General features: G+C 61.4%; 52 protein-coding genes (2 of these 52 cut by a window edge). 16 read left to right on the top strand and 36 right to left on the bottom strand.

Annotation, left to right across the window (positions count from 1 at the left end):
- The 7 genes from BS629_RS15555 to BS629_RS15525 all read right to left on the bottom strand — a co-directional run.
- On the bottom strand, window positions 1-84 hold the 5' end (the start) of the coding sequence (locus BS629_RS15555; RefSeq protein ID WP_018517017.1) for an urease accessory protein UreD. It extends 738 nt beyond the left edge of the window; the window shows 84 of its 822 coding nt (coding positions 1-84); its start codon is at window positions 82-84; the stop codon falls past the left edge of the window.
- 150 nt (window positions 85-234) lie between these two features.
- A complete protein-coding gene (gene urtE / locus BS629_RS15550; protein WP_018243293.1) occupies window positions 235-930 on the bottom strand; it encodes an urea ABC transporter ATP-binding subunit UrtE in 696 nt (231 codons plus the stop codon).
- Window positions 931-1,000: 70 nt separating this feature from the next.
- On the bottom strand, window positions 1,001-1,756 hold the full coding sequence (urtD, locus tag BS629_RS15545; protein WP_018446880.1) for an urea ABC transporter ATP-binding protein UrtD: 756 nt from the start codon (window positions 1,754-1,756) through the stop codon (window positions 1,001-1,003).
- Window positions 1,757-1,761: 5 nt separating this feature from the next.
- Window positions 1,762-2,925, bottom strand: coding sequence for an urea ABC transporter permease subunit UrtC (gene urtC, locus BS629_RS15540; protein WP_018243295.1), 1,164 nt, complete (start codon window positions 2,923-2,925; stop codon window positions 1,762-1,764).
- A complete protein-coding gene (urtB, locus tag BS629_RS15535; RefSeq protein ID WP_018243296.1) occupies window positions 2,922-4,559 on the bottom strand; it encodes an urea ABC transporter permease subunit UrtB in 1,638 nt (545 codons plus the stop codon). The genes urtC and urtB overlap by 4 nt, the downstream gene beginning before the upstream one ends.
- 115 nt (window positions 4,560-4,674) lie before the next feature.
- Window positions 4,675-5,967, bottom strand: a complete 1,293-nt coding sequence (gene urtA, locus BS629_RS15530) for an urea ABC transporter substrate-binding protein (protein ID WP_018243297.1) — start codon at window positions 5,965-5,967, stop codon at window positions 4,675-4,677.
- Between the two features lie 187 nt (window positions 5,968-6,154).
- The gene (locus tag BS629_RS15525) at window positions 6,155-8,059 is read right to left on the bottom strand and encodes an acid phosphatase (protein WP_026188503.1); all 1,905 of its coding nucleotides are present in this window, start codon (window positions 8,057-8,059) and stop codon (window positions 6,155-6,157) included.
- Window positions 8,060-8,238: 179 nt separating this feature from the next.
- On the opposite strand from BS629_RS15525, the gene BS629_RS15520 reads away from it, so the two are divergent.
- Together BS629_RS15520 and BS629_RS15515 are read left to right on the top strand one after the other, a co-directional pair.
- Window positions 8,239-11,625 carry a hybrid sensor histidine kinase/response regulator gene (locus BS629_RS15520; protein WP_018243299.1) on the top strand — a complete coding sequence of 1,129 codons (3,387 nt, stop codon included), beginning with the start codon at window positions 8,239-8,241 and terminating at the stop codon, window positions 11,623-11,625.
- Window positions 11,618-12,535 (top strand): response regulator transcription factor, encoded by a 918-nt coding sequence (locus BS629_RS15515; RefSeq protein WP_018243300.1) that lies wholly within the window; start codon window positions 11,618-11,620, stop codon window positions 12,533-12,535. The genes BS629_RS15520 and BS629_RS15515 overlap by 8 nt, the downstream gene beginning before the upstream one ends.
- Window positions 12,536-12,556: 21 nt before the next feature.
- On the opposite strand, the gene BS629_RS15510 is transcribed toward BS629_RS15515, so the two are convergent.
- The 7 genes from BS629_RS15510 to BS629_RS15480 form a co-directional block, all read right to left on the bottom strand.
- Window positions 12,557-13,528, bottom strand: a complete 972-nt coding sequence (locus BS629_RS15510) for a 2-hydroxyacid dehydrogenase (protein WP_018243301.1) — start codon at window positions 13,526-13,528, stop codon at window positions 12,557-12,559.
- Window positions 13,529-13,662: 134 nt separating this feature from the next.
- Entirely contained in the window at window positions 13,663-14,784 is a 1,122-nt protein-coding gene (locus BS629_RS15505; protein WP_018243302.1) for a branched-chain amino acid ABC transporter substrate-binding protein, read from the bottom strand.
- A gap of 120 nt (window positions 14,785-14,904) precedes the next feature.
- Entirely contained in the window at window positions 14,905-15,258 is a 354-nt protein-coding gene (locus BS629_RS15500; protein WP_018243303.1) for a DUF6867 family protein, read from the bottom strand.
- 19 nt (window positions 15,259-15,277) lie between these two features.
- Window positions 15,278-16,021 carry an ABC transporter ATP-binding protein gene (locus BS629_RS15495; RefSeq protein ID WP_018243304.1) on the bottom strand — a complete coding sequence of 248 codons (744 nt, stop codon included), beginning with the start codon at window positions 16,019-16,021 and terminating at the stop codon, window positions 15,278-15,280.
- Complete coding sequence (locus BS629_RS15490; protein ID WP_018446887.1) at window positions 16,021-16,896, bottom strand: ABC transporter ATP-binding protein; 876 nt, start codon at window positions 16,894-16,896, stop codon at window positions 16,021-16,023. Before BS629_RS15490 ends, BS629_RS15495 begins: the two co-directional genes overlap by 1 nt.
- Entirely contained in the window at window positions 16,896-18,287 is a 1,392-nt protein-coding gene (livM, locus tag BS629_RS15485) for a high-affinity branched-chain amino acid ABC transporter permease LivM (protein ID WP_018243306.1), read from the bottom strand. The genes BS629_RS15490 and livM overlap by 1 nt, the downstream gene beginning before the upstream one ends.
- Before the next feature lie 4 nt (window positions 18,288-18,291).
- A complete protein-coding gene (locus BS629_RS15480; protein ID WP_017965841.1) occupies window positions 18,292-19,194 on the bottom strand; it encodes a branched-chain amino acid ABC transporter permease in 903 nt (300 codons plus the stop codon).
- A gap of 542 nt (window positions 19,195-19,736) precedes the next feature.
- On the opposite strand from BS629_RS15480, the gene cysQ reads away from it, so the two are divergent.
- Together cysQ and BS629_RS15465 are read left to right on the top strand one after the other, a co-directional pair.
- Window positions 19,737-20,534: a 3'(2'),5'-bisphosphate nucleotidase CysQ gene (gene cysQ / locus BS629_RS15470; RefSeq protein WP_018243307.1), complete on the top strand. Its 798-nt coding sequence runs from the start codon at window positions 19,737-19,739 to the stop codon at window positions 20,532-20,534.
- A gap of 645 nt (window positions 20,535-21,179) precedes the next feature.
- The gene (locus tag BS629_RS15465; RefSeq protein WP_018243308.1) at window positions 21,180-21,905 is read left to right on the top strand and encodes a sugar transferase; all 726 of its coding nucleotides are present in this window, start codon (window positions 21,180-21,182) and stop codon (window positions 21,903-21,905) included.
- A gap of 116 nt (window positions 21,906-22,021) precedes the next feature.
- Here BS629_RS15465 and BS629_RS40515 read toward each other — a convergent pair whose 3' ends face one another.
- The 3 genes from BS629_RS40515 to BS629_RS39750 all read right to left on the bottom strand — a co-directional run bounded on the left by BS629_RS40515 (window position 22,022) and on the right by BS629_RS39750 (window position 22,752).
- The gene (locus tag BS629_RS40515; RefSeq protein WP_370090421.1) at window positions 22,022-22,114 is read right to left on the bottom strand and encodes a hypothetical protein; all 93 of its coding nucleotides are present in this window, start codon (window positions 22,112-22,114) and stop codon (window positions 22,022-22,024) included.
- 151 nt (window positions 22,115-22,265) lie between these two features.
- Window positions 22,266-22,406, bottom strand: coding sequence for a hypothetical protein (locus tag BS629_RS39755; protein WP_245268239.1), 141 nt, complete (start codon window positions 22,404-22,406; stop codon window positions 22,266-22,268).
- A 46-nt stretch (window positions 22,407-22,452) separates the two neighbouring features.
- Entirely contained in the window at window positions 22,453-22,752 is a 300-nt protein-coding gene (locus tag BS629_RS39750; protein ID WP_245268240.1) for a hypothetical protein, read from the bottom strand.
- Between the two features lie 512 nt (window positions 22,753-23,264).
- On the opposite strand from BS629_RS39750, the gene sciP reads away from it, so the two are divergent.
- On the top strand, window positions 23,265-23,540 hold the full coding sequence (sciP, locus tag BS629_RS15455) for a CtrA inhibitor SciP (protein WP_007533628.1): 276 nt from the start codon (window positions 23,265-23,267) through the stop codon (window positions 23,538-23,540).
- Between the two features lie 23 nt (window positions 23,541-23,563).
- Here the strand turns inward: sciP and BS629_RS15450 are convergent, their stop codons facing one another.
- On the bottom strand, window positions 23,564-24,109 hold the full coding sequence (locus BS629_RS15450) for a paraquat-inducible protein A (RefSeq protein WP_026188504.1): 546 nt from the start codon (window positions 24,107-24,109) through the stop codon (window positions 23,564-23,566).
- Window positions 24,110-24,164: 55 nt separating this feature from the next.
- Between BS629_RS15450 and BS629_RS15445 the strand changes: the two genes are divergently transcribed.
- Window positions 24,165-24,443, top strand: a complete 279-nt coding sequence (locus tag BS629_RS15445; protein WP_018243310.1) for a GNAT family N-acetyltransferase — start codon at window positions 24,165-24,167, stop codon at window positions 24,441-24,443.
- 374 nt (window positions 24,444-24,817) lie between these two features.
- Here the strand turns inward: BS629_RS15445 and BS629_RS15440 are convergent, their stop codons facing one another.
- Window positions 24,818-25,168 (bottom strand): hypothetical protein, encoded by a 351-nt coding sequence (locus BS629_RS15440; RefSeq protein ID WP_026188505.1) that lies wholly within the window; start codon window positions 25,166-25,168, stop codon window positions 24,818-24,820.
- Between the two features lie 436 nt (window positions 25,169-25,604).
- On the opposite strand from BS629_RS15440, the gene ctrA reads away from it, so the two are divergent.
- Window positions 25,605-26,306, top strand: coding sequence for a response regulator transcription factor CtrA (gene ctrA, locus BS629_RS15435; RefSeq protein WP_003542362.1), 702 nt, complete (start codon window positions 25,605-25,607; stop codon window positions 26,304-26,306).
- Window positions 26,307-26,533: 227 nt separating this feature from the next.
- Here the strand turns inward: ctrA and BS629_RS15430 are convergent, their stop codons facing one another.
- Together BS629_RS15430 and chpT are read right to left on the bottom strand one after the other, a co-directional pair.
- Window positions 26,534-26,896 (bottom strand): response regulator, encoded by a 363-nt coding sequence (locus tag BS629_RS15430; protein WP_010069020.1) that lies wholly within the window; start codon window positions 26,894-26,896, stop codon window positions 26,534-26,536.
- Between the two features lie 120 nt (window positions 26,897-27,016).
- Complete coding sequence (chpT, locus tag BS629_RS15425) at window positions 27,017-27,664, bottom strand: histidine phosphotransferase ChpT (protein WP_018446891.1); 648 nt, start codon at window positions 27,662-27,664, stop codon at window positions 27,017-27,019.
- 194 nt (window positions 27,665-27,858) lie between these two features.
- On the opposite strand from chpT, the gene BS629_RS15420 reads away from it, so the two are divergent.
- Both BS629_RS15420 and BS629_RS15415 read left to right on the top strand, forming a co-directional pair.
- A complete protein-coding gene (locus BS629_RS15420; RefSeq protein WP_018243313.1) occupies window positions 27,859-28,446 on the top strand; it encodes a DUF1134 domain-containing protein in 588 nt (195 codons plus the stop codon).
- A gap of 115 nt (window positions 28,447-28,561) precedes the next feature.
- Window positions 28,562-29,722, top strand: a complete 1,161-nt coding sequence (locus BS629_RS15415; protein ID WP_018243314.1) for a coiled-coil domain-containing protein — start codon at window positions 28,562-28,564, stop codon at window positions 29,720-29,722.
- Window positions 29,723-29,799: 77 nt separating this feature from the next.
- On the opposite strand, the gene BS629_RS15410 is transcribed toward BS629_RS15415, so the two are convergent.
- Together BS629_RS15410 and BS629_RS15405 are read right to left on the bottom strand one after the other, a co-directional pair.
- A complete protein-coding gene (locus tag BS629_RS15410) occupies window positions 29,800-30,624 on the bottom strand; it encodes a TrmH family RNA methyltransferase (protein ID WP_018243315.1) in 825 nt (274 codons plus the stop codon).
- Between the two features lie 7 nt (window positions 30,625-30,631).
- Entirely contained in the window at window positions 30,632-31,018 is a 387-nt protein-coding gene (locus BS629_RS15405) for a hypothetical protein (protein ID WP_018243316.1), read from the bottom strand.
- Window positions 31,019-31,060: 42 nt separating this feature from the next.
- Between BS629_RS15405 and BS629_RS15400 the strand changes: the two genes are divergently transcribed.
- Window positions 31,061-32,086, top strand: a complete 1,026-nt coding sequence (locus BS629_RS15400) for an RluA family pseudouridine synthase (RefSeq protein ID WP_018243317.1) — start codon at window positions 31,061-31,063, stop codon at window positions 32,084-32,086.
- A gap of 187 nt (window positions 32,087-32,273) precedes the next feature.
- On the top strand, window positions 32,274-33,182 hold the full coding sequence (rpoH, locus tag BS629_RS15395) for an RNA polymerase sigma factor RpoH (protein ID WP_018243318.1): 909 nt from the start codon (window positions 32,274-32,276) through the stop codon (window positions 33,180-33,182).
- Window positions 33,183-33,310: 128 nt separating this feature from the next.
- Here rpoH and BS629_RS15390 read toward each other — a convergent pair whose 3' ends face one another.
- Together BS629_RS15390 and BS629_RS15385 are read right to left on the bottom strand one after the other, a co-directional pair.
- Window positions 33,311-35,818 carry a hypothetical protein gene (locus BS629_RS15390; RefSeq protein WP_018243319.1) on the bottom strand — a complete coding sequence of 836 codons (2,508 nt, stop codon included), beginning with the start codon at window positions 35,816-35,818 and terminating at the stop codon, window positions 33,311-33,313.
- Window positions 35,819-35,878: 60 nt separating this feature from the next.
- Entirely contained in the window at window positions 35,879-37,177 is a 1,299-nt protein-coding gene (locus tag BS629_RS15385; protein WP_018243320.1) for an adenylosuccinate synthase, read from the bottom strand.
- 191 nt (window positions 37,178-37,368) lie between these two features.
- Between BS629_RS15385 and BS629_RS15380 the strand changes: the two genes are divergently transcribed.
- The gene (locus tag BS629_RS15380; RefSeq protein WP_018243321.1) at window positions 37,369-38,286 is read left to right on the top strand and encodes a DMT family transporter; all 918 of its coding nucleotides are present in this window, start codon (window positions 37,369-37,371) and stop codon (window positions 38,284-38,286) included.
- Between the two features lie 3 nt (window positions 38,287-38,289).
- On the opposite strand, the gene BS629_RS15375 is transcribed toward BS629_RS15380, so the two are convergent.
- From BS629_RS15375 to BS629_RS15345, 7 genes are all read right to left on the bottom strand, one after another.
- On the bottom strand, window positions 38,290-39,138 hold the full coding sequence (locus BS629_RS15375; RefSeq protein ID WP_018517019.1) for a GNAT family N-acetyltransferase: 849 nt from the start codon (window positions 39,136-39,138) through the stop codon (window positions 38,290-38,292).
- Window positions 39,139-39,519: 381 nt separating this feature from the next.
- Window positions 39,520-41,337 (bottom strand): putative bifunctional diguanylate cyclase/phosphodiesterase, encoded by a 1,818-nt coding sequence (locus tag BS629_RS15370; RefSeq protein WP_026188506.1) that lies wholly within the window; start codon window positions 41,335-41,337, stop codon window positions 39,520-39,522.
- Window positions 41,338-41,466: 129 nt separating this feature from the next.
- A complete protein-coding gene (locus BS629_RS15365; RefSeq protein WP_018243325.1) occupies window positions 41,467-43,251 on the bottom strand; it encodes an IlvD/Edd family dehydratase in 1,785 nt (594 codons plus the stop codon).
- Entirely contained in the window at window positions 43,248-44,159 is a 912-nt protein-coding gene (locus BS629_RS15360; protein ID WP_018243326.1) for an NAD(P)-dependent oxidoreductase, read from the bottom strand. Before BS629_RS15360 ends, BS629_RS15365 begins: the two co-directional genes overlap by 4 nt.
- A 215-nt stretch (window positions 44,160-44,374) precedes the next feature.
- Entirely contained in the window at window positions 44,375-47,575 is a 3,201-nt protein-coding gene (locus tag BS629_RS15355) for an efflux RND transporter permease subunit (RefSeq protein WP_018243327.1), read from the bottom strand.
- Between the two features lie 118 nt (window positions 47,576-47,693).
- A complete protein-coding gene (locus BS629_RS15350) occupies window positions 47,694-48,884 on the bottom strand; it encodes an efflux RND transporter periplasmic adaptor subunit (RefSeq protein ID WP_018243328.1) in 1,191 nt (396 codons plus the stop codon).
- Between the two features lie 46 nt (window positions 48,885-48,930).
- The gene (locus tag BS629_RS15345) at window positions 48,931-49,743 is read right to left on the bottom strand and encodes an alpha/beta hydrolase fold domain-containing protein (protein ID WP_077988342.1); all 813 of its coding nucleotides are present in this window, start codon (window positions 49,741-49,743) and stop codon (window positions 48,931-48,933) included.
- Between the two features lie 164 nt (window positions 49,744-49,907).
- Between BS629_RS15345 and BS629_RS15340 the strand changes: the two genes are divergently transcribed.
- Window positions 49,908-50,819, top strand: coding sequence for a LysR family transcriptional regulator (locus BS629_RS15340; protein ID WP_018243330.1), 912 nt, complete (start codon window positions 49,908-49,910; stop codon window positions 50,817-50,819).
- Window positions 50,820-51,084: 265 nt separating this feature from the next.
- Here the strand turns inward: BS629_RS15340 and BS629_RS15335 are convergent, their stop codons facing one another.
- Together BS629_RS15335 and BS629_RS15330 are read right to left on the bottom strand one after the other, a co-directional pair.
- Entirely contained in the window at window positions 51,085-51,987 is a 903-nt protein-coding gene (locus tag BS629_RS15335; protein ID WP_018243331.1) for an SDR family oxidoreductase, read from the bottom strand.
- Between the two features lie 87 nt (window positions 51,988-52,074).
- Window positions 52,075-52,818 carry an SDR family oxidoreductase gene (locus tag BS629_RS15330; RefSeq protein WP_018243332.1) on the bottom strand — a complete coding sequence of 248 codons (744 nt, stop codon included), beginning with the start codon at window positions 52,816-52,818 and terminating at the stop codon, window positions 52,075-52,077.
- 119 nt (window positions 52,819-52,937) lie between these two features.
- Here BS629_RS15330 and BS629_RS15325 point away from each other — a divergent pair, with 119 nt between their 5' ends.
- From BS629_RS15325 to BS629_RS15315, 3 genes are read left to right on the top strand one after another with little or no spacing between them, the layout of a single operon-like run.
- Window positions 52,938-53,846: a LysR family transcriptional regulator gene (locus BS629_RS15325; protein ID WP_018243333.1), complete on the top strand. Its 909-nt coding sequence runs from the start codon at window positions 52,938-52,940 to the stop codon at window positions 53,844-53,846.
- A gap of 39 nt (window positions 53,847-53,885) precedes the next feature.
- Window positions 53,886-54,200 (top strand): hypothetical protein, encoded by a 315-nt coding sequence (locus BS629_RS15320; protein WP_018243334.1) that lies wholly within the window; start codon window positions 53,886-53,888, stop codon window positions 54,198-54,200.
- A 53-nt stretch (window positions 54,201-54,253) separates the two neighbouring features.
- Window positions 54,254-54,871, top strand: a complete 618-nt coding sequence (locus tag BS629_RS15315) for a DNA-3-methyladenine glycosylase (protein ID WP_032980549.1) — start codon at window positions 54,254-54,256, stop codon at window positions 54,869-54,871.
- A gap of 60 nt (window positions 54,872-54,931) precedes the next feature.
- Here BS629_RS15315 and BS629_RS15310 read toward each other — a convergent pair whose 3' ends face one another.
- Window positions 54,932-56,473 (bottom strand): DHA2 family efflux MFS transporter permease subunit, encoded by a 1,542-nt coding sequence (locus BS629_RS15310; protein ID WP_018243336.1) that lies wholly within the window; start codon window positions 56,471-56,473, stop codon window positions 54,932-54,934.
- A protein-coding gene (locus tag BS629_RS15305) for an HlyD family secretion protein (RefSeq protein WP_018243337.1) crosses the window boundary here: on the bottom strand, window positions 56,466-57,671 show its 3' portion. It continues 18 nt past the right edge of the window; the window shows 1,206 of its 1,224 coding nt (coding positions 19-1,224); the start codon falls outside the window, past its right edge; the stop codon is at window positions 56,466-56,468. Before BS629_RS15305 ends, BS629_RS15310 begins: the two co-directional genes overlap by 8 nt.

The raw sequence follows: 57,671 nt of genomic DNA, 5'->3' as shown, positions 1-57,671 counted from the left end.
CGTGCGGCCATCGAACAGCTTCGCCGCCAGATGCCCGCGCCCTTCCGCTCTCTGCGGTCTCGTACTCGCCGCCACGGTCGTCATATCGTCCCTTTCGGTCGCGCCACCGTTTTCATTCAATCGCGCGGATGACGGAAAGCAAGCAATTCCTATGCCGTCTGGAGCAGACCAGCAGAGGCAGAGGAAGATTTTCCAGGCTCCGTGTCCCTTGCTGCAAAATGCGGCATTTGCCGGTCAGACAGTCAGATGGCGGCGGGCCTCCGGTGTATCCAGCGTTTCGGCAAGCCCTTCATGGACGATCTCGCCGCGATCCATGATGTAGACGTAGTCGGCGAGCTCTCGGCAGAAATCCAGATATTGTTCGACGAGAAGGATCGCCATGCCGGTGGAGTCACGCAAGTAGCGGATCGCCCGGCCGATGTCCTTGATAATCGAGGGCTGAATGCCCTCGGTCGGTTCGTCGAGCACGAGAATCCTAGGCCGCGTCACCATGGCGCGCCCAATCGCCAACTGCTGCTGCTGCCCACCGGAAAGATCGCCGCCGCGACGTGACAACATCGACTTCAGCACCGGGAAGAGGCTGAAGATATCATCGGGGATGTTGCGGTCGCGGCGGCCAAGCGGTGCAAAGCCGGTTTCGAGATTTTCCTTGACGGTGAGCAGCGGGAAGATTTCGCGCCCCTGCGGGACATAGCCGATACCCTGCTTGGCGCGGGCAAAGGGCGGCAGGCCGTTGAGCCTGGTGTCGTTGAAGGTGACCGCGCCCGCCGACAGCGGATGCTGGCCGGTAACGGCGCGCAGAAGAGAACTCTTCCCCACGCCGTTACGCCCCAGCACGCAGGTGATCTTGCCCATCTCGGCCTTGATCGAGATGCCGCGCAGCGCCTGAGCGGCGCCATAATGCAGGTTTGCGTTTTCAACTGTCAGCATGATGCCGTCTCCCGAATCTTTGTGGGACCGCAATAGACCCCTCCCCAACATTCAATGGACCCATCATCCCTCACCGCCCCAGATAGTTCTCGATCACCTTCGGATCGGAGCTGACGAAATCGATCGACCCTTCCGCCAGCACCGAGCCTTCCGCGAGGCAGGTCACCTTGACGCCGAGGTCGCGAATGAAGCCCATGTCGTGCTCGACGACGACGACCGACCGGGTCTTGGCGATATCCTTGAGCAGGATTGCGGTTTCTGCAGTCTCCGCATCGGTCATGCCGGCCACCGGTTCGTCGACGAGCAGAAGCTTCGGCTCCTGCGCCAGCAGCATGCCGATCTCCAGCCACTGCTTCTGCCCGTGCGAGAGATTGGCGGCGAATTCGTCGCGGCGGTGCGTCAGCCGCACCGTGTCGAGGATTTCCTCGATGCGTGCCTTGTCCTCGCCCGAAAGCCGGTAGAACAGCGTCGAGAACACACCACGACGTCGGTTCAGCGCCAGCTCCAGATTGTCCCACACCGTATGGCTTTCGAAGACTGTCGGCTTCTGAAACTTGCGGCCGATGCCGAGCTGAGCGATATCGGCCTCATCCTTCTTGGTGAGATCAATCGTACCGTTGAAGAACACCTCACCCTCATCGGGCCGGGTCTTGCCGGTGATGATATCCATCATCGTCGTCTTGCCGGCGCCGTTAGGGCCGATGATGGCGCGAAGTTCACCGGGCTCGATGACGATCGACAGCGAATTCAGCGCCTTGAAGCCGTCGAAGGAAACCGAAACGCCGTTGAGATAAAGCACGCTATTGGGTTTGACGTCGGGAATCATGGCGCTCACTCCGCTGCCTGGATTTTCGGCTCGATACCGTCTTCCTCAGCCGCCGGCGGGGCAGCCTTGGAGACAAGCTTCCGCTTGCCAAGATATTGCGCAATCGTGCCGACGACGCCCTTCGGCAGGAACAGAGTGACGGCGACGAAGAGACCGCCGAGTGCAAACAGCCAGAACTCCGGGAAGAGGCCGGTGAAGATCGTCTTGCCGCCGTTGACGAGGATCGCGCCGATGATCGGCCCGATCAGCGTCGCCCGCCCGCCGACCGCGGTCCAGATGACGACTTCGATCGAATTGGCAGGGGCGAATTCGCCGGGATTGATAATGCCCACCTGCGGCACGTAGAGCGCGCCGGCAATGCCTGCCATCATCGCCGAGACGACGAAGGTGAAGAGCTTGAAATGCTCAACGCGGTAGCCGAGGAAGCGCGTGCGGCTTTCGGCATCGCGCACGCCGACCAGCACCTTGCCGAACTTCGAGCGTACGATCGCCGAAGCAATCATCAGCGATAGAGCGAGGAAGATCGCAGTTGCGGCAAAGAGGGCTGCACGCGTGCCGTCAGCCTGTACGTTGAAACCGATAATGTCCTTGAAATCAGTAAGGCCGTTATTGCCGCCGAAGCCCATGTCGTTGCGGAAGAAGGCCAGCAGCAGCGCGTAGGTCATCGCCTGGGTGATGATCGAGAGATAGACGCCGTTGACGCGTGAGCGGAAGGCAAACCAGCCGAAGACGAAGGCGAGCAGACCGGGTACGACGAGCACCATCAGCGCCGCAAACCAGAAATGGTTGAAACCGTACCAGAACCAAGGCAGATCCTTCCAGTTCAGGAACACCATGAAGTCGGGCAGAACAGGATCTCCGTAGCTGCCGCGCGTGCCGATCTGGCGCATCAGATACATGCCCATCGCATAGCCGCCGAGCGCAAAGAAGGCACCGTGGCCGAGGGAGAGGATGCCGCAGAAGCCCCAGACGAGGTCGAGCGCCAGCGCCAGCAGCGCATAGGTCAGATACTTGCCGAACAGCGACATGATATAAGTCGGCACGTGTAGCGGATTGGTCGGCCCCGTCATCAGGTTCAGGACCGGCACGAGGACCGCGACCAGAAGCAGGAGGGCGATGGCAATGACGATCTTGCGATCGAGTGATCGGAGAAGGAAGGCCGTAATCATGCTTCCACCGCCCTTCCTTTGAGTGCGAAGAGCCCGCGGGGACGCTTCTGGATGAAGAGAATGATGAGGACGAGCACCAGGATCTTGCCGAGCACGGCGCCTGCAAAGGGCTCGAGGAACTTGTTGACGACGCCGAGCGAGAGTGCACCGACCAGCGTGCCCCAGAGATTGCCGACACCGCCGAAGACGACGACCATGAAGCTGTCGATGATGTAGGATTGACCGAGGTTCGGCGAGACGTTGTCAATCTGGCTGAGCGCCACGCCGGCGATACCGGCAATGCCCGAGCCGAGCGCGAAGGTGAAGGCATCGACCCAACCGGTGCGGATGCCCATCGACGACGCCATGCGGCGGTTCTGCGTAACGGCGCGCATCTGCAGGCCAAAGGCGGACCGCTTGAGCAGCAGGAGCAGCGCCACAAAGACCACCATCGAAAAGACGATGATCCACAGTCGGTTCCAGGTGATGGAGAGCCCGCCGAGATCGAATACGCCGGACATCCAGGTCGGATTGCGGACCTCGCGGTTGGTCGGGCCGAAGATGCTGCGCACCGCCTGCTGCAGGATCAGCGACACACCCCAGGTGGCGAGCAGCGTTTCGAGCGGCCGACCGTAGAGATAGCGGATGACGGCGCGCTCGATCAACAGACCGACGAAGCCGGTAAAGACGAAGGCCGCAGGCACAGCAAAGGCCAGCGAATAATCGGCAAGCTCAGGAAAGGCGGAGGTTATGTATTCCTGCACGACATAGGTCGTATAGGCACCGATCATCACCATTTCGCCATGCGCCATGTTGATGACGCCCATGACGCCGAAGGTGATGGCAAGGCCGATCGCGGCAAGCAGCAGCACCGAGCCGAGAGACAATCCGTACCAGATGTTCTGGACGATGTCCCACAGCGCCAGGCTGCGATTGATGGAACTGATATCCGCCTGGATCGCCGGCTTCAGGTCTTCAGGCGCGGTTTCGAGTGTGGTCGTGAGGATGGTCAGCGCATCGCGATTACCGCGCGCCGCGATCGTATCGATCGCAGCCTTCTTGTCTTCGACGCTCGCATCCGTCTTGAGCAGCAGCACTGCGCGCGCCGCTTCCATCGTATTCTTGATCTCTGCGTCCTTTTCGGCCGCCAGCGCCGAGTTCAGCAGGTCGAGATTGGCGGGGTCGGCATCTTTCAGGAGGCCCTGCGCCGCGGCAAGCCGCGCGGAACGGTCCGGGCTCATCAGCGTCAGTTGGCTGGTGGCGGCGCTGATGACGCCGCGAAGCGCGTTGTTGATCTTGACCTTCGTCATCAGATCCGGATCGACATCTGCAGCGGGTTCGCCGGTGATCGGATCGGAATAGGTCGGTTCGTCATCGGTACCGCCCTGGAGAAGAACCGGGCCGCCATCAGAATTGACGTAGAGAAGGCCGTCGCTCAACTGCTGCAGGATCTGGCTGACATGCTGGTCCTTGGAGGCGACCAGCGCTTTGATGGCCGCTTCGCGTTCCGGGAAGTCGCCGACGCCGAGCGCGTCGATGAGCACATGGATATCGTCCTGAGCCTGGGCTTCGCTCGAGATTATCACGCCCGAAAATGTCAGGCCCGAAAATGTCAGGCAAACCGTGATGAGGAAAATCTTTATGGCGCGATACATCGGCTTTCTCGCCCTTGATAGTGTTGGCCTCGCGGCGCAATCGCTGGGACGGAGCTTCCGCCCGGGATCAAACCCGGACGGAAGCCTTCAGGCAATCATTGGATCGGGGCCGTACTCAGGAACCCTTGCCACCGCACTTGCCCGTAGCAACGTTGAAGTTGCCGCAGGACATCGGCTTGCGCCAATCGGAGATCAGGTCCTTGGAATCAGGCAGGTAATCCGACCATTCGTCACCGACGACGGCAGGTGTCTGCTGGACGATTTCGAACTGGCCGTCGGCCTGAATTTCACCGATCAGCACCGGTTTGGTGATGTGGTGGTTCGGCATGACGGTCGCATAACCGCCGGAGAGGTTCGGAACGCTGACGCCGATGATGGTGTCGAGAACCTTGTCGGTGTCGGTCGTGCCGGCAGCCTGGACGGCCTTAACCCATGCGTTGAAACCGATATAGGCGGCTTCCATCGGGTCGTTCGTCACGCGCTTGTCGTTCTTGGTGAAAGCGTGCCAGTCCTTGATGAACTTCTTGTTGGCAGAGCTTTCGACCGACTCGAAGTAGTTCCAGGCAGCGAGATGGCCGACGAGCGGCTTGGTGTCGAGACCGGCAAGCTCTTCTTCGCCGACCGAGAAGGCGACGACGGGAATGTCGGTTGCCTTGATGCCCTTGTTCCCCAGTTCCTTGTAGAAGGGAACGTTGGCATCGCCGTTGATCGTCGAGACGACGGCGGTCTTCTTGCCGGCCGAACCGAATTCCTTGATCTTGGAAACTTCGGTCTGCCAGTCGGAGAAGCCGAACGGCGTGTAGTTGGTCATGATATCTTCTTTCGGAATACCCTTCGAAATCAGATATGCCTCGAGAATCTTGTTGGTCGTGCGCGGATAAACGTAGTCCGTACCTTCGAGAACGAAGCGCTTGACGCCCTCTTTTTCCATCAGGTAGTCGACAGCAGGAATGGCCTGCTGGTTCGGAGCAGCACCGGTGTAGAAGATGTTGCGCGAGGACTCTTCGCCTTCATACTGGACCGGGTAGAAGAGGATCGAATTGGTCTCTTCGAAAACCGGCAGAACGGACTTGCGCGACGAGGACGTCCAGCAACCGAAGACTGCGGCAACCTTGTCCTTCTGGATCAACTCACGAGCCTTTTCGGCAAACAGCGGCCAGTCGGAAGCCGGGTCGACGACGACGGCCTCAAGCTTCTTGCCGAGAAGGCCGCCCTTCTTGTTCTGCTCGTCGATGAGCATCAGCATGGCGTCCTTGAGCGTGGTCTCGGAGATGGCCATGGTGCCGGAAAGCGAGTGCAGAATGCCGACCTTGATCGTGTCGTCGGCGGCAACCGCACCGCTGAAGGCAGCCGAGGCCGCCATGACGGCGCCGAGTGCAGCGCCCGTAATAGTAGTTCTGAGATTCATCTGGTTGAGCCCCTCTTCTTGTTCCGCAACAGGCCGGAAACGGAGATTAACTGTTGCTTAAGGGACTATCGGGCGCTGCAGCGCAAAAACACATACGCAAAATGACGTAGGCGCGGGGGTCAAACAGGCAGACCAGGGAAGGAAGGGCATCCCCGCGGCGGGAGATGCCCTGTCTCGATACCGGAATTTATCCGTCGATCGTCAAAGTGACTGATGTCGGGCCGTAGGAGAGGGTCGCCTTGTGGCCGGAAACCGTGAACTTGCCGAAGGTGCCAGTCACGGCACTCGCCTTCAGGATTTCGATCTTCGTTCCGGGCGTTGGGGCATAGCCATCGGCAATCGTCACGTCGAGGTCGCCGGCCAGCACTGCCTTGCCTTCGACAACCAGCGTGCCCGCGCCGTTTTCGCCGAGCGCCGACTTCGCCGTGGCATTGGCGAGTTGCTGATAGTCACCGCTCACGGTCAAAGGCTTGTCGGCCGCCAGAACGAGCGAGCCGCCATTGACCGTCAGCTCGCCACGACCGAAGGCCGACGGCGACAAGGCCACCAGCGCGCCCTCTTCCAGCACGGTGCCGCCGGCATAGCTGTTGGCGCCTGAAAGCCCGAGGATGCCGTTGCCGCGCTTCACCAACCTGCCCTTGCCGGTAATGTGGTTCCGCCAGGTGTCGATCGAATTGAACCCGCCCTTTGCCGCGTCCATCGTCACGGTCACGTCCTGTTCGAACGCAGCGTAACCGTCGGCGGCGGCAAACAGGTTGAGACGGCCGTAACCTTCCACATCGTCGAGGAGCGGGTAGCCGGAGGCGATCTCCGTCGTCTTCAGCACGTCGCGGCGCTGCTCGCCGTCCAGATAGGGCAGACGCGTTTCGAGAAGCGCTTCAGCGCCCTGCGGCACCCGCGCCGGCTGATCGGTCGCATGGATCGTCGGCAGGCCGTAGCTCAAGCGCTGCAGCACGTAGGCTCGGTTGGCGTCATGATCGGCGAAACGGTCTGCGGCAAGCGGTGCCGCGTGGGCAGCGACCTCGAGCGCACCTGCATCCGCAACGCCTGACTTGGCGATAAGCCATGCCTGCGCTTGGGCGTAAGCATCGCTCTTCAGCGCCGCATTGTCGGCCTTGTTCAGATTGTAGACGACCGTAGCGGTGCCGAGCATCCGGCCGCCCATCACGTCGAGAGGAGAATGCATGCCGGCAAGGATGCGGTCTTCACCCAGTTCGCTGGCGCGTGTGATCATTTCCTGAAAGCGCTGCGGCACGAGATAGGCCATGGCGAGCGCATCCCGCCAGGCTTCCGCCGTATGCCCGCTGGGGAAACCGCCGTCCTCGACCGGCTTGCCGCTCTTGGCGGGCTCCAGCGTCGGGACGACCGATACGTCCTGGCTCCAGCGGTAGGGACGGCCATATTTGAAATAGCGCTTGGCCGGTTCCGTCGAACCGTCACCGCTTGCGGCGTTGATGAAGTCGATTGCAAGGCCCATGTCGGGGTTGGCATCGGTCTTGTTTTCCGCGTCCGGCTTGCTGCCGGCGCCGCGATTGTTGCCCTTGTCGTCATATTTGACCGTCGTCGCGTCGGCCGCCACCGCGGTGATCGTGGTGGTCTGCTTCGAACCGGCCTTCCAGGCATCCGTCAGCGGACCGAGACCATCGACAATGCTGGCATTCTTGCCGCGCCGATCGTCGAGATAGGCGGCCACCGCTTGATCGGCCGTCCGCGCCCGCGTCGCATTGACGACATAGGCGATGTTCGCATCATGGACAGCCTGGTTGACGATATGGCCGTCGGTCTTGCTGGCGGGAATACCGTCCCAATCCGTCTTGGCGACAGCCGGGCAATTGTCCTTGGCCGGGGCCTCGACACCCGCATCGACGAAAGGCGTGCGCGGAGTCCAGATTTCAAGGAAGCCGGAGAGAAGGTGAACGGCGGCGTTGGTGTCTGCCGTCGAGAAGCAGGCGTCACCACGCTTGTTGGTGTTTCCGGCCTCCACATAAGGAACTTTGGCCGCCGTGGCCTGCTCGGCGCTGGCAAGCGATGGCACGATCGAAAGAAGGCAGACGAGGGCGGTGCTCAGGCGGCAGAGGCTTAAAACAGACATGGTGATACCCGAAATGGTTGAACGAACGCCGGGAGAGTTAGAGCTCTTACGTGACGGATCAATTGCAAATATATTGCCATTCTGTGAACCAGTCGGTGCCCGCCTCTTGCCTTTCCCAACCATCCCGCCAAAACTGCCAGAGAGACGATGAGCCCAACCGGAATGCCGGAAAGGAAGACATGGCAGCGCGCCAACGCATCATTCCGGTGAGACGCGAATACAATCGCTGGGTCGCCAACCAGACGCTGGAAGATTACGCGTTGCGCTTCACCGCAAAGAGCGCTCGCCATTTCTCCTCGCAGCGCATCTCGCAGACGGCGATCGGCGCGATCTCCTTCCTGGCGCTGGAGGCAATCGGCGGCGCGATCACTCTCTCCTACGGCACCACCAACGCCTTTTACGCCATTATCGTCGCCTCGGTCGCCATGCTGGCGATCGGCCTGCCGATCAGCCGCTACGCCATCCGCCACGGTGTCGACATCGATCTTCTGACGCGTGGCGCGGGCTTCGGCTATATCGGCTCGACCATCACCTCGCTGATCTATGCAAGCTTCACCTTCATGCTGTTTGCGATCGAGGCTTCGATCATGTCGGGGGCGCTGGAGCTTACCCTCGGGATCCCGCTCTGGATCGGCTACATCATCAGCGCCGTCATGGTGATCCCGCTGGTGACGCACGGCGTGCGGCTGATCAGCAAGTTTCAGCTGATGACCCAGCCCTTCTGGATCGTGCTGAATATCCTACCCTTCATCTTCATCGCCTTGCTGGACTGGGAAAAATTCGATCTCTGGCGCGCCTTTGCCGGCATCCGCCATGCCTCCGGTCCGCCCGGCACCGTCGCCGAATTCGATCTGGTGGAGTTCGGCGCTGCTTCTGCCGTCATCCTGGCGCTGATGTCGCAGATCGGCGAACAGGCCGACTTCCTGCGCTTCCTGCCGCCGGATCCACAGCGCAAGTGGCGCCATCGCCTGGCGATCTTTCTCGCCGGGCCCGGCTGGGTCATCATCGGCGCCCCGAAGCTGCTTGCCGGTTCATTCCTGGTCGTGCTGACCTTCACCTCGGGTGTGCCCCTCGATCGCGCCGCCGACCCGGCGCAGATGTATCTGACCGCCTTCGGCTACATGGTCCCCTGGCACAATGCGGCGCTGCTGTTGATGGCTGCCTTCGTCGTCGTCTCGCAGCTGAAGATCAACGTGATGAATGCCTATGCAGGCTCCCTCGCCTGGTCGAACTTCTTCTCGCGGCTGACCCACAGCCATCCCGGCCGCGTCATCTGGTTGGTCTTCAACGTCGCAATCGCCCTGCTTTTGATGGAACTCGGCATTTACCGGCTGCTGGAGGAGACGCTCGGCATCTTCTCGATCATCGCAATGGCCTGGCTCTGCACGATCTCCGCCGATCTCTTCATCAACAAGCCGCTGGGCCTTGCTCCCCCCGGCATCGAGTTCAAGCGCGCCCACCTCTACGACATCAACCCGGTCGGCCTCGGCGCCATGACGCTGTCGGCGACGGTGTCGCTGATCGCCCATTTCGGTGCCTTCGGCGACATCGCCGCCTCGCTCGCCCCCTACATCACCCTCGTCATCGCCCTAATCGCCTCGCCTGTCATCGCCTGGGCGACGAAGGGCAAGTTCTACCTCGCCCGCAAGCCGCGCCAGAGCTGGAAGAACCTGACGAGCATTACCTGCTCGGTCTGCGAACACCCGTTCGAGCCGGAGGACATGGCCTGGTGCCCGGCCTACGCCGCGCCGATCTGCTCGCTCTGCTGTTCGCTCGACAGCCGCTGCCACGATATGTGCAAGCCCGCCGCCCGTTTCAACGCGCAGGTCGGCACCGTCGCCAAGGCGCTGCTGCCGGAAACCATTCTGGGGAAGCTGACGACGCGCCTCGGCCGCTACGGCATCGCCGTCGTGCTCGCATTGACGGCCATCGGCGCGATCCTGGCGATGATCGCCCATCAGGTCGCCTCCGCCTCACCCGCGACCGCCGAAGTCGTCAACCGCACCATCTTCATCGTCTTCTTCGTCTTCTCGGTAATCTCAGGCGTTGTCTGCTGGTTCTATGTGCTCGCCCATGACAGCCGCGTCGTTGCCGAGGAGGAATCCTCGCGCCAGAACACGCTGCTGCTCAAGGAAATCGCCGCCCACAAGAAGACCGACGCCGCCCTGCAGAACGCCAAGGAGACGGCCGAGGCCGCCAACCGCGCCAAGAGCCGCTACGTCGTCGGGCTCAGCCATGAGCTGCGCACGCCGCTGAACGCCGTACTCGGCTACGCCCAGATCCTCGAACGTGACGAGACCATCCCGGCGCCGCGCCAATCCTCGATCAAGGTCATTCGCCGCAGCGCCGAACACCTCTCCGGGCTGATCGACGGCCTGCTCGATATTTCCAAGATCGAGGCCGGCCGCCTGCAGGTCTATTCCAACGAGATCAACATCCAGGATTTCCTCGACCAGATCGTCGATATGTTCCGCCCGCAGGCGCAGGCAAAGGGGCTCACCTTCATCCATGAGCGCTCGCCGGCCTTGCCGCAGTTCGTCCGTACCGACGAAAAGCGCCTGCGCCAGATCCTGGTCAACCTGCTCTCCAATGCCATCAAGTTCACCGACGAAGGCAGCGTCACCTTCGATGTCGGCTATCGCAGCCAAGTCGCGACCTTCACCGTCACTGACACCGGCCGCGGCATCACGGAGAAAGACCTGACCCGCATCTACGAACCCTTCCAGCGCGGCGAGGCCGAAAGCGTGCGGCCAATGCCGGGGCTTGGCCTCGGCCTCACCATCACCCGGCTTCTGACCAACACGCTCGGCGGCGAGATTTCGGTCTCGAGCGTGAAGGACGAAGGCTCGACCTTCCGGGTCCGGCTGATGCTGTCCGGCGTCATGCGCGCCGTGGCCGCCGCACCGCAAGAAAAGCGCATTGTCGGTTACGACGGCCCGCGCCGCACGGTCGTGGTCGTCGACGATAACGAGGACCACCGCGAGATGATGCGCGAAATCCTGGCGCCGCTCGATTTCATCGTGCTGACGGCGGCAGGCGGCGGCGAATGCCTGACGCTGATCGAGGGCATCATACCGGACCTCTTCCTTGTCGATATCCTGATGCCCGGCATGAACGGCTGGCAGCTCGTCTCGCGTCTGCGCGAGGCCGGTCAGACGGCGCCAGTGCTGATGCTTTCGGCCAATATTGGTGATGCAGCGGTTCTCAGCGACAGTGACGACAGCCATAACGATGCGATCGGCAAACCGGTCGACATCCGCCAGCTGCGCGACAAGCTCGCCCTGCATCTTGGCCTGAAATGGATCTTTGCCGATGCCGCGCCAGCCGTTCCTGTTAAGATCGAAGCGCCGATGCTGAGCCCAGGCGCTGCCCATATCCAGGAATTGCTGCGGCTCGGCGAGATCGGCTATATCAGAGGTATCGAAGCCAAGCTTTCCGACCTTGCCAAGGTGGAGGCAAATCAGCCATTCACAGAGGAACTTCGCGCCTATGTCGCCGCCTTCGATCTTGCCGGCTTCATGACCTTCCTGCACGACTTCGACGAAAAGGTGGAACCCATTGCCTGAGCCGGCCCTCCCCCGCGACATCGTTCTGCTCGTCGACGACTCGGCCGAAGCACTCGGCTTCTTGACCGACGCACTCGAACAATCCGGCTTCTCGGTGCTGATCGCCACGTCGGGCACGGCCGCACTTGGTATCGTCGAGCGCATCACGCCCGATATCATCCTGCTCGACGCGGTGATGCCCGCCATGGACGGCTTCGAGACCTGCCGTCGGCTGAAGGCGAATGCCGCGGTGGCACAGGTGCCTGTCATCTTCATGACCGGCCTGACCGAGACCGAGCATGTCGTGCACGCGCTGGAATCCGGCGGCGTCGATTATCTCAGCAAGCCAATCAACATCGATGAACTGCGCGCCCGCATCCGTGTCCATCTGCGCAACGCTCGCTCGGCCCAAAGCGCCCGCATCGCGCTGGACGCGGCCGGCCGCCATCTGCTTGCTGTCAAGGGCGACGGTGCCATCCACTGGTCAACGCCGCAAGCCACACGGCTGGTCAATGCGGCCATGGGCAGCGACGACGGCATGGAAATCGTCGTCCACCATATCGCCGACTGGATGCGCGACCGCGTCGCCGCGGTGCGCGACGGCATCATCTCCGTTGCCCATGCCGGCCAAGCGGCGCTGCAGCTCGCCTTCCTCGGCGCAATCGGCCCTGACGAATATCTCTTCCGCCTCACTGCCGCCAATCAGCGCAGCGACGACGCGGTGCTGCGCCAGCGGTTTTCGCTCACCCAGCGCGAATCCGAAGTGCTGCTCTGGATTGCCAAGGGCAAGGCCAACCGCGACATCGGCGAAATATTGGGACTGTCGGCGCGAACGGTGAACAAGCACCTCGAACAGATTTATGTGAAGCTCGGCGTCGAGAACCGTGCCTCAGCCGCCGTGAAGGCCACGCATGTGCTGCACGAGATGTGAGATGGCGTTGGCGGCTGGTCGCTAAACCACCCGATCCGGCACATCCCTGCCCTCGAAAAACGCCGCCACGTTGTCGACCACCTTCATGCCCATGGCGGTCCGCGTCTCTTCCGTGGCGCTGCCGAGATGCGGCAGCACCATGACGTTCTCCATCCGCCGCAGCGCCTCCGGCACATCAGGTTCCGCCTCGTAGACGTCAAGCCCGGCGCCGCGGATTGTGTCCGCCTTGAGCGCTGCAATCAGCGCCGCCTCATCCACCACGTCGCCACGCGCCGTATTGATGAGAAAGGCGCCCGGCTTCATCGCCGTAAGCCGTGCCGCATTTATCAGGTGTCGGTTCTCCGCTCCACCGGGGCAATGCAGCGAGACGAAATCGGCCACCGCCAGCACGGCCTCGATCGTCGGCAGCTGCCGCGCGCCGTAACGCGCCGCCTCCGGTGGATCGACCGGCGAACGGTTGAAGAACACCACGTCCATGCCGAAGCCGAAATGGCAGCGTTGCGCGAAGGCCTTGCCGATTCGGCCGAAACCGATGATGCCGACCGTCTTCCCGGTCACCTTGGCGCCGACCATATGCGTCGGGCACCAGCCCTTCCATGCACCAGCGCGTACCTGCCGCTCGCCCTCACCGCCGCGCCGGGCAACGGAGAGCAGCAGCAACATGGCGATATCGGCCGTGCAGTCGGTCAGCACGCCCGGCGTGTTTGTGACCGCAATGCCTCTCTCCCTGGCAGCGGATATATCGATGTGATTGTAGCCGACGCCGAAATTGCCAAGGATCTTGGTGACAACAGGCACGCCGTCGAAGACAGCGGCGGGCAACCGATCGGAAACCGTCGGCAATACGGCATCATAAGTCGAGAGCGCCAGCCTTAGCTCGTTTTCACCGAGCGGAATATCGTCAGGATTGAACGTCACGTCGAAACGTTCGGCAAGGACGGCTTCCACCGTGGCTGGCCAGCGCCGGGTGACGAGAATGCGGGGTTTGGACATGACGGTTCCACTCAACGCTTCAAAACGATGCCAAGAGTTAGACCAGCCAGGCGAAAATTGAAACGTCCGCAAAAAGAAAGAAGCCCGGTCGGAACCGGGCTTCGATAATCATGTCCCATAAAGGGGAGCGAAGCTTACATGCCCTGCGGGAAGTAGCTGTACTTGCCGTCCGGACCCTTCTTCCATTCGTACATGATGTAGCCGGGGATCTTCGGATCGCCCTTTTCATCGAACGAAATGTCGCCGAGAACGGTCGGGAACGGGCCCTTTTCCTTCATAGCCTTGGCAACGGCCTCAGGATCCAGCGAGCCGGCAGCCTTGGCGGCCCCGGCAATCGTCTGCATCGCAGCGTAGGAATAGAGCGTGTAGGCTTCCGGATTGAAACCAGCGGCCTTGAACTTTTCGACGAGTTCCTTGTTCGCAGGGTTCGCCGTCGGATCGGGGCCGAAGGTGTTCAGCGTACCGGCGACGGCGTCGCCAGCGATCGAGGCCAGTTCGTTCGAAACGATACCGTCGCCCGAAACCAGCGTCGCCTTCAGGCCCTGGTCAGCCGCCTGGCGGATGATGAGACCGGCTTCGGTGTGCAGACCACCCCAATAGATGATCGAGACGCCGGCTTCCTTCATCTTGGCGATGAGGGCCGAGAAGTCCTTGTCGCCGACATTGATGCCTTCGTAAATGACTTCCGTCACGCCGGCGGCGTTCATAGCCTTCTTGGTTTCGTCGGCAAGGCCCTGACCGTAGGGGGTCTTGTCGTGAACGACAGCGATCTTGGCGTCCTTGAAGTGATCGGCAAGATACTTGCCGGCGATGGCACCCTGCTGGTCGTCACGGCCGCAGGTGCGGAACGTGTTCCAGAGGCCCCGTTCCGTGAAGGTCGGGTTCGTCGCGGCCGGGGTGATTTCGAGGATGCCGTTTTCGGCATAGACTTCCGAAGCCGGAATCGAAACGCCCGAGTTGAAGTGGCCGATGACGAACTTGACGCCGTCAGCAGCGAACTTGTTGGCAACCGAAATGCCCTGCTTCGGGTCGGAGACGTCGTCGCCGAGTTCGATCTTGATCTGCTCGCCGTTAATGCCGCCAGCAGCGTTGATGTCGGCGGCCGCCTGTTCAGCACCCTTCTGGAGCTGAGCGCCGAACGCGGCGTTCGGACCAGTCAGCGGACCAGCGACAGCGATGAGAACGTCGGCCCACGCGTTGCCGCTGAAGGCGAGCATCGCCGTCAGAGCCACTGCCGACAGAAGAGACTTCTTCATATTATTACTCCCAATTTTTGGGCGGGTTCCGGTCCAAGGCCCAGCGCACTACCCACCATTGACTGCGCCAGGAAAGCTGTTCCACTCGGAAGGCAATTCATGCCTAGTTTCAACGGACTGTCAATGTTTGTCCTTCCACGAAAACGCGGAAGTCTTTTCGTACAGCCAGTAATAGTTGTTAACCATCTGATTGGTGCGGCGGTGGCGGAAGCCGGCCGTCGAGAAGACCAGCAGCGTCACGAAATCGAGGATATAGTAGAAGGTGCTAAGCATTGGCCCATTGAACAGGGCATGATGCAGGAACTGCATCGCCCAGGCGAGCAGAAATGTATAGACGATGACCAGCGGATAGTCGCTCCAGCCCTCGGCAACCGCTTTGCCGGCGCGCCAGGCCGTCCAGAAGCCTAAGAGCAAGACGATGACACGGATCGCCACAAGGGGGCCGACATCCGCTTCGAAGAAAAGTCCCTGCATGTCAAACTCTCCTTTCGACCTAGTGTCTTCCGCCTTCGAGATAGGCGGCGCGGACCTCGGGATTGGCAAGAAGCTCCTTGCCGGAGCCGCTCATCGTCACCTTGCCGTTCACCATCACGTAGGCGCGGTGAGAAAGCCTGAGGGCGGCGAACGCGTTCTGCTCGACGAGGAAAACGGTCAGCCCCTCCGCCTCGTTGAGCTTCTTGATCGCCTCGAAGATGCCCTTGACGATCAGCGGCGCAAGACCGAGCGAGGGTTCGTCGAGAAGCAGCAACTTCGGGCGCGCCATCAGCGCGCGGCCGATCGACAGCATCTGCTGCTCACCGCCCGAAAGCGTTCCGCCGCGCTGGGCGTGACGTTCCTTGAGACGCGGGAAGAGCGTGAAGATCTTCTCGACGTCTTCGGCGAAGTGTTTCAGATTGTCGAGGCCTGCGCCCATCTGAAGATTTTCCAGAACCGTCATGCGCGGGAAGATGCGGCGGCCTTCTGGCGACTGTGCAATGCGTAGACGGGCAATTTCATGCGTCGGCATGCGGGTGATGTCGCGGCCCTCGAAGACCACCGAACCGGTGCGGGCCTGCGGGCTGCCGCAGATCGTCATCATCAGTGTCGACTTGCCGGCGCCATTGGCGCCGATCAGGCTGACGATCTCGCCCTTGTTGACGTGGACATCGACGCCGGCCAGCGCGCGGATATTGCCGTAATAGGTTTCGACGCTGTTGACCTGAAGGAGCGGTTGACCGGTCATTACTTCATCGCCCATCAGTTTGCGCCTCCTTCGAGCTGCTCGACGGCTGCGATCACCTCTTCCACTTCTTCATCCTCGACACCGAGATAGGCCGCGATAACCCTCGGATCGTTCTTCACGTGATCCGGCGTGCCATCGGAAATCTTCTGACCATATTCGAGGACGACGACGTGGTCGGAGATTTCCATGACCACCGACATGTCGTGCTCGATCAGCAGGATCGACGTTCCTGTTTCGGCGCGAATGCTCTTCAGCAGCGCGTTGAGCGTTGCCGATTCCCGGGGGTTGAGGCCGGCAGCCGGTTCATCCAGGCAAAGCAGCTCGGGGCCAGTGCACATGGCGCGGGCAATTTCGAGACGCCGCTGGGCGCCGTAGGGCAGGTCGCCGGCGGGGTCGTCGGCGCGGTCGATCAGGTCGGCCTTCTCAAGCCAGAAACGGGCAAGCTCGATCGCCCCGGCCGCTTCCCGCTTATAGGGGCCGACACCGATGAGGCCGAGGATCGTATAACCCGATGCCTTCATCAGCTTGTTGTGCTGGGCAACCAGCAGGTTTTCGAGAACGGTCAGGCCGGAGAACAGCCGGATGTTCTGGAAGGTGCGTGCGACCTTGGCTTCCCTCGTGATGCGAAAGTCCGGCAGGCGCTCCAGCAGGTATTGCTTGCCGCTCTTCTGGTTGAACGTGATCATGCCCATCGTCGGCTTGTAGAAGCCGGTGATGCAGTTGAAGACGGTGGTCTTGCCAGCACCGTTCGGCCCGATCAGCGCGGTGATATCGCCACGCTTGGCTTCAAAGGAGAAGTCGTTGATGGCCATCAGGCCGCCGAACTTCATCGACAGGTGTTCGACCTTGAGCAAAGTGTCATCAGACATCGTATTCGTTACGGGGCTCATCAACCATGGCCCTCCTTGATGAAGCTTCCGGATATCGCCTTGCGCTCTCTGAGGAAGGCTGTCGGCTCACGCGAGCCGACGAAGCCGCGCGGCTTGAACAGCATGACGACGACCATGGCGAGGCCGAAGATCAACATGCGGTAGAGTTCCGGCGTAAAATCGGGTCCAAAGATGAGTTTTAGGAAGTCCATGCTGCGCAACAACTCGGTGCCGCCGACCATGACGATGGCGGCAATCGCGATGCCGGTCAACGAACCCATGCCGCCGAGAACGACGATAGCGAGAATGACGGCCGATTCCAGGAAGACGAAGGATTCCGGCGAGACGAAGCCCTGGCGGGCGGCGAAGAACGAGCCGGCGAAACCGGCAAACATCGCGCCCGTCGCAAAGGCGGTGAGCTTGGTCGTGACCGTGTTGATGCCGAGCGAACGGCAGGCGATCTCGTCTTCGCGCAAGGCTTCCCAGGCGCGTCCGATCGGCATGCGGCGCAGCCGGATGGTGACATAGGCCGTCAGCATGCAGAGCGCCAGGATCAGGTAAAAGAGGAAGATCTTGTAATAGGCCGAGGAGATCGGCAGGTGAAAGAGCTTGGCAAAGCCGCCGGCCGTCGCATCGAAGGGAATGCCGAAGAGTGTTGCCTTCGGGATGCTCGAGATACCGAAAGTGCCCTTCGTCACTTCAGTCCAGTTGATGAGGACGAGACGAATGATTTCACCGAAGGCAAGCGTCACGATGGCCAGGTAATCGCCGCGCAGGCGCAGCACCGGGAAGCCGAGAATGACGCCCCAGAGTGCCGCGAAGATGCCCGAAAGCGGCAGCAGCACCCAGAAGGACAGGCCGAAATAGCTCGAAAGCAGCGCGTAGGAATAAGCGCCAACAGCATAGAAGGCGACATAACCGAGGTCGAGCAGGCCGGCGAGGCCGACGACGATGTTCAGCCCCCAGGCGAGCATTACATAGATCAGGATCTGGATGCCGAAATTGTCGACATATGTCAGCGAGCCCTGAGGGCCTTTGAACGCCACCACCACCATGGGATAAAGCAGCAGCGCGATCAGCGCGATCTTCAGGAAATGCCGGTGGAAGAAGCTCTTCTCGGTTGAGATGTCGAGTTCGCCCTGTCTCGACTTTGCCAGCTTGCGGCTATCGAGATGCGGCCGCAGGAAAACCACCGTGGCGAAGCGGCCGATGGCGGCGACCGCGACGAAGATCGCAAGCAGGCCCCAGCGCTGGACAATGATCAGCTCGTTGCTGATGTTCTGGTCAGTCTTGAGGCCGACATAGAGAACGAACATGCCGAACGACAGGACGGCGGCGAAAAGAGCTTCGGTAAGGCCTTTGCGGACAAGTCCGGCATCGGGCTTGCCTGCAGAATTTTCGATGTTTGCCATGACGTTATACCTTCTCGACTTCCGGCCGCCCGAGGATGCCGGTCGGCTTGAAGATCAACACGAAAGCCAGGATCGCAAAGGTCGCGACGTCCTTATAGGCGATGGTGAAGTATGCCGACCACAGCGACTCGATAAGGCCGATAAGGAGGCCGCCGAAGACGGCGCCGGGTAACGAACCGATACCGCCGAGAACGGCTGCCGTGAAGGCCTTCACACCGGGCGTGAAGCCGTCGTTAAACGAGGCGACGCCATAATACATCAGGTACATCGTGCCGGCGACGGCTGCGAGTGCCGCACCCATAACGAAAGTGATCGAGATCGTCTGGTCGACGTTGACGCCGAGCAGCGCTGCCATCTTGCGATCCTGCTCAGTGGCGCGCTGGGCACGGCCGAGTGCGGTACGATTGACGATGTACCAGAAGATCGTGAGCAGCACTGCCGTGATCACGATGATGATGATCTGTTTCAGCGACACCGAAATGTTGCCGAACTGGTAGACCGAGCTCACCATCGGCGGAATCGGCTTGTTGCGTGGACCCTGCGTCACCTGGATGAAATTGGACAGCGTGATCGACATGCCGATCGCGGTAATCAGCGGCGCCAGGCGGAAGGAACCGCGCAGGGGACGGTATGCGACGCGCTCAATCGTCCAGTTCCACAAGCTCGTCATCAACATCGCGACGACAAGCATCGCCAGCAGCAGAACTGCCACCGGGAGACCTGCGAAGATGGATGTGAGGACGAGGAAGACGATAAGAGCGGCGAAACCACCGAGCATGAAAATGTCGCCATGGGCGAAATTGATCATGCCGATAATGCCGTAAACCATCGTATAGCCAATAGCCACAAGGCCATAGATGGATCCGAGCGTCAGCCCATTTAAGAGCTGCTGGACGAAATACTCCATATGTCGTTTTCCCCTGGATGCGAGCGAAACACGCTGCATCTCTTTTTGGTTCTTCAGTTCTCCGTTTCAGAGAACCTCATAGGCCGAATGCATAGCGGTTTCGTTGGAAATGTGAAGACAAAAAGGATTTACTCCGACAGATTCTTGTCAGAACAGGCCTAACTGGCGCGTTTTGAACCAAAATCCACAGAAAAACGGCAGAGCAGGGCCTATTTTTAGCCAGAAACTGCCACTGGCTTAACCATACGGAGATATCGCCGTCGATTTCCTGCCCCGCTTGCTGCGTAAGCTATTCCACAGAATTGGGAGATGGAGCAAATTCAGACCCCAAGGCAGCCTCTTTGACGAATGCCATTTCACGAACAATGCCCCATCTTCGTCTGACAAGGCCGAAAACTTATGGTAGCATCGTCAAGCTGTGCATTGAGGGATGCAGAGCATGACGGGGAACACCATATAACTTAAGTATCTGGTTGTAATAGGGATGGTTTGCGGACGAGCGACAACGGGGTGCTCGCCGCGTGGCGAACGGCAAAAGGACAATGCTGAGGACATTTGAAAAGGCGGCACTCGAAGCCGGCAGGGCCATCATCACGGTCTTGCGCGAAGGCTTCCCCGTCGCCATGAAGGCGGATGCCAGTCCGGTCACGGTCGCCGACGAGGAGGCTGAACGCATCATCCTCGCTCATCTCGCCAGAGATTATCCCGAAATACCCGTCGTGGCGGAAGAATCGGTCGCCGCCGGAAAAGTGCCCGACATTGCCGGCCGTGGCTTCTTTCTTGTCGACCCTCTCGACGGTACCCGCGAGTTCGTCGACGGACGGCAGGAATTCACCGTCAACATCGCCTATATCGACAACGGCGCCCCGGTGGCGGGCATCGTCTACGCGCCAGCGCTCGGACTTGCCTTCTCGGGAGAACGCGGCCACGCCGAAAGGCTTGTCGTCGCGGACGATTTCACGGTTGGTGCACGCAGCACAATCACTGTGCGCGAACAGCCTGACGACAGGCTGGCGCTTGCAAGCCTTCGCCACAACAGCCCGGAGACCGGAAGCTTCCTCGCCGACCACGCGATCTTCAAATGCACCAATATCGGCTCCTCGCTGAAATTCTGTCTGCTGGCCGAAGGCAAGGCCGACGTCTACCCGCGTTTCACCCGCACGATGGAATGGGACACCGCGGCCGGCGATGCGGTGCTGCGCGCCGCCGGCGGTTCGACGGTGACGCTGGACGGAACGCCGCTGACCTATGGCAAGACGGGAACGGCGGCCGATTTCGACTTCGCCAACCCGAACTTCATCTCCTGGGGCGGCAGGAAACGCGTCCTCGAACCGGCGTGACCATCCTTAGGATCGTTGAATACCGGCAAGCGGCGCGATTCTCTGCATCGTAACCATGAGCTCAGACCTGTCGCGACAATCCGCGACCGGCCTCGGGCATGCGCGCCTCAACTGCGCAAGCGTCCCTCCGTAAAGCGCATCCACGATCCCCTCTCCAGCTGTGGAGTGATTCGCGTTATCGGGCCTCACTGAGCGATTCGGGCCGCAAATTCCTTGCCCTGCATCTTTTCAAGACGCTGCGCGCCATCAATCCTGCCTTGATTTTGTCACATTTCGGCACGGCTTCGATAGTGATCGATATCTTCATCAGAAAAATTTCGCCCCGTGTTCCGTTAAGAAATATGCTTAAGAGACCTGGGTCACGTGTCGAAACGGCACGTCGCCACCCCCCTGTGAAGCCCTGCCAAAGGCCTAGAAACTTTGACAAAATTCCAATTCTTAACGAAATATCATGAGCTTGCCTCAACTTAACGCACATGCGAAAGATTTGCTGCGATGCGATATTTCTCTGGACACCATTACACAATTGTCGCATTTTTCCGTTTTAGTAGGGTTACCAAGACCTGAGTGCAGCCCTGGTGACAGGGTTAACCATTGATCGCCTATTGCCGCCGCGCCCCCCTCGAAGACAACAGAGTACGATCCTTGAGCATCACGGAACTAAACAACAGCATTTCGACAGACTCCTTCCGGCCGAGCCGCCGCCAGCAGCCGAGCCTGAAGATCCAGACCCCTGTTATCCATAGCGATGCGCCGCAGGCGCCGTTGGTGGATCTGGTCCTGAAGCGGGCGTTCGACATTTTTTCGTCGTTGAGCGCCCTCCTCGTCCTCGCCCCGTTCCTTCTGTTCGTCGCCCTGCTGATCAAGCTCGACAGCCCGGGACCGGTGCTCTTCAAGCAGACCCGCTGGGGCAAGAACTGCAAGGCCATCAAGGTCTACAAGTTCCGTTCCATGCGCACCGACCTCTGCGACGTCTCCGGTGTTGCCCAGACGGTGAAGAACGATCCGCGCATAACTCGCATCGGCGCCATCCTGCGCCGCACGAATGTCGATGAGTTGCCGCAGCTGCTGAACGTGTTGCTGGGCCACATGTCGGTCGTCGGCCCGCGTTGCCATGCAATCGGCATGCGCGCCGGCGGCATGCTCTACGAAGAGCTCGTACCGGAATACCATCAGCGCCATGCGATGCGCCCCGGCATGACGGGTCTTGCCCAGATGCGCGGCTTGCGCGGCCCGACCGATCGTCCGGCCAAGGCGCGCGCCCGCATCGCCAGCGATCTCTATTACGTCGGGAATTTTTCGATCGTGATGGACATGCGCATCATTTTCGGAACCGTCGTGTCGGAGCTGACCCGCGGAAAAGGCTTCTAAGCTTTAAGCTTTGTGAGAAGAGACCGGCTGCCTTGTGCATGTCGCCGAAAAGTGTGCAGCGGTTTTGCGAAACCGACATGCATAAAACAAAAACCTAAAGCGCGATGCCACGCGCTTTAGAGCATCCGGCACCGGAATGCTCTGGCGACCGCCTGCATGCGGTTGGCCGAATCGAGTTTGCGCATCGCGCTCTTCAGATAACCTGCCACCGTATGCGACGAGAGATCGAGAACGATCGCGATCTCGTCGCTGCTCTTGCCGGCAGCCGACTACAGCGCCGCGCGTCTTTTTAGACGCGCAAGGACGCTGTAGCACTTTGAATTGCCGCCTGATTCCTTAAGTCGATTCCGATTTAAGGAATCAGGCGGCGTCGCAGGCATTCGATTTCGCGCCGGGTGAGCGTCTCCGACGGACCGTTTCCGGGTTGCCATTGCGCGAAACCTTGTCCAGAAGCTCCATGCAGCCGTAAAGCAGCGCCATCGCCTGCTCCCGCGTGGGCATAGGACAGTCGCCTGAGAAGGCGAAGATGTATTGTTTCAGGTCAGCGTCATGCAAGCGCGAAGGCGAAGGTATTCTTCAGCCCGTGCAGCTGAAAGAGCGTGTTGAGTCTGCGGTTTTCCTGATTGGCGGCGCTGCCCGCAAACGACCCCTCTTTGCAGAAGATCGGCACGATCGTCCGCTTCATCGCGGTCACCAGTCTGCTGCAATAGAAGAGATCGGCGGCCTCGTAAAAGCCGACCAGGCTTAGCGGCCAGTTCCTGATCAGCCGGTTTTCGATGAAAGCCGTACGGTCGCCGCGCGGGAAAACCGAGAGCAGATAAAAATCGAAGCCCGCAAGCTTCGCCACTCCCCGAGCCGTTCCTTGCCGTCGTTAAACGAAGCCCCGGCGCCCACGGCCTTCGAAGGCGAAAATGCAGCATCCTCAGCGCAGTCGTCGACTGCGCGCTCAGGTCTTTCCATCTTCGTATCCTCGTAAGGCCAGCTTCGGCTCGGCCTCGCTGCCGGCGGCGAGAAGCTCGCGCCGGAGCATCAGCAGAGACGGATTTCTGCCCCGCATCCCGAGGACACGAAGCGTCAAAAGCGCAAACTGGACTGATGCAGCGGGAAGAGCGGAGTCGAAGTCTTGCGCTCATTCCTTTGTTGCAGCGCTTAGAAGATCATCCCGGGAAATCAGCTAATCTTTATTCCGCATGGCTCCCATGCAGGCGCTACAAATTGACGTAGCGGCAGGCGGCCGCCCCAAATCCGCGGCCCGAGGGCATCTAAATTTGTTATCAAAGTCTTACGATGGGTTTAGGCAATTTTTAAATGTGGCAGGCTAGAGTGGGGTTCGTGGTCTTGCGTTGTGTAGAGAGTCCAATGACCGAAATGATACGTCCCCGAGTAAAATATGTCATCGGCCCCGATGGCAGCCCCCTGACGATCGCGGATCTTCCGCCGCCCAATACGCGGCGCTGGGTGATTCGCCGGAAGGCAGAGGTTGTCGCGGCTGTTCGCGGTGGCTTGTTGAGCTTGGAAGAGGCCTGCGAGCGTTATACGCTCACGGTCGAAGAATTCCTCTCCTGGCAGTCGTCGATCAACAGCCACGGTCTCGCCGGCCTGCGCACCACGCGCATTCAGCAATATCGTCACTGATCACCCGCCAGCATCGACGACATCTATTTCGGGCCGGACGCATCTCCCATCAGGGAATGAAGAAGGCCCGAAATCATTGACGAGGCCGCATAGCACCAGAGGCCTGGCTGCGTGAAGGCATCCGCCAGCCCCGTCGTCTTCGCCGCCGCAATGACGATCGCGACCAGCAGCACGTCCATCATCGACCACTTGGACAGATGCGGTACGACACGACGATAGAAGAGGCTGCCGGCCCCAACGCCGGTGGCCGTCGCTTCTGCGGCGATCCCGATCATCTTCAGAGACGGGAGCAGGATCGAAACCAGTGCAACGATCGCCGCCAGCAGCCCGTCCCCGCCTTGCCAGAGCGAGACGATGATTTCGATGAGGGACGGCGTCTCGTCGAAGAAATACAGCGTCTCGAAACGGACCAGCGGTAACACGAGACCGAGCGCCAGGAAGAACGGCGCGGCCACGAGAAGCACGGGGCGAATCATCGAAAGCGCCTTCATTGCCCTGAACCTCGTATCGATCCGATATTTTGCATGAACACTCCGTCTCCTGCCTGTACTGCCTCCACGGCTTGGCACGACCGCGCCGCCATGTCACGGTCCGCGACGACACTATCCGTTACGAGGAAAGACAATGGACATTCGAAACGAGGAAGGCGCCTCCGGCGGCCGGTATGCGGCCGAGGTGGACGGGCACGAGGCGGAGATGACCTATTCACGCACATCGCCGAAGCTCGTCATCATCGATCACACGGCCGTTCCCGATGCGTTGCGCGGCAAGGGTGTCGGCCAGGCATTGGCGCTCCACGCCGTGGAAGCAGCCCGCACCGGCGGGTGGAAGATCATCCCGCTTTGCCCCTTCTTCAAGGCGCAGGCGCAACGCCATCCGGAATGGAAGGATGTCGTGAACTAGCGCATCTGCCCGAAAATCGAAATCGGTTGTCAGAAAGCACGATGCGCGGATTGAAAGAGTTGGAGCGTCCTTTGCGCGTCCGAAAGGACGCACGGCGCTCTAATGCGCGTCGCTCAAAGACAGGCTGCAGGTTTGGGGCGGCGCATAAAAAGTCATGACTCGCGTCGCGTGAATCACGCTCGATGTGACCCGCTTTGGAGGTAGCTTCTTCAATCGCCTTCGGCGTGACAGCCTCGATTTCGGCGAGAGCTGCACCGAGGCGCTCGCCGAGAGGCGAAAACACCAAAAGCCATGTATGACGGACAGCGCGCCCGTCATACATGGCTTCTCAGCGGCGATCCCAGGCGCCGAAACCGGCGCCCACCGTTTTTCTCTTACGCCCTTGCTCGGGCGCCGCTGTCACGCTCTTCCAGCGCCGTCGCCCTTGCATATTCCGCCTGCATCTCCTCGAGCGCCATTTCCAGCGTCTCTTCCTGCATCTTCAATTCTTTGATCGAAACCTGCAGGTTATCGGCCCGCTGACGCGCGGCCTTGGCGAAGGTCGGATAAGCAAAGTGATTCGGGTCGGAAATACCGGACTTCTTTTCCTCGACGACGATCTGGCTCTCCAGATCCTTCGTCATCCGTTCGAATTCAGACATCATCATTTGCAATTGCTGCAACTGACGTCGTTTTTCGTTCACCTGAAATTCCTTCAGGCGAACGAGACTTTCTCGCGACTTCATACGCATTACTCCCGTGATGCGAGACCCCGGCTCAACTTGAAACCGCCCTGCGCGCCGCTTTGACACGGTTTGCTAAAAAATTTCCTGCGATATTAACAAATACCTACCGCTGGTAACCTTTCGTTTACGGGCATCGTTAATGATAGGCCCTATGATTTAAGGGTCGGTAAATGCCACGGCATGAAGTTCGAACCTTTTCATTGGCGAGTCGGATGAATCACTTAGCGCTGTTTCCTAATGTTAAAGTTGAGGAACGCCTTTTTGAGATTCCTATTGGAAAACAGAGAAATGGAAAAATTATTTAATAAATTCGATACTCCTTGCCAGAGTGAATTAGAATTTGTTAACCATTTCGTGGCAGCTTCCAAATCACGTAGCGTGTTCGGTATCGTGTAGGGGGCCAGACCACCTTTCGGCGGCGGTAAAGGGGATAATTATGCGGGTACTTCTAATCGAGGATGACAGCGCGACGGCGCAGAGCATCGAGTTGATGCTGAAATCAGAGAGTTTTAATGTTTATACCACCGATCTCGGTGAAGAAGGCGTCGATCTGGGCAAGCTGTATGATTATGACATCATCCTTCTCGATCTGAACCTGCCCGACATGTCCGGATATGAAGTGCTTCGCACTCTCCGGTTGTCCAAGGTCAAGACGCCGATCCTCATCCTGTCGGGCATGGCCGGCATCGAAGACAAGGTTCGTGGCCTCGGCTTCGGCGCCGACGACTACATGACCAAGCCGTTCCACAAGGACGAGCTCGTCGCTCGCATCCACGCCATCGTCCGCCGCTCCAAGGGCCATGCCCAGTCGGTCATCATGACCGGCGAGTTGATCGTCAACCTCGACGCCAAGACTGTCGAAGTCGGCGGCCAGCGCGTCCACCTGACGGGCAAGGAATATCAGATGCTGGAGCTGCTTTCGCTCCGCAAGGGCACCACCCTCACCAAGGAAATGTTCCTGAACCACCTTTACGGCGGCATGGACGAGCCGGAACTGAAGATCATCGACGTCTTCATCTGCAAGCTCCGCAAGAAGCTCGCCAACGCTGCCGGCGGCGCCAACTATATCGAGACCGTCTGGGGCCGTGGTTACGTTCTTCGCGAACCGGATGGGGCCGAATACGCAGAAACCGCCTGATTTTTTCCGATCCCCCTTATCGGATAAACGAAGATCCCGCCTTTCCGGCGGGATTTTTCGTTTCTGCCCTGGGCAAATAAGAAGCCACCCTGACGGAAGATTTCAGGCTGGATAGGCCTGATCCTCCGTGTCTCGTTTAAGAAAAAATAGGACGTGGCGACGGCCGAACGCACTTGCACTTTCGGCATGATGCTCGAGGGACAACCGATATGAGCGGAAGATCTGCGTCAGGCGGCGATCGCGCGGTTTCCGAAAACCGCGGTCAGGATCTTGCGATCGAACGGCTTCAGCAGGAAGTCGGTCGCACCGGCCCGTTTGCCCGCCATCAGCTTCTTCAGATCCGCCTCGACGACGCAGTAATAGATCTTGACCTCTTTGCCGCCGTCCATTGCGCGGATGGCGGCGATGAGATCGAGGGCGCCTTCCATGCCGGAATCGACGATCAGATATTCCGGCAGCTCCGCCTGGCAGCGCTGCAGCGCCTCGCCGGCATTGGAGGCTTCGCTGACGAGAAAATCGAGTTCGGAGAGAATGCGCTTGCCGACCTTGCGGACGATGTCCGAATTATCGGTGATCATGAACCTTTGCATGGCCGCTCCTTTGCCCCCGCATTCGTCGCAGCAAGAGGCCTCTTACAACCCTGGAGAATAGGTCCATCAGGCTAACGAATCGTTACCGGACGGGCGCCGACACGCGTCCGCGCTCCGAAATCAGGCCACCGCGGCCACTGCCGTGAACACCAGCTCGTCTGCGCTGGCGCTGTGATCGAGCGTCATTCCGCACTCTTGCGCCAGAAGTACTGTGTAATAGGGCTGGATCGAATGGGCGTCGATCGCCTCCTCGATGGTGCCGGTCGATATCTCGACGAATTTCGGCGGCAAGCGCATCAGTTTGCCTTTGGCCGTGAGCTTGAACCTGGCATCGAATTCGGGATTTTCGAGCGTTACCTCGAGTACACCGCCGCGCGGAATGGCAGAATAGGCAACGAGGAAGAGGTTGAGCAGCAGTTTGACACGATTCTTGGCGACGATGGCGCGCGGTCCGTTCCAGATCACCTCGGTCTTCTTCTCGGCGACGGCAAAATCCTTGGCAGCGCGTTCGGCCTCGCCCGTGTCGATCGAGGCGCCGACGGAGCCCGACGCACCAAAGGCGAGGCGTGCGAATTTCAGGCGGACGGACGCGTTGAGGGCGCTGGTGCGGATCAGGTCCATCGCATCGGAATCGGCGCCGCCCTCGTCCAGCAGTTCCAGCCCGTTATTGATCGCGCCGACGGGCGAGATGACATCGTGGCAAACGCGGCTGCAAAGAAGCGCGGCCAGATCCGGGCCGGACAGGGTGAGATTGGGGTTCTTGGACATCATCGTCTCCTGAGGGGCGGCAATTTCATTGCGCCCGGAATATACTTCATCAAAATTGCGCGAAGTTTGCGATCGTACTCGATGCCATAATGACACCATATTTGGTAAACCGATTGTTAAGATCATCGGCGCAAAATGCACCAATCGCCGCGAGCGGTTGCCCGCTCCTAGCCAAACGACGAACGGATGACACAATGCGCCCTCGATTTCCGCACCGATTCATCGGCTTCTGCAGGTTGCTTTCGGCCCTCGTCTTCTCCTCGCTGATGGTTGCCGCACCGGCCGCTGCCCAGGACAACGGCCAGTACACGATGCAGGAAATCGTTGACGCCGGCCACTCCTTCTTCGGTTCCGCCAGCGGCGGACTTGCCAAGGTCGTCGAGAGTGCCTTCCAGAAATACGGCCTGCCGAACGGCTATATCCTCGGACAAGAAGGCGGCGGCGCCTTCATCGCCGGCCTTACCTATGGCGAAGGCCAGCTGAACACCAAGAACGCTGGCGAACATAATCTCTACTGGCAGGGACCCTCGCTCGGCCTCGATTACGGCGGCCAGGGCTCGCGCGTGATGATGCTGGTCTACGACCTGCCCTCCATCAACGGCATCTATGCCCGCTTCGGCGGCGTCAGCGGCTCGGCCTATGTCATCGCCGGCTTCGGCATGACGCTGCTCAAGAGCAACGATGTGCTGGTCGTGCCGATCCGCACCGGCGTCGGTGCCCGCCTCGGCGTCAACGTCGGCTATCTCAAGATCACCCAGGCGCCGACCTGGAACCCCTTCTGAGGCCGCAAAGCCGCCGGAATCTGCCGCCGTCCCCACCGGCGGCCTTGCCATGGGCGTCATGCCTGCTTAATCATCGCGGCTGACCCGTATCAACCTTCTTACCGATGGCCGCGCCGTGATCGAATATGCTCTTTTGTTCGGATTGGGCTTCCTGACCGCGGCCTTCCTCGTCTTTCTGGTCTCGCCGGCCGTTCACCGCCGTATTGTCTGGTATACAGAGAACCGGCTGAAAGCGACGATGCCGCTGAGCCCACAAGAGGTTCGCGCCCAGAAAGACATGGTGCGCGCGCTTTATGCCGCCGAAAATGCCCGCACCACCCAGGACCTTCTGCGTGAGCGCGAGAAATCCCTGTCGTTCCAGCTTCGCCACGACGCCCTCGCCGTCGACGCCGGCAGGCTTGCCGCCGAGATCGGCGATTTGCAGGCGCAGATCGGCGAGATGCATGTCGAAGCAGCCGACCAGCGCTCGCATCTGCGCAAGGACGAGAACTATATCAGCCAGTTGAAGACCAACCTGCATATTGCCGAGCAGTCCGCTGCCAACAAGGAAAGCGAACTGGCGACGATGCGGACGCGCCTGAGCAAGCTCGGTGAACAGGCCGATGGGCTGAGGATCGACCTGGCCGCGCGCGAGACCGAGGCGGAGAGCCTGAAATTCCGTGTCAACGCGCTGCGCGACGAACGCGACACGCTGCGCCAGGACGTCAGCCTGCTGCAGAAGCGCGCCAAGGATGCCGAACAGAAACTGACGCAGCAGCAGCATATGGTAATCCGTCTGGAGGATAAGGCCGCGCGCGAGAGCGCTTCCGCCACCGAAAAGGAAACCCTGGTCGCGCGCCGCCAGCAGGAGATCACCAAGTTGAAGGAGCAGTTGAAGGCCGCCAACGCCGAAATCCGCAAGGTCAACCGGGTGCTGCGCGACGCCGGCCTTGCCGGGATGGTGGCGGACCTGCCGGCGGAAATGCCGGCCGAAGACACGGTCGCATCCGCGCTCGACACCGCCGTCGTCACGTCTGAGATCGGCGAAGATGTCCGCACGCGCAGTGCCGCCCTTGCCGAGCGGCTGGAAAAGGCAAAGGCCTCAACCGGGCGCGATGGCGCGATCCGCGAGGAGATCGCCTCGATCGCCGCCAATATGGTGGCGCTGACCGCACTTAAGGAAGGTCCCTCCTCACCGATCCGCACACTGCTGTTGGATGCTGCGGAAAGGAATCCGAACGATCGCGTCAGCCTTGCCGACAGGGCGGCCGCGATCATCGCCGATCCCCCGCGCTGACGCCTTAGCGCGGCGCGCCATCATTTTTGAATTGGCGCAGAACCCTGAAAATCGATTTCGATTTGAGAAGGCATGCGTTAGATCCGGCCCATCGCCGAGGCCATGGAAAACAGTGCGATCCCCGTTGCCGTCGCGGCGTTGAGGCTGTCGAGTTCCTCCGACTGCGGAATGCGCGCGCTCTGGAACCGCGCAAGCAGCGCCTCCGGCAACCCCTCGCCTTCGGTGCCGACGACGAGCGCCATACGCGTCGAGGCCGGAATGGCGCGGATATCGGTCTTGCCGTGCGGCGAAAGCGTCCAGATGGCAAAGCCCCGTTCGGCAAGCGCCAGAAGCACATCCAGCGCCTTGCCGCCGCGACGGTGCGCAACGCCCAGCACCGAACCGACCGAGACACGCAGCGCCTTGCGGTAGAGTGGATCACAGGAGGTTTCGTCGAGCAGCACCGCATCGGCCCGGAAGGCAGCCGCATTGCGAAACATCGAGCCGGCATTGTCGTGATTGGAAATGCCACAACCGACGAGCACCAGCGCCTGCTCCGGCAGCGCGTCAAGAAGGGCAGCTTCCCCGCGATCCTCCCGCCGGCCGAGCGCGAGAACGCCGCGATGCAGATGGAAACCGACGACGCCGTCGAGCACATCAGCCCCGGCGACATAGACCGGCACATCGGCCGGAAACCGCTCCAGGATGGGCCGGAGGCCCTCGACGCGGTTGCGCAGCAGCAGGATCTTTTCGGCGAAAAAGCCGCGGCCGGCCGCATGCGCCTCGGCGAGCATGCGCAGCACGACGGTGCCTTCGGCGATGAAGCGGTTCTCTCGGCCGGTCAGGTCGCGCTCGCGAATATCGCGGAATTCGGCGACGCGCGGATCGTCGGCGCTGTCGATGTCGATCGGAACGGCGGCCATGCCGGCCTCAATTGCCCGCGACGGTGACGTCGGCGACGGTGCGGCCGGTCCTGAGATCGTAGACCAGAGCCTTGCTCTTGCCCTCGACCGTTTCGCCGTAGAAAAGGATCTGCCCGGCCGAAAACGATGTGGACTGCACCTTGAAGCCAAGCGGCAGGGAAACGGTTGCCGCAAGCGGCGCATCCGAAGGCACGCCGGAGGCGGCAACAGTGGACGCCGTCTCCTTCGGCTCGCTGTGCATCGCCTTGTAGACAACCGCGCCGAAGACCGCCATAAGGCTCACGAACATGATGGCGCCGGAAACGATCTGCAGGCGGACCATCTTGCGCCGGACACTTTCCATCGCCGGATCAAGGGGCTTCTCTTCCTGGTCGTCTGGCTCGATTGCTGTCATCTGTGCGTCCCGTTCTAAAAAATACGTCGGAGAAGAAGCGTCTTGAGCGACCCCTTTAAACAAGCCGCCGGCAATAGAAAAGTCCTGACCGCCGATGAAAGCGCCGAAGGCCGGCTCGACGCCTGGCTGACGGCGCAGGTCGGTGAGGAATTTTCGCGCAGCCGCATCAAGACGCTGATCAAAGATGGCCAGGTTTTTCTGCGCGGCCAGCCCGTCACCGACCCGCAACGCAAGGTGCGCACCGGCGATAGTTTCGAGATCACGCTGCCCGAGCCGGAAGACCCGACGCCGCAGGGCGAGGACATCCCGCTTGATATCCTCCATGAGGACGACGACGTCATCGTCATTTCCAAGCCTTCCGGCCTCGTCGTCCATCCCGGCCCCGGCAACTGGACGGGGACGCTGGTCAACGCGCTGATCCACCATTGCAGCGATACGCTCTCCGGCATCGGCGGTGTGCGCCGCCCCGGCATCGTCCACCGTCTCGACAAGGACACGACAGGCGTCATGGTCGTCGCCAAGAACGACATTGCCCATCGCCACCTCTCGCTGCAATTTGCCGACCATGGCCGCACCATGCCGCTGGAGCGGGCCTACCAGGCAGTCGTCTGGGGCCGACCCCGCACGCTGTCGGGCACAGTCGACGCGCCGCTTGGCCGCGCCACCGGCGACCGCACGCGCCGCGCCGTCAAACGCCCCGACAGTCGGGACGCCGACGAGGCGATCACGCATTACCAGGTGATCGAGCGCTTCCATGAGAAGCCGGACGCGACCGCGTTCGCCTCGCTGGTCGAGTGCCGCCTCGAAACCGGCCGCACCCACCAGATTCGTGTCCACATGGCCCATATCGGCCATCCGCTGCTCGGCGATACGGTTTACGGCGCCGGCTTCAAGACCAAGGCCAATCTTCTGCCCGAAGAGATCCGCAAGGTTGTCAACGGTTTCGGCCGCCAGGCGCTGCATGCCTTCATGCTGCAATTCGAGCATCCCCGCACCGGCGGAATCATGCATTTCGAGGTGCCGCTGCCGGATGATATGGTCGAATTGGTCGAGGCGCTGCGGCGATAAAGGCGGCTCTGAATGCCGGCCTTCCAACTCACAGCTGCGTGAGCGGCACCTTGAACCGCCGTTTCGCCACACTTATCTGTATATTGACTTAGTGCGGGCTCGGAGAGAGCCGCACGTCCCGGTTTGCCTTTTTAACGCGAGGACGCGTTTCCATCGGGAACCGGAATTCACTTTAGGAGGGTGCACTATGGCCCGAAATACCTTGCCGTCCATCACCGCCGGTGAAGCCGGTCTCAATCGTTACCTCGACGAAATCCGCAAGTTCCCGATGCTGGAGCCGCAGCAGGAATACATGCTCGCCAAGCGTTATGCCGAGCATGGTGACCGGGACGCCGCCCACAAGCTCGTCACCAGCCATCTTCGCCTCGTCGCGAAGATCGCGATGGGTTATCGCGGCTACGGCCTGCCGATCGGCGAAGTCGTCTCCGAGGGCAATGTCGGCCTGATGCAGGCCGTCAAGAAATTCGATGCCGAGCGCGGCTTCCGCCTCGCCACCTATGCCATGTGGTGGATCAAGGCCTCGATCCAGGAATATATCCTGCGCTCGTGGTCGCTGGTGAAGATGGGCACGACCGCCAACCAGAAGCGCCTGTTCTTCAACCTGCGCCGGCTGAAGGGCCGCATCCAGGCAATCGATGACGGCGACCTGAAGCCGGAGCACGTCTCGGAAATTGCCACCAAGCTGAACGTCTCGGAGGAGGAGGTCATTTCGATGAACCGCCGCCTCTCCGGCGACGCCTCGCTGAACGCACCGATCAAGGCAGCCGAAGGTGACAGCGGCCAATGGCAGGATTGGCTGGTGGACGACCATGACAGCCAGGAAGACGTGCTGATCGAACAGGATGAGCTCGACACCCGCCGGCGCATGCTGGCGAAAGCGATGAGCGTGCTGAACGAGCGCGAACGCCGCATCTTCGAGGCTCGCCGTCTCGCCGAGGATCCAGTGACCCTGGAAGACCTTTCGACCGAATTCGACATCAGCCGCGAACGCGTGCGCCAGATCGAGGTCCGCGCCTTCGAAAAGGTGCAGGACGCGGTCCGCAAGGAAGCCCTGGAACGCGCCAAGGCCGTCCGCGTCGTCGAAGCCACGGCATAAGCCTGCCGCGCGATACAATTGAAGAAGGCGGGTCCCTTGCGGCCCGCCTTTTCATTTTCATTCACTTTTGTACCGCAGTCTCAGCGCCACCCCAAAGGTCCGGAATTCTGGCGTTGCTGAAGAAACCCTCACTGGCTCGTCGACACATCCCCGAGCGCGGTCCATTCCTTGATCGCGGTATTGAAGGCGTCCGTTCCCGTACCGCCTTTTTCCATCGTCAGCAGCGCGCGGCGGCCGTTGCGGTAGGTGATCGGAATATCGATCCAGTTGCGGGTCGACATCAGGTCGAGATTGGCCTTGCGCGCATCAGGGTAATCGTTGAGCGCGATCATATGGAAATCGTCGGTGATCTTGGCCGGAACCGCGATCAGCGCGTCGCCGCGGTCCTGCTCCGTGCGCTTCATCGAGATGCGCTGGACGCTGTCGATGCTGCCGCCTTCGAAATTCGGCGGCACCGAGAATACGATCTCCACGAGATGGCTTGCCGGCAGTGACGGATCGGAATTGCGCTTGAAGGTGACGAGAGCCGAAAGATTGCGTTCGGGAACGGTGACGTTGCCCTGTACCGTCGCCTCCTGCCGGCCGTCCTGACCGGCCTCGTGCTGCACGCTCCAGACGACCGATCCCTCGATCGCCGTCGGCGAACTCTGGCCGATACGCTCCTCATAGAGGAACATCTTTTCCGACGAACCGACGGGTGGGGTCTGCTGCGGCGATGACACCGGGCCGTTTGGCGTCGGCGTTTCGGCGGGTGCCACATCGCCCTGCGCGCTGGCAGGCGGCGTATCTGCTGCCGCGACATTCTGTTCGGCGACCGATTTTCCTTCCGCAGTCGGTGTTCCCGGCACAGTCGCCGGTCCACTGTCGACCTCGGTCCCATCGGTCAGCAGCCGTTGGGTGAATTTCGAATTGGCCGCAGCGCCGTCATTGTTCATTGACGCTACCTGCGGGTTCGGCTGAGCCGGCGTCGCTGGGGTATTCTGCGCTCCTGGTGTGGTTGGCTGGGCTGGCGTCACCGCGCCCGGCTGGGCAGGCGTCGCCGAGCTAGCCGGCGGTGTTGCCGCCTCGTTCTTGGTCGCCTGCGACGGTGCCGAGCTGACGAGCCCGTCGACCATCGCCACTAGCGCCTCTCTGTTCATCCAGCCGGCATAGGCGCCGCCACCAATCAGGATGAGTGCGAAGATGAGCGTGATCACGGTACCGATGCCGAAGCGGCGACGCTTCGGCTCCATACGGAAACTCTTGCCCTGCAGCTTGGAGGCAACGATCTGATCGATATCCATCGACGGATTGGCGTCATCGTCATCAGCGGCGACCGAGCCGCGGCGGTCGTAGCCGCGCAGCGCCTTCGCCTCGCGCCAGTCCTCGCTCGGCGCGCCGCTAGCAGCCGCGGGCTTGCCGTTGTGCACTTCCGCGAAGATGTCGACATCGTCGAAATGAGAGGCAACCGGCGCCTTCTTATTGCTGCCGGCCTCGATCGGCGGCAGATCGTCGAAGGCGGCTGTCTCCCAGGAGAAACTTTCCTTGGCGGCCGGCATGACGGCCGCGGGGGCCGCATTTTCGAGGCTTGATATCACCTCTTCGAAGGCGCGCGCCGAGGCATCCGCGGTGACCGGCGCCGCCTGCGAATATTGCCTGAGTTCCTCTTCCGCCCATTCGGTCTCCGCATCCTTGGGCGGCGGAGCCGGCGTTTGGGCAACGGGCTCGGCCCAGACCGGGTCGAAATGCGCCGCAGCATCGGCCTGCAACGGCTCCTCGCGGCTGTGCTCGACGAATTCCTGCTGACGATCGAAATCGGCGACCGGCTCCACCAGCCGGTTGGATGCATGGTCTATGCCGCGGGTGGTCGGCGGCAACGGCTCGACGGGCTCGTAAGCCTCCTCGGCCTCCGGCTCCTCGTTGTCCACCGCCACCGGCTCGGCCGCGATCTCGTCAGCTTCCAGGGGATGCTGCTCGTCGGCACGGTCTTCGTCGGCTTGCTCGCTGCGATGCGCGGCAGGCGGCTCCCGGCCGTCATGTTCGGCCGACACGTCTTCGGCAGCGACGTCGCGCGCCTCGCTAGCATGCCATTCCTCGGCTGGCGCTTCCTCTTCATGCGAGGGATGCCAATATGTCTCGGCGGGACCGGATGTCTCCGGCGAAACCGCTGTCTCGGCGGCAACAGGGATTACGGCGGGAACAGGTTCTTCCGCGGAAAGGGGCTCCTCGGCAGCGACCTCTTCCTCAGCGTCCTCTGGCGCGGCGGCTTCCACGTGATCGGGCTCGTCGGCGACCTCGGCCGCCTGCGGTTCCGCATAGGCTTCGTCAACCGGCTCCTCGACAGCAGTCTCCGGCGCAGGCGCCGGTTCGCTTTCGTCGTGAAGAGTTTGCTCTTCCGCGGATTCCAGCGCGGCGACGGCGGCGACCGGCTCATCGAGCGGCAGCGCCTCGGAGTGTTCGCCTTCCACCTCGCGGATGGCGGCCTCGAGCTTTTCGAGCTGGCGTTGCAGCATGGCTTCCGGCGGACGCGGCTTCATATTCTCGAGCTGCCGCTGCACTGCGCCGCGGGCACGTTCGTAGACTTTCACCCGCATCTCGGGGGTATTTTCAGCCAAGCCGTCAACGGCCCGCCGAATGACTGCAATAAAATCCGCCATCAGTACTTTCTCAAGAAGTCCGGTACCCTACCGAACCATCCTCCACAGTGACCCGTGAGCTTAATCCTCAAACGGATCGGTCACAAGTATCGTATCATCCCGCTCCGGGCTGGTGGACAAGAGCGCGACAGGCGCCCCGATCAGCTCTTCGACCTGGCGAACATATTTGATCGCCTGTGCCGGCAGATCCGCCCAACTGCGGGCGCCGACGGTCGATTCCTTCCAGCCTTCCAGCGTGATGTAGATCGGTTCGACCCTAGCTTGCGCTCCCTGGCTTGCCGGAAGATGATCAATCTGTTCGCCGTCGAGCATATAGCCGACGCAGATCTTCAATTCCTCGAGACCGTCGAGCACGTCGAGCTTGGTGAGCGCGATGCCCGTGATGCCATTGGTGGCAATCGATTGGCGCACGAGAGCAGCGTCGAACCAGCCGCAGCGCCGCTTGCGTCCGGTCACCACGCCGAACTCATGACCTTTTTCGCCAAGGAACTCACCGATCGCGTCCTTCAGCTCGGTCGGGAACGGGCCTTCGCCGACGCGTGTCGTATAGGCCTTGGTGATGCCGAGGATATAGCCGAGCGAGCCAGGTCCCATGCCTGAACCGGCCGCGGCCTGACCGGCCACCGTGTTCGAGGAGGTGACGAAGGGATAGGTGCCGTGATCGATGTCGAGCAGGCTGCCCTGCGCGCCTTCGAAGAGGATGCGGGAGCCCTTGCGACGCTCCTTGTCGAGGAAAAGCCAGACCGTATCACGGAAAGGCAGTACCCGATCGGCGATCGAGGTCAGTTCGTCCATGATCGCCTGGTGGCTGACTTCGGCGACACCGAGGCCGCGGCGAAGCGCGTTGTGATGCGTCAGAATACGGTCGACCTTGCCGGAAAGACTATCGAGATCGGCAAGATCCATGACGCGGATGGCGCGACGGCCGACCTTGTCTTCATAGGCCGGGCCGATGCCGCGGCGCGTCGTGCCGATCTTGGTGCCGCTGTTCGATGCGGCATCCTCGCGCATCGCGTCGAGCTCGCGGTGCAGCGACAGGATGAGCGTCGCATTGTCGGCGATACGCAGATTTTCGGGCGTGATCGTCACACCCTGACCGGCGAGCTTTTCGATCTCGGCGATCAGCGCATGCGGATCGACGACGACGCCGTTGCCGATCACCGCCATCTTGCCGGGACGCACGACGCCGGACGGCAGCAGCGAGAGCTTGTAGCTGGTGCCGTCGATGACGAGCGTGTGGCCGGCATTGTGTCCGCCCTGAAAGCGCACGACAATATCTGCACGCTCCGAAAGCCAGTCGACAATCTTGCCCTTGCCTTCGTCACCCCATTGCGAACCGACCACGACTACGTTCGTCATCCAACTCTTCCTGTTACCGGCGCGGAACCGCGCACCTGCTCAAACCCGCGCATCTATAAAGCTTTGTTTTTTGGAAAGCGACCCTGTTGTCACAGTAGATTGGGCTTTTTACGTGACAAATCAGCAGCCGACAGGCTATTTCCCCTCACAAAACGCCGCACGGCGATCGCGGAAAGACGGGAAGAACGCTCTTGCAAGCCACGGCCTATATCTGCCTCGTTATCGCCACCCTTTGCTGGGGCGGCAACTCCGTCGCCGGCAAACTCGCGCTCGGGCATATCAGCCCGATGATGCTGACCTTCCTGCGCTGGTTCCTCGCCGTGGCGGTGATCGCTGTGATTTCAGTACCGCAATTGCGGAAGGACTGGCCGGTGGTCAGGAAGAACCTGCCGCTGCTCCTCTTCTACGGCGTCATCGGCTACACCCTTTTCAACGCCATGCTTTACTCGGCCGTGCAATATACAACGGCGATCAACGTCGCCATTGAGCAGGCCGGCATCCCGATGCTGATCTTCCTGCTGAATTTCATGTTCTTCCGCACCGGCATCTCGCTGGCGCAATGTCTCGGCTTCGGCATGACGCTGATCGGCGTCGCTTTGACCGCCGCGCATGGTGACCTCTCAACGCTGCTGCAACTAGGCCTCAACCGCGGCGACGGGCTGATGCTGATCGCCATTGCCGCCTATTCGGTCTACACGATCTTCCTGCGCTGGAAGCCGCCGCTCGACTGGCGCACGCTGATGGCGGTCCCGGCGCTCGGCGCGATGCTGACCTCGCTGCCGCTGCTCCTCTGGGAGGTCGGCCGCGGCGCTGCGCAGTGGCCGGACCAGGCCGGCTGGGTCATCACTCTCTATACGGCGATCTTCCCCTCGCTGGTCGCGCAGATCCTCTATATCAAGGGCGTCGTCGCAATCGGCGCCAACCGGGCCGGCCTCTTCATCAATCTCGTGCCGGTGTTCGGAACGCTGCTCTCCGTCGCCCTGATCGGGGAGAGGCTGCAGTCCTTCCATGTGATCGCGCTGGTGCTCACCTTGGGCGGCATCGCGATCGCCGAAAAGGGCCGTCCGAAAGCGTCGGCACAGACCGTGCCCGCCTCACCCATGGATTAGAGCCTAACCGAGTTCCAACGTTGTCACGCCGAAGACGTGCTTCAGCGGGATGGCCGGCGCCGGCCCGCGATACATGCGCGTCGTCTCGAACACCGGTTGAAGGCCGAGGCCTTCGGCAAGCGCGACTGCCTCGTGGTTCGCCGTGGGAATATCGATGAAGACCGCGGCCCCCTTCGCCTCCGGGATCAATTCGGCAAGCAACGCCGCGGCGCTATCGGCATCATTGGCAAAGAGCGGGCCGATCTTGTAGCCCTCGTAGCAGCGGCGGATCGTGCCGTAGCCGCGGATCTTACCGCTCTTGCGCACCACCGCCGAACGGCGGCCCTTACGGCCGGTGCACCAGGAGGTGAGGAAGGCATCCCGCGGCTGCGGAAAGATCGCCGAATCATAGCGCTGCAGGCCTTCGAGACGTGAATCCAGTACCGACTGCGCGACAAGCGTCGAGACTGGCAGGGAGCTGGCGACCCCGCCGTAGCGAATGGTGGAATAGGCGGGTTCGAAGCCGGCCTTGCGGTAGTTGTCCTGCTGTGCGGCGACACCGTCGAGACCGATCGTGCGGTCTCCCGCGCTGGCGATGCCCGCCTCCCAGATCGCCTTGCCGTAACCCTTGCCGCGGAAATCGGGATGGACGATGTAGAGGCCCAGGAAGGCGAAACTCTCGCCATATTTGACGACCGAGATCGAACCGACGGGGACTTCACCGATCGAGCCGACGAAAAATCCTGACGGATCGGCCTCGAGGAACGCAAGCGAATCGTCAAGGCCCGGGTTCCAGCCCTCCTGACGCGCCCATTCGAGCACGAGTTCCAGTTCGCCGGGCCGCATCGAACGAACGGCAAATTCCGAATTCATGCGACTTTCCTAGATTGAATGTCCCGCAAGTCCATCCCGGCAAAGGCAAAGCAATTGTCAGGTCCCAGTTCCCCGATTGCACCTGCGAATGATGGAGAGCCGCGCTCATGGACTTGACGACGCGTATAATCATTTTTCGATGCAATGCAGAAATCTTCGTTTCCGAATTACCATGAAACAATGCCGTTGCAAGCTCAAGAAAATTACTTGTGCGCCAATTATCTTCCTGCCGATGCAAATAAAACGCCGCGCCGAAAAGATATCGCCTGCCAAGTTGAAAGGCGAGGAAAGCATTTCGGCCGAAATCTCCTCCGCGACGCGGCAAAGGCGCCGTTGAAACCGGCGGCGACCACGGTCGCCCGCGAACGGATCACCGACCGTTCAGCCGCCCATTGCGGTCTTCTGCTTTTCGATCCCGCTCGCCATCGATGAGAAAAGACGGTCTGTATCTGCCGCCGGTGCGGGATAACCGAACGCATAACCCTGCAGACCGTCGCAGCCGAGCTGCGCCAGCACGACGGCATGCGCCTCGGTCTCGATGCCCTCGGCGATCACCTCGACATCAAGCGCCTTGGCGATTTCCACGATCGAACCCACCACGCGCCGCTGCTCGGCCGAGCTGACGACCTCGGTGACGAGCTGCCGGTCGATCTTCAGCCTCTTCGGCCGCAGCTTGACGAGACCGATGAGCGAGGCATGGCCCGATCCGAAGTCGTCGATCTCGATGTCGATGCCCATCTGTTTGATATCGCCGATATGATCGAGCAGTTTTTCGTCGCTGTCGTCGAGGAAAATCGTCTCAACCAGTTCGAAGACGATCACGCCAGGCGGGATGTCGAGTTTCCTCAGCTTGTCGAGCAACGCCGGATCGGCAAGCCGCGAGGCGGAAATATTGACAGCGATGCGCGGAACCGCAAGGCCGCGCAACAGCCAGAATAGCCGGTCTTCGAGAGCGCTTTTGAGGATCGCCGCGTCGATCTCCGCCGCAAGTCCGTGCTCGTCTGCGATCTTCAGGAATACCCCTGGGGCAAGCACGCCCTTCTCGGGATGTTTCCAGCGCGCCAACGCCTCGAAGCCGATGACTTCCCGTGTCCGGGCGTCGAGCTGCACCTGATAATAGGGAAGGATCTCGCCGCGCTCCAGCCCGAGCTTCAGCTCTTCGGCGAGGCGACGCTTGGAGCGCAGATCCTCCTGCAATTGCCGCGTGAAAAATTCGACGCGGTTCCGTCCGAGCTTCTTGGCCTGGTAGAGCGCCAGGTCGGATTCGGCCAGCAGGTTGCGCGCCCGCCGATCGCCGCTCCAGGAAACGCCGATCGAGGCGCCGGATTGCAGCATCTCCTGGCCGAAACGGACTTTCTTCCGCAGCCGTCGCTGGACATCCTCGGTGATCAGCCTCAGCTCAGTGAGATCGGTAAAATTGACCAGCACGATGACGAATTCATCGCCGCCGACGCGGGCGACCATGCCATTTGCAGGAATGGCAGCGGTGATGCGAAGGGCTGCTGCCCTGAGCACTGCGTCGCCTGCCGCATGACCGTGGCTGTCGTTGATCTGCTTGAACTGGTCGAGGTCGAGATGCAGCACCGCGAGCGTCGTGATGCTCTTGTCGGCCGGCAGCTCCGCCAGCCGCTTGTCGAGAAGGCGCCGGTTCGGCAAGCCGGTGAGATAGTCGTGATCGGCGACATGCTCGATGCGGGCATTGCTTTCCTCAAGCGCCAGCGCCCTCGCCTCGGCCACCACCTTCTGCCGCGCCAGTTCCGCGTTGAGCATTACGTCGGCAGTCACATCCCATTCGGCGCCAATGAAGGAGGGCAGACCTTCCGCATCGACATAGAAATGCGCGCGCGAACGCAAATGACGGATTTCGCCGCTCGGCAGCACGATACGGAATTGTGAGTTATAGGCGCCGCGCGTCGCGATTGCCTGCTCGAAGTCGCTTTCGGCCCGCTCACGATCATCGGGATGGATGGCATTCGACCAAAGCGAAGCCGGCACAAGACGATACGTCTCGCCGGTCTCATAGAGACGATGCATTTGCGCATCCCACAAGATCCCGTCCTGCTCGATGCTATGCTCCCAGACACCAATCTGGGATGCATCGAGAGCGAGTTCGAGCCGACGCAGAAGATCCTGAAACTCTCGTTCGGATCGTGTGGCTTTGTTCTCTGGCAACGCGGTCCCAGCCTTAGAAGCTTGTATAACGGCAATATGGTCTCAAGCCGGCATTAATGAAGCCTTGTCCTAGTGACCGAACTAGTGACTAGGTGAACTGTTCGTTACGACTTCCCCTTTTGGATCAAAGGGCTCGCAGTCTTTAGCAACTCAAGTTCAATGATTGTGCCGCGGCGGGTTTTTCGCAATCCGACGAAATTCCGTCGCCCCCTCCAGCACCGCGCCGTCCGACAATTGCGTCACCGAGCGGCGATAGATCTGCTGCCACGGCGTCGCATCCGCCGGCACCGGCGGGATGCCGTCGCTCTTGCGCCGTTCGATCTCTGCGTCATCGACCAGCATGTCGCAACGCCCGTGGTTGAAGTCGATGCGGATGATATCCCCGCTACGAAGCCAGGCGAGGCCGCCGCCGGCGGCACTTTCCGGTGAGGCGTTGAGGATCGAGGGACTGTCGGCCGTGCCCGATTGGCGGCCGTCACCGATCGTCGGCAGGCTGCGGATGCCGCGCTTCAGGAGATGATCCGGCGGCTGCATATTGACGACCTCAGCCGAACCAGGCCAGCCGATCGGCCCGGCGCCCCGGATAACGAGGATGGTGTTTTCGTCGATGCCGAGTGCGGGATCGTTGATGCGCTTGTGATAGTCCTCGGAACCGTCGAAAACCACCGCTTTGCCCTTGAAGACGCCCTCGTGCCCGGGTTCTTCAAGGTATCGCCGGCGGAAATCCTCCGAGACCACACTCATCTTCATGATCGCGAAATCGAAGAGATTGCCTTTGAGCACGAGGAAGCCCGCCCGCTCCTTCAGCGGCTCAGCGAACGGCTTGATGACCTCGCGGTCGCGCGCTTCCTTGCCCTGTAGGTTCTCGGCTATCGTCCTGCCCGTCACCGTACGACAGTTGCCATCGAGCTTTCCGGCCTGCAGCAGTTCCCACATGATCGCCGGCGTACCGCCGGCGCGATGGAAGCGCTCGCCGAGATAGGCGCCGGCCGGCTGGACATTGGCCAGCAGCGGGATATCGAAACCATGCACCTGCCAGTCGTCGGGATGGAGTTCGACGCCGGCGTGCTTCGCCATCGCGGCCAGATGCGGCTGCGCGTTGGTCGAGCCGCCGATCGCCGAATTGGTGCGGATCGCATTCAGGAAAGCCTCGCGCGTCAGGATATCCGACGGCTTCAGATCCTCGAACACGATTTCGACGGCGCGCCGCCCGGTACGGTAGGCCATCTGGCCGCGTTCGCGGTAAGCGGCCGGAATGGCGCCGCAGCCGGTCAACGAAAGGCCGAGCGCCTCGGCCAGCGCATTCATCGTTGAGGCTGTACCCATCGTATTGCAGTGACCGACGGAAGGCGCAGAATCGAGCGCCGCCTGAAGAAACTCTTCCCGATCGATCTCGCCTGCCGCATATTTCCGCCGCATCCGCCAGATCACCGTGCCGGAGCCCGCCAGCTCTCCCTCATGCCAGCCGTCAAGCATCGGCCCACCGGAGAGCACGATCGCCGGAATATCGACCGTCGAAGCAGCCATGATCGCCGAAGGCGTGGTCTTGTCGCAGCCGGTGGTCAGCACGACACCGTCGAGCGGATAACCGTAGAGGATTTCGACGAGGCCGAGATAGGCTAGATTGCGGTCCAGTGCGGCGGTCGGGCGCTTGCAGTTCTCGAAGATCGGATGCGTCGGAAACTCGATCGGAATGCCGCCGGCATCGCGAATGCCGTCGCGCACGCGCTTGGCAAGCTCGACATGCACCCTGTTGCAGGGCGTGAGATCGCTGCCGCTCTGGGCAATCCCGATGACCGGCTTGCCGGAGCGCAGCTCTTCCGGCGTGATGCCGTAATTCATGAAGCGCTCGAGATAGAGCGCTGCCATGTCGATATGATCGGGATTGTCAAACCAGTCCTGCGAACGCAGGCGCCGTTTCGGCGAATGGCTGTCCGTCACTTCTCTCCTCCCGGCCGGGCATTCTTCTCTTCGAGATGGAGGAGCAGGGCGCTGTGATCCTTTTCGCCATTGCCATTGGCGACGAATTCGCTGAATTCGGCGTGCACCGCCGCCGTCAGCGGCAGCGTCAGCGACAGGGTCTTGGCCGCCTCCATGGCGGCGTTCAGATCCTTCAGCTGATTGCTGGACGAACCGCCTGGAGTAAACTGCCGTTCGACCATGCGCTTGCCGTGCAGCTCCAGGATACGGCTCTCGGCAAAGCCGCCGCGAATGGCGTCTCGGAAGGCCGCCGGCGAGCCGCCGCCCGCTTCGATCAGCATCATCGCTTCGGCGACGGCGCCGATCGTCACCGCGACGATCTGCTGGTTGGCGAGCTTGGCAAGCTGGCCTGCCCCGCTTGGACCGACGCGGGTCACCCGCCCCATCGGGGCAAAGACATCCGCAAGCCGGTCGATCACGCCTTCGTCGCCGCCCGCCATAATCGCCAGCGTACCGGCCTCCGCCCCGACGACGCCGCCCGATACCGGCGCATCGACGTGATCGACGCTGCGGTCGGCAAGCCTCGCCGAATGATCGCGGGCAAAATGCGGGGCAATCGAACTCATGTCGATGACGGTAACGCCAGGCGTCATCGCATCGGCCGCTCCGCGGTCGAACAATACGTCCTTCACCGCCTCGGCGTTGGTCAACATGGTGATGACGACATCGGCGCCTGCAACGGCATCCGCCGGTGTTTCCGCGCGAACCGCGCCATCTCCCGCTAGCGCCTCGGCCTTGCCGGGATCGCGATTCCAGACGGTGACTGCAAAACCCGCGCCGAGCAGCCGGCGAGCCATCGGCGCTCCCATCAGGCCGGTGCCGAGAAAGGCGATCCGCCTGCCCTCATCACCTTTTCTCGAACCTGTCATTCAGTCCTCCCAACTGTTGTCCGTCTTTGATAGTCCCCTCGCCCACCGATGCAAACCGTTTTGGCGGACGTAACGCATTTTTGTGGTGTGTCCTTAGATGCGGATGATGTCGTCCCAAAACCGCGCACAGTATTCGGCATCATGCTCTGAAAACGATACGGGCGAGAACCGAAGTTCCCGCCCGATTTACTCGACAAAGGAAGGTTGAATTCCGTTTATTCCGCCGCGAGCCGGATGACCTCCGCCTCTTCTTCCTTGTGTTCGTCCGGCTTGTGCTGGACGAGCGGACGGTTGCCCGTCAGCCGCCGCAGCAGCACGTAGAAGACAGGCGTCATGAAGATGCCGAAGAAGGTCACGCCGATCATGCCCGAGAAGACCGCGACACCCATGGCCGCGCGCATCTCCGCGCCGGCGCCGGTGGAGACGACGAGCGGCACGACACCCATGATGAAGGCGAGCGAGGTCATGAGGATCGGGCGAAGGCGAAGGCGGCTGGCCTCGATCGCGGCCTCCCGCGGTGTTCTTCCCTCGAACTCCAGTTCGCGGGCGAATTCCACGATAAGGATCGCGTTCTTCGCTGATAGACCGACAAGCACCACGAGACCGATCTGGGTGAAGATGTTGTTGTCTCCACCGGTGAGCCAGACGCCGGTCAGCGCGGCCAGCACGCCCATCGGCACGATCATGATGATCGCAAGCGGCAGCGTCAGGCTTTCATACTGGGCGGCCAGCACCAGGAAGACCAGCAGCAGCGCCAGGGGGAAGACGACGATGCTCGAATTGCCGGCGAGAATTTGCTGATAGGTCAGATCCGTCCATTCGAAGTCGATGCCGGCAGGCAAGGTCTCATGAAGGATCTTCTCGATTGCCGCCTGCGCCTGGCCGGACGAGAAGCCCGGTGCCGGACCGCCGTTGATGTCGGCAGCGAGGAAGCCGTTGTAGCGGTTCGCACGCTCCGGACCGGTGCTCGGCTCCACCTTCAGAAGGGCCGAAAGCGGGATCATCTCACCCGATGCCGAGCGGACCTTCAACTGGCCGATATCTTCCGGCTGGGCGCGGAATTTCGCATCGGCCTGCACGCGGACGCTGTAGGTGCGGCCGAAAGCGTTGAAGTCGTTCACATAGAGCGAACCGAGGTAGATCTGCAGCGTCTGGAAGACGTCGGTGACGGAAACCCCAAGCTGCTCGGCCTTGGCGCGGTCGAGATCGGCATAGAGCTGCGGCACGTTGATCTGGAAGCTGGAGAACAGCCCGGCGAGTTCAGGCGTCTGGTAAGCCTTTGCAAGCACTGCCTTGGTTGCCTCGTCGAGCGCCTGGTTGCCGAGGCCCGCACGATCCTCGATCTGCAGCTTGAAGCCGCCCGTCGTGCCGAGACCATTGACCGGCGGCGGCGGGAACATGGCGATGAAGGCATCCTGGATGACGCCGAACTTCTGGTTCAGCGCCATGGCGATTGCGCCACCCGAGAGATCTGGCGTCTTGCGCTCCTCGAAGTCCTTCAGCGTAACAAAGACGATGCCGGCATTCGAGGAGTTGGTGAAGCCGTTGATCGACAGGCCCGGAAAGGCGATCGCATTGGCAACACCCGGCTGCGCCAGCGCGATGTCGGTCATGCGCTTGATGACGTCTTCCGTGCGGTCGAGGCTTGCGGCATCCGGCAACTGGGCGAAGCCGATCAGATACTGCTTGTCCTGCGACGGCACGAAGCCGCCGGGAACCGAGCTGAACAGACTGTAGGTCGCACCGACCAGTGCCAGATAGATCACCATGACAATGCTCTTGCGCGACAAGAGACCACCCACGCCCTTGCCGTAGGCATTCGAGCCCGCGCCGAAGACTCGGTTGAAGCCGCGGAAGAACCAACCGAAGACGGCGTCCATGAACCGCGTCAGCCAGTCCTTCGGCTGATCATGGCCCTTCAGGAGAAGGGCTGCCAACGCCGGAGACAGGGTGAGCGAGTTGAAGGCCGAGATGACGGTCGAGATTGCGATCGTCAGCGCGAACTGGCGATAAAACTGACCCGACAGGCCGGAGATGAAAGCGAGCGGCACGAAGACCGCGACGAGGACCAGCGCGATCGCGACGATCGGACCGGAGACTTCCTTCATCGCCTTGTAGGTGGCAGCCCGTGGCGACAGGCCATGTTCGATATTACGCTCGACGTTTTCGACCACCACGATCGCGTCGTCGACGACGATACCGATCGCGAGCACCAGGCCGAACAGACTGAGCGCGTTGATCGAGAAGCCGAAGACATACATGACTGCGAAGGTGCCGATAATCGATACCGGAACCGCGATCAGCGGGATGATCGAGGCGCGCCACGTCTGCAGGAACAGGATGACGACGAGGACGACGAGCGCAATGGCCTCGAGCAGCGTGTCGATAACCTTCTCGATCGAGGCGCGCACGAATTTCGTCGTATCGTAGACGATCTCGTATTTGACGCCCTCAGGCATGGCGAGCTGCAACTGATCCATGGTCGCATTCACATTGTCCGCAATCTCGATCGCGTTCGAACCCGGCGCCTGCAGGACTGCAACGGCGACGGCCGGCTTGCCGTCGAGCAGCGAACGCAGGGTGTAGTCCGCAGCACCGAGCTCGATGCGGGCGACATCGCGAAGGCGGGTGATCTCGCCACTGGCGCCCGTCTTGACGATGATGTTGCCAAATTCCTCAGGCGTGCGCAGGCGGCCCTGGGCGTTAACGTTGAGCTGCAGATCCACGCCCGGCTGGCTCGGCGACGCGCCGATGATACCGGCGGCGGCCTGAATGTTCTGGGAGCTGATCGCACTGCTGATGTCGCTGGCGGCAAGATTGTGCTCGGCGGCCTTCTGCGGGTCGATCCAGACACGCATGGAATAGTCGCCGGCGCCGAAGACCTGTACCTGACCGACGCCTGCAATGCGGGCGAGACGATCCTTGACGTTCAAGGTCGCGTAGTTGCGAAGATAGGTGATGTCGTGATTGTCCCCGTCGGAGACGAGGTTGACCACCATGATGAAGTTGGGCGAACTCTTAACTGTCGTGATGCCGAGCGCGCGGACTTCCGCCGGCAGGCGCGGTTCGGCCTGCGAAACGCGGTTCTGCACGAGCTGCTGTGCCTTGTCAGGGTCGGTGCCGAGCTTGAAGGTGACGGTGACGTTGAGCACCCCGTCCGATGTCGCCTGGCTGGCCATGTAGAGCATGCCTTCGACGCCGTTGATCTGCTCTTCGAGCGGCGTTGCCACCGTTTCGGCGATGACCGACGGGTTGGCGCCGGGATAGGTGGCGCGCACGACGATCGACGGCGGCACGACCTCCGGATATTCGGAAATCGGCAGCGCGCGCAGGCCGATCAGGCCGGCAACCAGGATGAGGACCGAAAGAACGCCGGCAAAGACCGGGCGGTCGACAAAGAATCTGGAGATGTTCATATCAAAGCCCTCTCCGGGGTGAACATGGATGCAACGTCCCTCTCCGGCGGTTTGGGAGCCGCCGGCGGGTCATATCATTTCGGGTATTGGCCTTCCCCCGGAGGGGAAGGCAAAGTCTTTACTGCGCGGTCGCGACCTTCTCTTCCATCTGAGGTGCTACGACTGCACCTGGACGGATGCGCTGCAAACCGTTGACGACGATCTTTTCGCCGACGTTGAGGCCGCTTTCGACTACACGCTGGCCGTCAGCCAGCGTGCCGAGCTGGACCTGCCGATAGGCGACCTTGTTCTCACCATCGACGACGAAGACGAACTTCTTGTCCTGGTCCGTGCCGACGGCACGGTCGCTGATGACGATCTTGTTCTCGGCCTTCGGCTGGCCCATGCGCACCCGCACGAACTGGCCGGGGATGAGACGCCCGCCCGGATTATCGAAGACGGCGCGCACGCCGATCGTACCGCTTGATGCATCGACCTCGTTGTCGATCAGTTGCAGCTTGCCCTTGATCGGCGTGCCACTGTCGGTCAGCGTGCCGACCTCGACCGGAATCTGCTCGACGGCAGGCAGGGCGCTATCCGTCTGCGGAAGCTGGGCAAGCGCGCGCGTCACCATCTCTTCGCTGGCATTGAAGCTCGCATAGATCGGATCGACAGAAACGAGCGTCGTCAGCGCCGGCGAAGTCGAACCGGCCGCGACGAGGTTACCGGCGGTCACCTCGATCTTGCCGATGCGGCCGGAAACCGGAGCCCGCACTTCAGTATAATCGAGATCGAGCTGGGCCGACTGCAGGGCAGCTTGCGCCGAACGCAGCCCCGCCTGAGCCTCGGCCAGCGAACTCTGGCGCTGATCGAGATCGCTCTGGGAGATGGTGCGGTTGTCGGAAAGCCTGCGGCCGCGGTCGAGTTCGGTCTGCGCCAGGCTGACCTTGGCTTCGGCCGAAGCGACCTGGCCTTGCGCCTGCGCCACGCTCGCCTGGTAGGGGGCCGGGTCGATGGTGAAGAGCAGGTCGCCCTGCTTCACCAACGCCCCTTCGCGGAAAGCCACCGACAGGATGGCGCCGGCGACACGGGAACGCACCTGCACACGGTCGACCGCTTCCAGACGGCCGGAGAAATTCTCCCAGGCCGTCACATCGCGCGCCGCAACGACGGCAACCGTCACCGGCACAGCGGGAGCCTGTGCAGGGGCGGAGGCGGCCGTGGCGGTCGTGCTCATCGGCAGTTCGAAAAACAATGCGGCGCCGGAAACTGACGCAACAAGGCCTATGCCGGCGCCCACAAGGGCCCAGCGCTTCTTTCTGGACGTCATCGGTACTCTCCTTGCGGCTCAAGGCCGCCGAAATATCAGGTCTTCTTCAATGCAATTGCGGTTGAACGCTTACGTCCCGAAGGAAGCTTCCGAAATGGCGGCTGACGTTTTCCTGCCAGTCCGGCGCTCCGTCGGATTTCCCACCATAAATCGAGGGCCAGCCCGTCCCGGCGGGAAGGACATGCTGACGCACACCGACGCCGGCCTGTTTCAGGCGGGCACCGTAACCAATTGTCTCGTCGTGCAGAGGATCGTCCTCCGCAGTGAATACCAGCGCCGGCGCGACGCCCGAAATACGCGAACAGAGGCAAGGCGCCGCATAAGGGTGGCAACCGCCGCCGCTCAGATAGTGGCTCCAGCCCTCCGTCCAGCGTTGGCGCATGCCGATGGCTTCGGCCTTGCGGATCGAGGACGTGCCCATGAAGGGATCGAGCAGCGGCGAAATCAGGACCTGGCCGTCGAGCGCGTCCGGCATCTGGTCGCGCGCCTTCAGCGCCACGCCGGCGGCAACATTGCCGCCTGCTTCTTCGCCGGCGACGAAAAGCAGCGACTTGCGGTCGCCAAGACCGGCGCGTTTGTTGGCGAGATAGGTGAAAACGGAGAAGGAGACTTCCAACGCTTGCGGGAATATGTTGCCGGACAGGCTGCTGTAATCGGCAGCAACGACGATCGCGCCGGCCTTGGCGAGACTCATCGCTACCGGCCGGTCGACATTCTTGTCGCTGTCCAGAAATGCGCCGCCATGCAGGTAAAGCACGATCGGCGGACCCTTGCCGTAATCGGCGCCCTGGTAGATGCGTGCGGAAACGGGGCCGATGGCCACCTTGTCCAGCATCATATCTTTCCATTCCACCGTCATGCTTCCGGTCTCTTTTGCATCGGCCACAAGCAGACAACGCCTGCCGCTTGCATTTTCTACAAAAAAGATATTGTTATTCCAACCAAGGAATAAGAAGCTATATCGCGATAACACTGTTCCAGATTTCGAACAATGGTGCAACGCAAACTGCGGATTTGAAACCGATGGATCAGCTCTCGGCAATGCGCGTCTTCATTCGCGTCGTGGAGACGGGCAATTTCACCCGCGCCGCCGACATGCTCGCCATGCCCAAGGCGACGGTGACCAATCTCATCCAGGGTCTGGAGGCGCATTTGCGCACCAAGCTTTTGAACCGTACCACGCGCCGGGTGATGGTGACCACGGACGGTGCGCTTTATTACGAACGCGCCGCCCAGATTATTTCGGAACTAGAAGAGCTTGATGGCAGCCTCTCCAATTCGCAGAGCCTGCCGAGCGGGCGGCTGCGTGTCGAGATGGCCGGCGCTTTCGCCGATTGGATCGTCGTTCCGGCTCTTTGCGATTTCTATCAGCGTTATCCCGATATCCGTATCGACCTCGGTGTCGGCGACCGCACGGTCGATTATCTTGCGGAAAATGTCGATTGCGCGCTACGGGCCGGCACGCCAGCCGACCAGTCGCTGATTGCGCGGCGCGTCTCCGAAGTCGAGATGATCACCTGTGCTGCGCCGAGCTACATCCAGAAATTCGGCATGCCCGAGCGGCCCGAGGATCTGGAGGCTGATCATTACTCCGTCAACTATTTCCGCGCCCAGAACAACCGGACACTGCCCTTCGAATTTCGCCGGCACAACGAGGTGATCGAAACCAGTCCGCGTTACATCGCCTCGGTCAACGATAGCCGCACCTATCTGACAGCTGCGTTGACGGGCCTCGGCATCGCGCAGGTGCCGATCTTCATGGCGCGCGAGCCGATGGCAAGGGGCGAACTCGTCCGCGTGCTTCCGGATTGGCGTCGCGATCCGCTGCCGCTTTACGTCGTCTACCCCCCGAACCGCCATCTCAGCAACAAGGTGCGCGTCTTCGTCGACTGGCTGGTGAAGCTTCTGGTCGAGGCGAGATTGAACGACGTCTGAGCGCCAAGATAAATACGGCCCGGAAGGCAGGGGAAACCTTCGACGGGCCGCAATGTACAACTTTGAACATCAAGCCTGTCGCACCGTGGAAAGGGCGCGGCAGGCTTTGGAGGTCGGGAGAGAGCGGCAGGGAATTCCACTCTCTCGCGATAAAACAGATATACGCACTCCCCGCAGGATTGTAAGGAAAAATTCCGCAATCACGTTCACATAATTGCGATGACCGGTTGGCGCTCATGTTCCCGCGCCAGCGGCAGGCCGGATTTCAATTCCCGACGGCCGGCTTCAGCAGGTCCTCGAGGCCGATGCGGCGGAACAATTCTGCCCGGACACGGTCGGCGACGCCGTTGACGATCTCCGCGCCGTCCTCGGATGGATCGATATGGACGCGGAACGGCCTCGTACCGAACGGCTTGCCGACGACATCGACAATGGCGACGGCTACCGTGCCGGCATCGGCGCCGGCCGGTTCGAGTGCTGCCAGGCCCTGCAGCGCCTGTTCCGGCACACCGTTGTAGGGTCCTTCATTATATTCGGCGGCGCGGGCGGTATCATCCGGCGAACCGGAATGGGCGAAATGGTTGGTGCCCTTGGTGAAGGCGCCGGGCACGATGATCGAGGTCTCGATGCCCCAGCGGGTAAGCTCGCCGGCATAGGAGACGGCAAGTGAATCCATCGCCGCTTTGGCGGCGAAATAGGGCGAGAGGTAGGGAGGCGTGCCGCCGCGGCTGCTCGACGACGATACCCAGACCACCAGACCCTTGCCCTGCTTGCGCAGATAGGGGAGTGCCGCGCGGTTGACGCGCTGGGTGGAGAGCACGTTGATGTCGAAGAGCTCGGCGAACTGTTCCGGCGTGAAGGCTTCGGCCGGGCCGAAGGACATATGGCCGGCATTGTGGATGATGACATCGAGGCGGCCCGCATCGGCGATAATCCTGGCGATACCTGATACAACCGAAGCGTCGGAGGCGACATCGAGTTCGACCGAGCGCAGATCGACGTTGTTGTCCCTGGCGAATTCAGCCGCATCGGCGACGGCCGGAGCGTTGCGGCCTTCCGTGGCGCGCATGCCGGCATAGACGGTATGGCCGGCCTTCGCGAGGGCGCGGGCGGTAAGAGCGCCGAAACCGCTGGAAGCGCCGGTGATGATGATGACTTGCTTGCTCATGATCCTATTCCTTCTGGGTTCGATTGGGGTTGGTTGAAGTGGAAGCTTGAGGTTGGCGGCGGCATCGAGACAGCCGCCAGCCCTTCATCAGATCACGCCGCCATTGGCGCGCAGCGTCTGGCCGTTGATCCAGCCGCCGTCCGGACCGGCAAGAAAGGCAACCGCAGCGGCGATGTCTTCCGGTGTGCCGAGGCGTTCCAGCGGGTTCATCTTCGCCATGCGGGCGATCAGTTCGTCCGACTTGCCGTTGAGGAAAAGGTCGGTGGCCACAGGGCCAGGTGCGATGGCGTTGACCGTGATGTTGCGGCCCCGCATCTCCTTGGCCATGATCGCCGTCAATGTTTCCACGGCAGCCTTGGTGGCAGCGTAAACGCCATAGGTTTCGAGCTTCAGGCCGACGACCGACGTCGAGAAGTTGACGACCCGGCCGCCGTCACGCAGCCGCTTGGCGGCTTCCCGCAGCGTATTGAAGGTGCCCTTCAGATTGACGCCGATCTGCCGATCGAAATTGGCGTCATCGGCCTCGGCAAGCGAAGAGAGCATCATGATGCCGGCATTGTTGATAAGCACGTCGACGCCGCCGAAAGCGGCTTCCGCGGCATCGAACATGCGGCGGACGGCTTCGGCGTCGCTGACATCGGCTTTCGCCGTCAGCGCCTTGCCGCCGGCCTGCTCGATCTCCTGGACCAATTCCTCGGCCGGAGCGGCATTGCCGGAATAGTTGATGACGACGGTGAAACCGTCCTTGGCGAGGCGTCGGGCGACTGCCGCTCCAATGCCGCGGGAAGCACCGGTGACCAGTGCCACCTTGCCGTTTTCTTTGGAAGCCATTGTCCTTCTCCTTCATCCTGCGCCGCAGCGCGTTTTCAATGAGGAGAAGATGCACCTGTTCATTATGCGGATAATCATGCATTCTTCGGCATCACTATCCGGGAATCGCGAACAAAAAGATGGACAGATTTGATGCCATGCGCGTGTTTTGCCGCGTCGTGGAACGCCGTAGCTTCACGCTTGCTGCCGAAGACACCGGCCTGCCGCGCTCGACCGTCACCGATGCGATAAAGCAGCTCGAAGCCCGCCTCGGCGTGCGTCTGCTCCAGCGCACGACACGCCATGTCAGCCCGACGCTCGACGGCGAAGCCTATTACCAGCGCTGCCTGTCGATCCTTGCCGATATCGAAGATGCCGAAGGCGCTTTCGCCGGCGCCAAGCCGAAGGGCCTGCTGCGCGTCGATGTGCACGGCACGCTCGCCCGGCATTTCGTGCTGCCGAGCCTGCCGTCTTTTCTAGAGACCTATCCCGAGATCGAATTCTACATGAGCGAGGGCGACCGGCTGGTCGACCTGGTGCGCGAAGGCATCGATTGCGTGCTGCGCGTCGGCACGCCACAAGACAGCGACATGGTCGCCCGGCGCGTTGCCTTGCTCGATGAGGTGACACTCGCCTCTCCTGAATATATCGCCACCCATGGCCTGCCGCAGCACCCTGACCGGCTTGACGGCCATCGCATGGTTGGCTTCCGCTCCAGCAGCACCGGCAGCCTGTTGCCGCTCGAATTCATCGTCGACGGCACGGTGCGTGACATCTCCATTCCCGCCACCGTCGCGGTCAACGCCGCCGAAAGCTATATTTCAGCGGCGAGGATGGGCCTCGGCATGATCCAGATTCCGCGCTATCACGCCGAAAAGGACCTTGCCGCGGGCACGCTGGTCCGCGTGCTGCAGGATTTTCCGCTGACCCCGACGCCGGTTTCCCTGCTCTACCCCCGTAACCGCCAGCTTTCGCCGCGCGTGCGCGTCTTCATCGACTGGCTGGTAAAGGTCTTCGCTCGACAAAATTCCGAAAACGCGCTTCACTAAAATGCGCCTTGCTAATATGAGCGCCCACGGAGAACGGCCATGGCACTCAACGATATCACCGTCTACCAGACGGAAGACGGCTTCGTCGTCGAATTCGGCGGCGAAGGCGAAGACAGCATTGCCGTGACGCTGCGCAGCACGCCTGAGCTGACGTCGGAAAATGCCGTCTTGCGTGCCAAGGCCCTGCTTGCCGCAGCGATCGAACCTGTCCATGGCGACGGCGCGCGCGGCAAGGACCCCGCTTTGCTCGAGGAAGAGCTGGAGGAGGGTCTGGAAGACTCCTTCCCGGCGAGCGACCCGGTCTCGGTCACATCATCCTCGATCCCGATGCGCGATCCGAATGCCGGCCGCTGATCCCTGTCGCGCAAACGCATGAAACGGTTTTGGGATGACGATAAGCGCGTTGAATGTTATCTGCGTCTGATATGACCGATGGTGGAACGATATCAGGCGCAATCGGCGCCGGCACGCTCACCGGCGAAAGCCTCAGGAAATTTTTCGAGCGCGATGCGATCACCGTCTCTCGTGACCTGCTCGGCTGCCATCTGACCGTGGATGGCGTCGGCGGACGCATCACCGAGACCGAAGCTTATTTCCCCGATGACGAGGCCTCGCACAGCTTCCGCGGCCCGACCAAGCGCAACGGCGCCATGTATGGCAAGCCGGGCAACGTCTATATTTACCGTATCTACGGCATGTACTGGTGCCTGAATTTCGTCTGCCATCCGGGTTCGGCTGCACTCATCCGCGCCCTGGAGCCGGAAACGGGAATTCCTGTGATGATCGAGCGGCGCGGCACCGATATGCTGACGTCGCTCTGCAGTGGTCCCGGCAAGCTCTGCCAGGCACTCGGCATCGATATCGAGATCAATGACAGGCTGCTCGATCGCCCGCCCTATGCGATCACGCCGTCCGCACCGGTGCCGATCGTCTCGGGAAAACGCATCGGCATCACCAAAAATGCCGAAGCACTATGGCGCTTCGGCATTCAGGGATCGCGTTATCTCAGCAAGCCGTTCCGCTAGAGCATGATGCCGAAAAGCGCGACGCAGTTTTCCGTCCGGAATTGCGGCAACGCCTGGAGTTCATTCCATCACGGCGCTGTGGTCGACGGCAGGTGCTGCCTTCGGTTTGCGTAGCAATAGCACCAGCGGGATGACTGCAAGCGACATCAGCATCAGCAGCTTGAAATCGTCCATATAGGCAATGATCGTCGCTTGCAGCGTGATGACCTCGTTGAGCGAGGCGCGGCCGGCCGCAGTCACCGGGCTGAGCCCCTGCGCAGCCACCGCATTGAAAGCGTGATTGAACGGCGTCACATAGGCCGCGATCGATTCATGATTGCTCTGCGTGTTCTCGACGATCAGCGCCGAGACGATCGAGATGCCGACCGCCGAGCCGATGTTTCGCGACAAGTTGTAGAGACCGGTGCCGTCGCCGCGCATATGGGCGGGCAGCGTGGAAAAAGCGATCGTAGTCAGCGGCACGAACAGAAAGCCGAGACCGGCGCCCTGGATGAAGCCGACCGAGACGATCGTCCATTGCGAGACGTCGGGTGTCCAGCCGGTCATGTCATACATCGCCCATGCGGTGAGCCCCAAGCCGAGCGCCAGCAACGCGCGCGTATCGACCTTGCCGACCAGCCGCCCGACGATGAACATGCAGAGCATGGTGCCGAGCCCGCGCGGCCCCATGACGATGCCGGCGGTGATGACGGGATAGCCCATCAGCGTCTGCAGATAGGGCGTCATCAGCGCCAGCGAGGCGAGATAGGTAATGCCGATCACAAAGATGAAGATCATGCTGATCGAGAAGTTCTGGTCGAGGAACAGCTTCGGGTTCACGAAGGATTTCTCCGCGGTCAGCGTATGCACGACCAGCAGATAGAAGGCGGCAGCGCAAATCAGCGCCTCGACGACGATCTCGCCCGAGGAGAACCAGTCGAGCTGCTCGCCGCGGTCGAGAAAGAGCTGCAGCGCGGCAATACCGAGGCTCATCATCCCGAAGCCGAACCAGTCCAGTTTGGCGAGCAGATCCCTCTTGGTCTCGGTGACGAAGACGACGATGCCCATGAAGGCGAGCGCGCCGATCGGCACGTTGATATAAAATACCCAGCGCCAGCTGATATTGTCGGTCAGCCAGCCGCCGATGACGGGCCCAAGCACCGGCCCGACCATGACCGAGACGCCGAAAAGGGCCATGGCCGAGCCGCGCTCCTCGACCGTATAGATGTCGAGGAGGATGCCCTGGGAAAGCGGCACCAGCGATGCCCCGAACAGGCCCTGCAGCAGGCGGAAGGCGACGATCTGGTTCAGCGATTGCGCCAGGCCGCAGAGAACGGAGGCCGCCACAAAGCCGGCGATGGCGACGAGCAGCACGCGTTTGCGGCCGAACTTGGCGGCGAGGAAGCCCGACGGCGGCGTCATGATTGCCGCCGCGACGATATAGGAAGTCAGCACCCAGTTGATCTGGTCGGCAGAGGCCGACACGCTGCCCTGGATATAGGGCAGCGCGACGTTGGCGATCGTCGTGTCCAGCGCCTGCATGATGACGGCGAGAATGACGCAAGCCGTGATCGCACCGCGATTGGCAATCGGCGTCGCCGGAGAAGCAGAAGCGTTACTCATGATCCTTGCCCTGAGGCCGACCCAGAAGCTTGTTGACGAAATCAGGCAGGCCGCGGGCATGGCCGGTCTCGACATCGACCACCGTGCTCATGCCGACGCGCAGAGGCGGCTTGCCCTCGGTGTCCTCGATGCTGACGCGCATCGGAATGCGCTGGACGACCTTCACCCAGTTGCCCGTAGTGTTTTGCGCCGGCAGCAGCGAGAAGCTGGAGCCGGAGGCCGGGCTGATGCTCTCAACCTTGCCCTTCCATGTCACGCCGGGATAGGTGTCGATATAGATCTCGGCCGTCTGGCCGGGCTTGACGTAGGTGAGTTCAGTTTCCTTCGGGCTGGCGGCGATCCACAAATGGTCGGTGGCAACAAGCGAGAAGGCCTGCTGCGAAGCCTGCAGGTAGGAACCGACCTGCAGCGCGTTGACATTGGTGACGATGCCGTCGAATGGCGCCTTGACGACGCTGTGGTCGAGTTCGCGCTGGGCATTGTCGACCTGCGACTTGGCCTGCAGGTAGAGCGGGTTTTCCTCGACCGGCTGGTCGGCATTGCCGCCGAGCTGGGCGAGTGTCGTTGCGGCTTCCGCCTTGGCGACGGCAACCTTCTGCTGCGCGGCTTCCAGATTGTGCTTGGCTTCGTCATAGGCCGACTGCGTCGCGCTGCCGTTGTTGACGAGGTTTTGCTGCCGGTCAAACTGATCCTGATAATAGGGCAGGTCGGCTTGCGCCTGGGTGATCTCGGCAAGCGACTGCTGATAGCTGGCCTTGAGATTCATGATCTGGTTGCGCTGCGCGCCGAGCTGCGCCTTGGCGCCATCGAGCGCAATCTTGAAAGAATCCGACCGCAGGCTGAAGAGCACCTGCCCCGCCTTGACGGCCTCGTTCTCATGCACGTTGATCTGGTCGACGATACCCGAGACATCGGTGGTAAGCCCGACCATGTCGGCCTGGATATAGGCGTTGTCCGTCGACATCACCTGGCCGCCATTGACGTAATAATAACCGCCGACGACGAGCGCCACCGGCAGCAAGGCAAACAGGATCGGCCGCGTGAGACTGCGCCGGCGGCGGACCTTGTTGCCGCCAGGCGCAGCCACGGCGGCAGCCGGCGCTGAATTGGATGAAGGCGCTTCGGCTACCGTTTCCTGCTGTTTCTCTTGGTTTTCTTCGACAGGGTTCTTGGCACTGGCGTCGGCAACGACGCGGAG

It is taken from the genome of Rhizobium leguminosarum bv. viciae USDA 2370, assembly GCF_002008365.1.
Taxonomy (GTDB): domain Bacteria; phylum Pseudomonadota; class Alphaproteobacteria; order Rhizobiales; family Rhizobiaceae; genus Rhizobium; species Rhizobium leguminosarum.
Note: the sequence above shows the minus strand (reverse complement) of the source record. Positions and strands in the feature narration are given on the sequence as shown.

Excerpts from the sequence above, each read along its gene's own strand:
- BS629_RS15340 (WP_018243330.1), top strand. The coding sequence starts at position 49,908 with ATGGATCAGCTCTCGGCAATGCGCGTCTTCATTCGCGTCGTGGAGACG.
- BS629_RS15420 (WP_018243313.1), top strand. The coding sequence starts at position 27,859 with ATGCGCCCTCGATTTCCGCACCGATTCATCGGCTTCTGCAGGTTGCTT.
- BS629_RS15405 (WP_018243316.1), bottom strand. The coding sequence starts at position 31,018 with ATGACAGCAATCGAGCCAGACGACCAGGAAGAGAAGCCCCTTGATCCG.
- BS629_RS15430 (WP_010069020.1), bottom strand. The coding sequence starts at position 26,896 with ATGCAAAGGTTCATGATCACCGATAATTCGGACATCGTCCGCAAGGTC.
- BS629_RS15520 (WP_018243299.1), top strand. The coding sequence starts at position 8,239 with ATGGCAGCGCGCCAACGCATCATTCCGGTGAGACGCGAATACAATCGC.
- BS629_RS15360 (WP_018243326.1), bottom strand. The coding sequence starts at position 44,159 with ATGACAGGTTCGAGAAAAGGTGATGAGGGCAGGCGGATCGCCTTTCTC.
- BS629_RS15510 (WP_018243301.1), bottom strand. The coding sequence starts at position 13,528 with ATGTCCAAACCCCGCATTCTCGTCACCCGGCGCTGGCCAGCCACGGTG.
- BS629_RS15410 (WP_018243315.1), bottom strand. The coding sequence starts at position 30,624 with ATGGCCGCCGTTCCGATCGACATCGACAGCGCCGACGATCCGCGCGTC.
- BS629_RS15480 (WP_017965841.1), bottom strand. The coding sequence starts at position 19,194 with ATGGAGTATTTCGTCCAGCAGCTCTTAAATGGGCTGACGCTCGGATCC.
- urtD (WP_018446880.1), bottom strand. The coding sequence starts at position 1,756 with ATGATTCCCGACGTCAAACCCAATAGCGTGCTTTATCTCAACGGCGTT.
- BS629_RS15525 (WP_026188503.1), bottom strand. The coding sequence starts at position 8,059 with ATGTCTGTTTTAAGCCTCTGCCGCCTGAGCACCGCCCTCGTCTGCCTT.
- BS629_RS15320 (WP_018243334.1), top strand. The coding sequence starts at position 53,886 with ATGGCACTCAACGATATCACCGTCTACCAGACGGAAGACGGCTTCGTC.
- BS629_RS15310 (WP_018243336.1), bottom strand. The coding sequence starts at position 56,473 with ATGAGTAACGCTTCTGCTTCTCCGGCGACGCCGATTGCCAATCGCGGT.
- BS629_RS15315 (WP_032980549.1), top strand. The coding sequence starts at position 54,254 with ATGTTATCTGCGTCTGATATGACCGATGGTGGAACGATATCAGGCGCA.
- BS629_RS15345 (WP_077988342.1), bottom strand. The coding sequence starts at position 49,743 with ATGACGGTGGAATGGAAAGATATGATGCTGGACAAGGTGGCCATCGGC.
- ctrA (WP_003542362.1), top strand. The coding sequence starts at position 25,605 with ATGCGGGTACTTCTAATCGAGGATGACAGCGCGACGGCGCAGAGCATC.
- BS629_RS15440 (WP_026188505.1), bottom strand. The coding sequence starts at position 25,168 with ATGAAGTCGCGAGAAAGTCTCGTTCGCCTGAAGGAATTTCAGGTGAAC.
- BS629_RS15390 (WP_018243319.1), bottom strand. The coding sequence starts at position 35,818 with ATGGCGGATTTTATTGCAGTCATTCGGCGGGCCGTTGACGGCTTGGCT.
- BS629_RS15490 (WP_018446887.1), bottom strand. The coding sequence starts at position 16,896 with ATGAGCCCCGTAACGAATACGATGTCTGATGACACTTTGCTCAAGGTC.
- BS629_RS15335 (WP_018243331.1), bottom strand. The coding sequence starts at position 51,987 with ATGAGCAAGCAAGTCATCATCATCACCGGCGCTTCCAGCGGTTTCGGC.
- BS629_RS15505 (WP_018243302.1), bottom strand. The coding sequence starts at position 14,784 with ATGAAGAAGTCTCTTCTGTCGGCAGTGGCTCTGACGGCGATGCTCGCC.
- BS629_RS15330 (WP_018243332.1), bottom strand. The coding sequence starts at position 52,818 with ATGGCTTCCAAAGAAAACGGCAAGGTGGCACTGGTCACCGGTGCTTCC.
- urtE (WP_018243293.1), bottom strand. The coding sequence starts at position 930 with ATGCTGACAGTTGAAAACGCAAACCTGCATTATGGCGCCGCTCAGGCG.
- BS629_RS15385 (WP_018243320.1), bottom strand. The coding sequence starts at position 37,177 with ATGACGAACGTAGTCGTGGTCGGTTCGCAATGGGGTGACGAAGGCAAG.
- urtC (WP_018243295.1), bottom strand. The coding sequence starts at position 2,925 with ATGATTACGGCCTTCCTTCTCCGATCACTCGATCGCAAGATCGTCATT.
- urtB (WP_018243296.1), bottom strand. The coding sequence starts at position 4,559 with ATGTATCGCGCCATAAAGATTTTCCTCATCACGGTTTGCCTGACATTT.
- BS629_RS39755 (WP_245268239.1), bottom strand. The coding sequence starts at position 22,406 with ATGCCCACGCGGGAGCAGGCGATGGCGCTGCTTTACGGCTGCATGGAG.
- sciP (WP_007533628.1), top strand. The coding sequence starts at position 23,265 with ATGACCGAAATGATACGTCCCCGAGTAAAATATGTCATCGGCCCCGAT.
- cysQ (WP_018243307.1), top strand. The coding sequence starts at position 19,737 with ATGCTGAGGACATTTGAAAAGGCGGCACTCGAAGCCGGCAGGGCCATC.
- rpoH (WP_018243318.1), top strand. The coding sequence starts at position 32,274 with ATGGCCCGAAATACCTTGCCGTCCATCACCGCCGGTGAAGCCGGTCTC.
- BS629_RS15445 (WP_018243310.1), top strand. The coding sequence starts at position 24,165 with ATGGACATTCGAAACGAGGAAGGCGCCTCCGGCGGCCGGTATGCGGCC.
- livM (WP_018243306.1), bottom strand. The coding sequence starts at position 18,287 with ATGGCAAACATCGAAAATTCTGCAGGCAAGCCCGATGCCGGACTTGTC.
- urtA (WP_018243297.1), bottom strand. The coding sequence starts at position 5,967 with ATGAATCTCAGAACTACTATTACGGGCGCTGCACTCGGCGCCGTCATG.
- BS629_RS15350 (WP_018243328.1), bottom strand. The coding sequence starts at position 48,884 with ATGACGTCCAGAAAGAAGCGCTGGGCCCTTGTGGGCGCCGGCATAGGC.
- BS629_RS15375 (WP_018517019.1), bottom strand. The coding sequence starts at position 39,138 with ATGAATTCGGAATTTGCCGTTCGTTCGATGCGGCCCGGCGAACTGGAA.
- BS629_RS15325 (WP_018243333.1), top strand. The coding sequence starts at position 52,938 with ATGGACAGATTTGATGCCATGCGCGTGTTTTGCCGCGTCGTGGAACGC.
- chpT (WP_018446891.1), bottom strand. The coding sequence starts at position 27,664 with ATGTCCAAGAACCCCAATCTCACCCTGTCCGGCCCGGATCTGGCCGCG.
- BS629_RS15355 (WP_018243327.1), bottom strand. The coding sequence starts at position 47,575 with ATGAACATCTCCAGATTCTTTGTCGACCGCCCGGTCTTTGCCGGCGTT.
- BS629_RS15495 (WP_018243304.1), bottom strand. The coding sequence starts at position 16,021 with ATGGGCGATGAAGTAATGACCGGTCAACCGCTCCTTCAGGTCAACAGC.
- BS629_RS15500 (WP_018243303.1), bottom strand. The coding sequence starts at position 15,258 with ATGCAGGGACTTTTCTTCGAAGCGGATGTCGGCCCCCTTGTGGCGATC.